The organism is Kluyvera sp. 142486 (genome assembly GCF_046569695.1).
Classification (GTDB): Bacteria; Pseudomonadota; Gammaproteobacteria; order Enterobacterales; family Enterobacteriaceae; genus Kluyvera.
In genome coordinates this window covers 1-43,103 of record NZ_JBKHUI010000027.1, presented here as the reverse complement: position 1 = coordinate 43,103, position 43,103 = coordinate 1, and the positions used below count along the sequence as shown (strand labels likewise).

Below are 43,103 nucleotides of genomic sequence, written 5' to 3'. Positions count from 1 at the left end.
ATCGGATCTTACGCATAGCGATCTCCTCAGGGGACATAATCAGTATGTCGGAAGATCTCTAAAAGTGAATGGGTCGTTTTGCCGGGATACTTACAGCAGGGCTGGCATGTTCTGTTTCTTCGGCTTACTAAATCTCTGGGCAAGATTGTCAGCCGGATTGAATTCTATGAGTTCTTCTGTTGCTGCATAGCGGAAAATTTCATTCAGGCGGGATATGATGCGGCGAAGTGTTTCAAGGACACCTCGTTTTTCTATGGGGTCTAGATGCTGTTTAAGCATTTTAGGGCGAATCTCCTTAATGGGGGTATCACCCAACGTTGGAAAGATATTTCTTTCTAGGCTTCGCCAGATGTCGTTAGCATGATCCTGGGAGATGCCTGACGTTTTGACTTTCTCATCAAGCCACTTCTTGGCTACTGCTTGAAATGTATGTTCCGTTGCATCTTTTAGGGCATTGGCTTTCTGGGTGTTATGAACTTGTGGGTCTATACCATTTGCAAGCAACGACAAGTATTCATCACGTAAAGCTCGTGCCTTCGCAAGTGTAAGGTGAGGATAGGTTCCTAAGCTCACCTTAGTTCGCTTTTTGGTCACAGGCACTGCATATCTGAAATACCAATTTTTCTTCCCTCCCTTCACTAGGGGAGCGATTCGCAGGAGCAAACCATCGCCGTCAAAAAGGTTAACCTCTTTCTCGGCAGGTTTGGTGCTTTTGATTTCAGTGTCAGTGAGCTTCTTAGCGATTTTTGCCATGTTTGGGACCCTCATGTTTTGGACCCTTTGTGTTGGGTCCCAAAAAGGGTGCCATAACGAGTAGCTTCTAGCAATTCTCGGTAGACTACTATGGACGTAAAAAAGCCCGCAGAGCTTGTGCTGTGCGGGCTTAGTAGACTTCATTGTACTTCAAACAACTAAAAAGTGGTGGAGCTGGCGGGAGTTGAACCCGCGTCCGAAATTCCTACATCCTCGGCACTACATGCTTAGTCAGTCTTTACATTCGCCTGGCACCTGCGGACAGACACGCCACTACCAGACTAGCCTGATTAGTTTTAACGCTTCAACCCCAGGCAGGGCTTCCACGCGATCTCTTTTGGGTTTGACCTCTCTTTGATCCCCGTCTTAAGAGCGGAAGCTAGGGAGAGAGGGCTCAGAGCAGGTTATTAAGCTGCTAAAGCGTAGTTTTCGTCGTTTGCGACTATTTTTTGCGGCTTTTTACGAGGCCAACCGCCCCTCGGCATGCACCTTGGGTTTCGCAAATCCCGTCGAATCCAGAATCAGCCCCAATAGTGTGGCAGCAAGTATAACAGATTTGTTATGCGGCATACCAGCCCAGATTGTGGTGGGGGGTTGATATGGAAGATGTGGCTAGAATATGAACAGACACCGTGCAGCGGCTATGGTCTCTGTTTTTGCGTTTATGGCTATAGAAACGTATCGATGAAAGAATATTAAAATAAATACATGATATATCATGTATATTCGCAATATTAATTTTAACGCGTTGATTATTTGAATTTTAATTAATTTGCTTCTATCACTGGTTTAGTCTGACTTAACTTATTTTTTGATAATTGAGAGATATATTGTACATCGTGAAAAATAACAATGTTTTGTTACCTTTGCATTTGCCTATACATAGAACCTTGTATATATGTGTTTATATTGCTGTTTTTTAATTCCAATGCTATCTGATTGTTTTTCCTTTAAAAACAATCAGATGAATTTTGAGTGAGAGTGTGTAGCAGAAGTCATAAATTTAACAAATTTAATACTGTGCGTTAGCTCTCGTATAGACGAGGGTTGATGACCATATTCGAATTTTTTTCGAGGTGAATCTATGCCCCCGTCAAATAGCCTGCCAGGCACCGTCGATGTATTAAACCGGAAAACCGGTAATCTCGTGATGGAATATACAAAAGAAAGCGATCGGGTTGTCAATCTGACGCAGTCGAGTGTCGTTCGCGTTCACGCTTCTCCGGACGTTGTGGGCTCTTATGAACGTCAGGGAAATGACTTGATTATCCATATGAAGGATGGCACGACGGTGCGCTACCAAAACTTCTTCCTGTTGGATGAAGAGGGGTTGCATAGCGAGCTTATCTTTGAAGATCAGTTGGGCGTTCATCATGCGGTATTCCCTGCGGCGGCGGAGGCGGGGCCTATTGCTGCCGAAGCGATTTTGCCTGTATTCAGTGATGTAGCGCTGGGTTCGCTGATTGGCGCGAGCGGTCTATCTGCGCTTGCCGTGCTGGGTGGAATTGCCGCCTTTGGAGGCGTAATTGGTGTGGCGGCAGCGGCGAGCAATAGCGGCGACAGTAGTGACAATAAGCAGGCAACAACGCCAACACCCACGATCACCATTGCACCCGTTGCGACTGATAATATTTTTAATAAACAGGAAATTAGCTCGGCACAAACCGTTAGTGGCAGCGTACAGTCTCAGTTTGCGGGCAGCACGCTGACGATTAGCCTGAATGGTCAAACCTGGAGTACGACGATTAATGCAGACGGTACATGGAGCTCCCCACTGCCGCCTTCACTTCTGCAAACACTGACTGATGGTATCTATTCCCTCAAAGTCACCCTCACCACCTCGGGCGGTGCGACTTACTCTAAAGAGAGTGTGATCACGGTGGATACCGTACCTCCTCAGTTGACGGTGACGCCGTTTACGACCGGGGGAACGGTGACGCAGGCGCAGCATAGTGCCGATAAGATTGTGAGCGGTACTGTTGATGTGAAAGATGCGGGATCAACAATCGTTGTCACGCTGAATGGCAAACAATACACCACGGTGCCTGATGCGAATGGGCAATGGAAGTTAACTATCCCTCAGGCGGATATGGCGCAGTTGAGCGATGGTCGGGACTATACGATTACCTACAGCGCGACGGATCTTGCCGGTAACGTGACCACCAGCAGCGAGACTGTTCATACGCATTTTGTTATCTCAAGCATTACCATTGATCCCTTTACTATCGATAACAGTATAAGCAGTGCGGAAATACTGCTTAACCAGACGGTGAGCGGCCATTCTATCAATCTCCCCACTGGGACGATTTTGACCATCACCATTTCAGGGATTAATAAAGCCTATTACGCTCAGGTTTTAAGTGATGGCTCGTGGAAAACCACCATCCCAGCGGGAGATTTAGGGTCGTTGTCCGATGGGACTTCAACCATTTCTGTATCGGGAAGCGGTACCAGCGCGACTGAAAATTTTGCCGTTGATACGTCCCACTCCGCCATCGCCATCGCCATCCTCTCGGCCGATGATTACCTGAATGCCAACGAAGCGTCGCAGCCGCTGGAAGTACGAGGGGTGGTAACAGGATTTGCGCCAGGCGTTACGGTTATCGTAACGGTAGATGGAAAACCATACCCTGTGAGCAAAATTGACGCCGCCGGTAACTGGAGTGTGACGATCCCGTCGGATGATCTCCTCGCCTTGTCGGATGGGCCTAAAACGATTACGGCGGAGGCAACACTCAATACCGATACTGCAATGGATGCGCACACGCTGAATGTACAGATCCACAACCTGCCTAATCTGGAATTTGACCAGGTGTTTGGTGACGGTTATCTGAACGCGAGCGATCAGAAACTTGATCAGATTCTGAGTGGTAGAACTAACGTAACGGGAGCGGGTCAATCGGTTACCGTTCAACTCGGCGGTAAAACCTATAATGCAACGGTCGATACCAACGGCACGTGGAAAATCACGGTTCCTGCGGGGGATTTGCAAAAAATAGCCGATGGCACGCTGACCGTAACGGCAAATGCGAGTGATGCCTCAGGCAATACCAGCAAAGTGTCGGCAACGGCCGTTGTGGATACCGTCCCGCCACCTCTGACCATCCTGCCGCTAACGGGAGACGGCAAGCTTAATGGCAGCGAGTTGTTAAGCGACCAGACGCTAAGAGGAATGACTTCGGTGAGCGAAAGCGGGAAAACCGTGGTGGTGTCGCTCAATGGAAAGACCTACCCTGGCGTGCTCGTTGGAGAAGATGGTTCCTGGCAGATTTCATTGCCATCAGCGGACCTTAGTAAACTGGTAACCGGCAATAGCACTCTGATCGCTACGTTAACCGATGAGGCAGGAAATACCACTACGGTAACGCAAACGGTCAGCGTGAAAACGGCGGCGTTGAAGATCTCGGTGCAGGCTTTCACCGACGGCAACGTGCTTGATGCGGCGGAGGTCAAATCCGATCAGATCCTGCGCGGTGGGTCGAACGCAGAGGCCAATAGTTCGGTGACGGTGGTTCTGAATGGTAAAAGCTACCAAACCGTCACCAACGCATCCGGTGACTGGCAGGTTACGATTCCGGCCGCTGAGTTGCAAAAATTGGCAGATGGCTCGCAAAACCTAACGGTCAGCATTACGGATGGCTACGGGCAAAGCACAACCCTTAACGCTAATTTTGGCGTCGATACCAACAGCGATGCGCTGTCCATTAACATTGTCGCTGGCGATGATTACCTGAATATCGCGGAAGCCAGCGGTGGCCTGATCATCCGGGGAACCAGCGCCGGTTTGCCGCAGGGTACCGTTGTCACCGTGATGTTCAACGGCGTGGCGTATAGCGCCACCGTCTTAGCGGATGGCTCCTGGCAGACAAACCCCTTATCGTTAACCGGCCTGGCGGATGGGCCAATTACGCTCACGGCGAGTGCCACAAGCAACGGGGTCACTGTGATTGATAGCCATAGCTTTACGGTGGCTATCCATACCAAATTTGCGTTTTCCGTCGATCCGCTTTTTGGCGGCGATAATATTGTTAACCTCAGCGAATCGTCTAAAGACCAAACGATTACCGGTAAAACGGGCATTTCCGGAAGTGGGCAAAAGATTGTTGCGATGCTGAATGGCCAGCAATACGTTGGCGTTGTACAGGCTGACGGTTCGTGGTCAATCACGCTGCCTAAGGGGGCGATAGAGAGCCTGGCCGATGGTGCCAATTCGATAACCTTTAACTACTCCGACGTGGCGGGTAACCCCGGTTCCACCTCTGCCTCCTTCACCGTAGATAAAACGCCGCCGGTATTAACGGTCGCGCCGGTTAACGCTAACGATCTGTTAGGCAGTATTAATATTGCTCAGGGCGTTACCCTGACGGCCAGTGCGTCAGCCGATGCGCAATCGGTCGTGGTGACGATTAATAATAAATCCTATCCGATGACGCTTCTCAACGGCAGCTGGTCAGTTGCACTCGACACCGTTGCGCTGTCCGTCTTACCCAACGGCGTAACGACCATTACGGTGACTGCGACGGATGCCGCAGGTAATAGCACAACGGTGAACCATAACGTCACCGTCGACACCATTGCGCCGAAGGTGGTGATTGATCCCGTGACCAAAGACAATATCGTTGATATTGCGGAGATAAATGCGGGCATTACGCTGACAGGGAAAGTGATACCGATGGAGGTTGGCGCTAAAGTCACGGTGATTTTTAATGGTAGCGCGTTGTCTGATGTCATCGTGGATTCGGACGGCAGTTGGTCGGTATTTGTCTCATCCTCAACACTCTCCGGGATGTCCAAAGGAACCTATAGCGTGACGGCTACCGTCACTGATGCGGCTGGCAACACCTCGCCATCGGTCAGCGAAGATTTCCGCGTTGATACCGATATCAGCGCGCTTACCGTGAGCCCCGTCGAGGGAACGGATAAAATCAACGCGGCGGGTATCGATGATGGGTTGACCATCAGCGGTACCTCTGCGCGGATCCCTGAAAATAGCGTTGTGACGATCACTATTAACGGCTTGCAGTATAGCGCCACTGTTTCCGCAAGCGGTGCCTGGACTACGACGGTGTCGAAGCAGAATGCCGCTGCGATTGCAGACGGAACCGCGACGATCACCGTTTCAGCGCTGGATGTGGATGGCAAAGTCGTCTCCAGCGAGCATCAGTTTACGATTATTACCCAGACGCTGCCGCAGCCCGCGATACATTTGCCGTTTGGCGATGGCGTAATCAATGCCGCCGAAGCCCTGGTTGGCGGAAGCCTGAGCGGTACTACCGGCATCAAGGGGGGAGGGCAAATTGTCACTATCACCCTGGATAATGGCACTCCGTTGACTGCTATCGTTGATGCAAACGGTAACTGGACGCTGGCGCTGACGCCGGGGCAACTGGCGGTATTAGGCAATGGCGATCATACGGTGAGCGTTAGCGTCACTGATGCCGTCGGTAATCAGAACTCGACAACCACTCCGCTGGTGGTGGATAAGAGTGCACCAACGTTTAGCGTTGACTCGGTCACCGTCGATAACATTGTCAACAGCATTGAAGCCGCGGGCCCGCTGACGATTAGCGGAACGGGGACGTATGACTCGAAACACGTGCTGACGCTCGTCGTACTGGTAAACGGGCAAAGCTATGATGCAATACTCCAGTCGAACGGTACCTGGAGTATTATGCTGCCTGCTGGCGTGCTCTCTGGCGTGCCGGATGGCCCGGTCACTGTGAAGGTGACAGCTACTGACTACGCAGGTAACAGCACGACGACATCGACAAGCTTCACGCTGGATGCGTCACCGCTCAATGCGCCGAAGATTCAGGTAGACAAAATCTCGACCGATGATTACGTCAATAAAGTTGAAGCCGGGGGCGATCTTATCATCAGCGGTACCACGCTGAACGTTGAGGTTGGCCGGGATGTGAAGATTATTTTTGGCGGTCAGACTTACTACACGAAGGTGCAGGCTGGCGGCACGTGGTCATTCACCGTTCCTCAAACTGATGTTGCCAATGTCCTTGACGGTGCGCAGGTGATTAGCGTAACGGTCAGCGATCTTGCCGGGAATATTGCATCTGGCGAACATACCGTCACCTTTATCGCCCAGCCAGCTTCGCAGCCGACGCTCGCCATCAGCGTGATCGCGCAGGATGATCTGATTAACGCCCTTGAGCATGAAACATCGCTGTTGATTAGCGGTACATCAACGGGACTGGCTACTGGAACGGTGGTGGCGGTGGTGCTGAATGCTAAGTCCTACACCGCGACGGTCGATAAAAATGGCAGCTGGAGTTTCACCGTATCGAAGGGCGATGTCCAACTCCTGACGGATACCACTTATACCATCAAGGCGGATGCCGCTGATGCAGCGCAAAACCCTGCCAGCACCACGCATAACATCACTGTAGATACGACTACGCCGACGCTTGTGGTGGACGTGGCGAAATCGGTCTTCAGCGATGGCTATCTCAATATTGCTGAAGCGGCGGTCGATCGCATCGTTAGCGGTCAGGGTAGCGTGGGTGAAACCGTGTCGCTCAGCATCAATAACAGAACTATCTCGGCGGTCGTCGACGGTCAGGGCAAGTGGCAGATGACGCTGCTGGCAGCCGACCTGCAATCGCTCCCGCCATCGGCATCGCTTGTTTTTACCAGCACCGATGCGGCAGGAAATACCGCGGAAAGTACCGTGAATGTGAGCGTCAACACGACCAGTGGGCCGAGCATCACGCTGGGGTCAATGTTTGTTGATAATATCGTCAGCATCGCTGAGGCAAAACTGGGCGCAACGCTGACCGGTACGGCCAACGGTTTGGTAAATGGCACTTCGGTTACGGTAACGATTGGCAATGATAAGTTTTACGGTACCGTTTCAGGCAATACCTGGACTGTGGCCGTCACGCCAGGGGCGTTGAAGACCAGCGGTCAGTTGGATGTCACGGTTACCGCGAATGATGCCTGGGGGAACCCAGCCACGGCGCACGGCAATCTCGATGTGGTGCTGGGGGTGGCTCAGGCAACGCTGCCGGCTAATGTGTTTGGTTCCGACAATATTTTAAGCCAGGCAGAGGCCAATGCTGGGATTACACTGACTGGTAGTACCGGACAATCGGGAATGGGGCAAACCGTAAAAGTTACCCTGGATGGTTCCCAGGAGTTCACCGGTACGGTTGATATTAACGGCAACTGGTCGGTGGTACTGACGCCATCTCAGCTGAACGCCATCCAGGATGGTGGTCATAAGCTAACGCTGGTGGTGGGAGATAGAGCGGGTAATCAGGTCGCGTCCGGCGCACTCGATGTGAAGGTCTATACCGACCCGTTGACCCCTCCGACCCTGGCTAAACCGTTCATCGATGGGATATTAAACGCAACGGAAGCATCCGCTCCAGGTGCTCTGACCGGTGCACTTAATATTGATTCTACGCTGGTGAAATCGGTGATGGTCAGCATCAATAACGGGCCGGCGGTTGCCGCTCAGGTATTGAGTAATGGCACCTGGTCATTGCCAATGTCGAGTGCGGATCTTAAGGCGCTGCCGGACGGCGTGCTGCAGGTTAACGTGACCGTGACCGATATTGCCGGTAATCAGATCTCCGGGCAGGGCAGCTTTGAAGTGCTTACCCATACGCTGCCGGTGGCAACTTACCTCACGCCATTTGGTGATAGCGTTATTAACTACGCTGAAACCCAGGCGGACCAAATCATCAAAGGGAATACCGGTGTTATCGGTACCGGTCAGAGCGTCGTGTTGACGTTAGGGAGCACGGTTTATACGACAGGCACGGTAGATGCTAATGGCAACTGGTCGGTCACCATCCCGCAATCGAATCTGGCGGCGCTGAAAAATCTGGACTCCCTGGGCTTTACCGTGACGGTGACCGACCGCGCGGGCAACAGCAATACCTCCACTCCTATCAATGTCACCGTACATTCTGTGCGGCCGTCTCCAGAGGTGATTAACCCATTCGGCGATGGCTTCCTCAATATCAAAGAGGCGGCGGGCGCGGCGACGTTGACCGGCAAAACCGGGGTTACTGGAGCGAACCAGTATGTGACGGTGAAGGTTGACGTTAACGGCGTGCTTTACACGGCAACGGTTGATGCGACTGGAAACTGGACGGTTAACTTGCCTGCCGGGTCTTTACAATCGCTCTCTGCTGGGCAGCATCAGATAGTCATCTATGCTCAGGACCAGTACGGCAACAGCACGACCAGTACGACCAATTATCAGGTTGCGCTGACGCCACCTTCGGTGACCGTCACCGCGCCAACGTTTGTTAACGCGGTGGATGCGTCTACGGGCAGCGTGACGTTCAACGGCACGCTTTCGTCACCGTATGCATCTGGATCGACGGTGAAAGTGACGATCGGCACACATACGTTTAATGCCGAGGTAACGGGAACCTTATGGACGCTGAAGCTGACCGCCGATCAGTGGTCGGACATTAGCGAACGCGGTTTGCAGAATATTACCGTGTCACTTGATGACGGTGTCCACAACACCAATACCGCCAGCGCGACGGTTACGTTGCTGCTGGACAAGCCGACCGTTACCGTCACTACACCGTTTGCTGGCGATAACACGCTGACTTACATAGAAAGTTTGACCAATCAGGTGATTAGCGGTACTTCCAGCCATCTGCAGAAGGGCGATACGATTACCGTTACTTTTGTTGGCGTCGTCACTAACGTCTCTTTCACCACCACGGTGCAGGCTGACGGCAGTTGGTCGCTTCAGTTAACGCCTGCGCAGATGCAATTGCTCGCCACCGGGGATTTTTCGGTTACGGCGATAGATCAGGCGGGGAACACGGCAACAGCAGGCAATGCCGGGACGCTGGTTATCAATCTCACCAATACGGTGCCTTCGCTTAGCGTTGATGCGGTGGCTAGTGATAACTATATCAACGCCACTGAGCTTTCAAGTGGAAATGTGTCGATCTCTGGTCACGCGCTTAACCTCCCAATTGGCACGCTTGTGGATGTTACGATCCTGAATACACAGTCAGGTTTCCCTACGTTAATCCATGATCTCCTTGTGAAAAATGATGGAACCTGGAGTGTAACGTTTCCGACCTCGGGGTTCCCAACTGACGGCAACTATACGATCACCGTAACCAGCTCTGCCGCGCCAGGGGCGATCGGTACTCAAACGGTGATTGTTGACCGTGTAGCCCCAACGTTAGATCTAAATACGTTTGCTACGGATGGCTATGTGAATATCAGTGAAAAAGGGATGGTGCAGGTTATTAGCGGAACGTCCGACACGGATGGTGCCCGAGTGACCATTACACTGAATAATAAAACGTATTATGCGCAGGTTTCAGGGGGAGTCTGGTCGGCGAACGTGCCGATAAGCGATATGGCTGCGCTGAGTAATGGAACTTACGAAATTAAAGCAGTCATCAGCGATGCGGCAGGTAATACTCATGATGAAACGCAGGCAATTACTGTCTATGGCAGTGCTCCGACGCTGAGCGTGACGGCAGGTTTGCCGGCCGTATTGACGACGCTTAATATTGATACCGGCCCTTTGCTAAAAGGGGTGGTGGCGCCGGGCAACACCGTTACGGTTGATTTTATGTCCACGCATTTGATCGCTACGGTCGATGGGTCTGGAAACTGGAGCGTGAAGCTTGATGCCGCGGATTTAGCAAAATTAAGTGATGGCCCACTGTCGCTGACGGTTACCACCACCGATACGGCAGGCAACACCACCACTCAAAACCTGTCGACGAACATCGCACTTAACCCACTGCTGGACGTGCTGTTCAATAAGGTCACCGCTGATAACGTGGTCAACCTTGCTGAATCGCTGGTGACGCAACTGCTGACCGGTAAGATTACGGGCAACGCGCAGGGAGCAAAAGTCTCGCTGATCATTGTGGGTAATACTATCGCCAAAGATATCCCTGTCGCAGCGGATGGAAGCTATTCCATCGAACTTTCGCCTTCTATCTGGCTTGGTCTGACGACGGGTTCGCTCACGATGAACGTCGAGGTGGTCGATAGCTATGGTAATAAGGCCAGTGAGTCCACGGCGGTGAGTCTGGCGCTAACGAACCTTCCCGCGATAACTAACGTGCTGGTGACTGCGGATAACGTCATTAACCTGGTGGAAAGCGGCGCGGATCAGGTCATTTCCGGGGTGGTCAGCCAGGCTGCGAACGTCAAAACGCTGGTGCTTACCCTTGGTGGTCAGACGATACAGGCAACGGTGGATTCGCTCGGGGCCTGGACGGCTTCGCTGCCAACCAACGTACTCAAAGCCCTCCCGGATGGGATGGCGACGGTCGGCGTGACGATTACCGATACGTCCGGCAACGTGATTAACACCAGCGCCAGCTTTAATGTGGTCACCCATAATCTGCCGGCAATCTCTCTCGACACGCTATTTAGCAACGGCATATTGAGTATTCCTGAACTGGCGGGGGCGCTCCTCAGCGGGACGGCGACTAATCTTGCGGGTAGAACCCTGACCATCCAGGTTGGTACTACCACGGCGTTTACGACCAACGTAGACGGTACCGGACATTGGTCGGTGAATTTACCAGATGCGGTAAAATCGGTATTGCAGGGACTGGGGACTGGGAGTGTGGGTATTACGATTACGGCGGCCGATCAGTACGGTAATACCGCGAGTCAGACCGGGTCGATTAAGCTGGATCTGGTTGCTCCGGTCCTGCAAAACATGACGCTGTTTGGTGACAATCTGCTGAACCTTCTTGAGTCGCAGTCGAACCAGACGATCGTCGGTACGATTGGCAATGCGTCGATAGGTTCAACGGTCCAGGTGTCCATTGGATCGAAAATCTTTAACGGCGTCGTCAGCACCAGTTCGGGTGGGTTTACGATCAACCTGTCGCCGAGCGTTCTTGCCAGCCTGACGGATGGGCTATTTGCTACCAGCATCACCGTGACCACGCCGGATGGTAATAGCTTAACCACGGCGGGGCCTAACATTACCGTTGGGCTGAAAAACCTGCCGGTCGTCGCGATCACCTCGCTGTTCGGCAACGACGGCTATCTTAACCATACAGAAGCCATTGCGACGCAGACTATTTCCGGAACGGTGACCGGTCTGGCGGATGGTGTGAATAAGGTCAAGGTGACGGTAAACGGTATCGATTATCAGGCTGATCTCAGCGGCGGCAACTGGACGTTATCGCTGCCGGCGGGAACGCTGTCGCAGATAAAAGACGGCGTATTCAACGTTACCGCATCGGTGATTGATGCCGTGAACAATACGGTGACCGGCAGTAAAACGGTTAACGCGATTGTACAGGCGGTGCCATCGCTGCATCTGAATACGCTGTTTGGCGATGGAACGTTGGATCTTATCGATCTGCTGACCAACCCTGTGTTATCCGGTACCAGCAGCAACCTGGCGGTGGGCACGCAAATTATGGTCAGTGTGGGGTCGCTGAGTATTCCGGCGACCATCGGCGCCAACGGACTGTGGCAAATAACGCTATCGGCTGCCTCATTGCAGAATCTGCAGGATGGCTCGGGTTTGAACGGGCTGAAGGTCAGCGTGACGGCGACCGATGTAGCAGGCAACGTCGCATCGGACACTCAGCAGGTTACCGTTGCAATTCAGGCGACGCCTTCCGTCACGATTACCTCGCTGTTCGGCGATAACCTGGTGGCGGGGGTGCTGAACGGCGGGTTGAACAGCGCGGAATCGAAGGTCGCACAGACCATTTCGGGTATCAGCCAGAATGCCATCGGTTCTCAGGTGAAAGTGCTGGTGGCCGGTGTTAGCTATTTTGCCACCGTGGCGGCCGACGGTACCTGGGCCGTATCGGTTCCGTCCAGCGCGCTGACTGGCCTGAGCGATGGTCAGCAAAGCGTTAGCGTGTCGGTGACCAACTCTGCAGGTAAAGTGGCAAGCACGACGGGCGCGCTGGATGTCATCCTTCATACGCCATCTATCTCGGTATCCACGCTGTTCACTGATGGCAAACTCAATATCAGTGAAGCGGCTTCCGGGCAGATAATTAGCGGCACAATTACCAACGCTACCAGCGGTTCGGTGGTGACGGTAACCGTGGGGGGCACCTCGTTTAGCGGCACGGTGAACAGTAACGGTACATGGACGGCCTCCATCAGCAATACCGTGTTAAAAGCGTTGCAGGGGAATACCGCCACCATTACCTATTCCGTCACCGACCGGGTAGGTAATACCGACACGAAATCAACCGACGTTGCCGTGAAGTTGACTCAGCCAGATCTGGGCCTGACGCCAGTACTATCGGGGGTAATCAATGGTCTTCTGGGGCTAGTCGGTGGGCTACTGGGTTCGTTAGGTTTGACCAAACCGGCCATTCTGACCCTCAGCGGCACATCGCATAACCTTGAGGCAGGATCGCTCGTTAACATTAACCTGGCGAATTTGGCGTACGGAAGTGCGACGGTTAGAGCCGACGGAACATGGAGTACGGAGCTTAATCTCAGTTTGGATCTGGTGAAAATCCTCTCGCTGAGCACGATTGTTTACCTTTCTGCGGCAGATTCGGCGGGCAATATGGCCTACCTGAACGTTGGGCTTGGCGGTGGGAACGCAACCACTACACCACCACCGGGGGCTTCGACGATGATGGCGGAAGCGGCCAGCTTCTCCATCCTTGCCGCCAGTGCCAACGAAGGTTCGGACAACAGCTCGCAGACAAGTTCGGATAGTTCGAACTCCACGACAACTGCCGCCGCCACTCATGAGACGGCCACCACCACCACAGATACCACCTACACCATCGGCGGTCTGAGCGTCGACCTTGCCGATGGCACCACGCAGACCGGCGATACGGTGCATGGCGGTACCGGTAACGACACCATCCATCTCTCATCGCTGGGCTTTACCGAAATCGACGGCGGCTCGGGAACCGATACCCTGGTGCTGGATGGCTCCAATATCATTCTGAATCTCATCGAACTGGCGGGGAAAGTTCACAATATTGAGGTTATCGATCTAGGCAAATCCGGGAACAACAGCATCACGCTGGACGTTAACGAAGCGCTGACGATCACCGATAAACCGGAAGACGACCTGCTGATCAAAGGCAGCGACGGCGACCAGATCAACCTGAAACACGGCGCGAATGATACCTGGGCGATTACTGAGCAGCGCGAAGTTAACGGCGTGATGTTCGACGTTTATCACAACAGTTCGCAAACCAATACGCTTAGCGATGTCCTCATTCAGCACGGACTGCATGTCAACATGGTCTAACGGGAACTAACACCTCAGGGATGAGGCGGGCAATCAACAATATCACCACGGGCAATCCTAAGGTGGAAAAATGAAACGTGCCGTATCTCTACTGTTAATGATGTTACCGATGGCTAATCTGTTGGCGGCTCCCGGTAACGAAGGACAATATCGGTGGCAATCGGCCCCAAGCGAACAGCTTCAGGCTCAGCTGACCATTAAGGAAGCGATACTGCGGGCGTTTGCCCGTAACCCGAAAATCGCCCAGGCCTCCGCACAGATCCGCGTCGGCCGGGCGAATCTTGATGAAGCGAAAAGCGCCTGGTTCCCGCAGATCTCCCTGCAGGGCAACATGGGGCGATCGCACCGTACTGACTCCGCCGGATCGTTGAATAACAACGGTTCTGGCGGCGTTTCGCTAAAACAGCTGCTGTACGATTTTGGTAAAACCGGCGGCAGCATCGATGAGCAGTACAACCTCTCCGACGCATGGCGCTTTGAGCTGTACAGCGCCCTCAACGACGTTGGCACACAAACGCTGCAAACCTATCTGCAGGTAAAGCGCTATCAGGCGCTGGCGCAGGTCGCGCGCAATAATATTCAGTCGCTTCAGGCGATTCAGGAGATGGCGAAACTGCGGGCCCAGGCGGGTCTGAGTTCTCAGTCCGATGTGCTCCAGGCGGAGTCGCGTATCGCCGGCATGAACGCCACGGTTGCCCAGTTTGAGGCGCAGAAGCGCACCGCACAGGCGGCGCTAAGCGTGCTGACGGGGGTGGTTTCTGACAACCTGCCGGATCTCCCAGAAGATCTGATGAAGCAAAAATTCTCCGTTAACTCCCTTCCGTATGAACGCAGCAATGCGGTACGCAGCGCCCAGTCTAAGCAGCTGGCGGCGGAGCAGCGTATTCGTCAGGCGCAGGCCCAGCACTGGCCGACCATCTCGGTGCAGGCCGGGCGGACGCGCTATGAAAACGATCAGAGCAACTATTGGGACGATCAGGTGCAGCTGGTGGTTGATGCGCCACTCTACCAGGGCGGTGCGGTCAGTGCTCGCGTGGACGCGGCAGAAGGGGACCGGGCAAGCGCTCAGGCTCAGGTTGAAGCGAGCAAGCTGGACATGAACCAGCGCGCCGCGACCGCCTGGGCCGATCTCACCGGCGCGCAGATCCGCCAGCAGGCGGGGGAGGCGCAGTCGTCTACCGCCGAGCTGGCCCGCCGGGTCTATCGCGATGAATATCGCCTCAGCAAGCGCAGCCTGAACGACCTGCTGAGTATCGAACAAGACGTTTTTCAGGCCGATAGCGCCACCATAACCGCACGCTACGACGCGTGGGATGCTGCCGTACGCTACGCGGGGGCCGCCGATAACCTACTTGATATGTTAGGCATCGAGCGCAGCCGAACCGTCGGTGACGACTTACCCGCACTTTAGACAACACGGATGCAGGAGTGGTTATGCAACAGCCGGATACCGAAAGCTGGATCAATGTGATGGTGCGTGCGGCAGGCCGTTTTGGGCTGCCTGCGGATGCGCCTGCCGTGCGTCAACAGATGCGCTGGTTTGAAAATTTACCGATCGACGTGCGCCTGCAAAGGCTTAGTGGGCTGATGGGGCTACAGGTGCACCGCGTCCCGGTGGCAAAAATGCGCTGGAGCGCCCAGAACCTGCCCGCCATTGTGCAGATGGAAAGTGGCGAAATCATGCTGCTGGAGTCGCTCAACGCCGAGGGGCTGGTGACTTACTGGCTCAGCAACGGCGGCGATCTGGTGCGGGAAGAGGCGCTGGAGACGCTGCTTGAGCGGATCACTTCCGATGTGGTGATGCTGGGTATTGCGGTGCGTGGGCGTGACTCGCGTATTGATGATTTCACCCGCCCGTGGGAGGCGCATTGGTTCTGGCGCCACTTCCGCCATACCGGGCGCAAGCTCTCTGAAATCGCGCTGGCCTCTATCGTCGGTAACGTGATGGCGCTGGGCGGCATTCTGTTTTCGATGCAGGTTTATGACCGGGTTATTCCGGCCCAGTCGTTCCCTACGCTGTGGGTACTGTTTTTTGGCGTGCTGCTGGCGGCGGCGCTGGAGTTCTTTATCCGCCTGGCGCGAACCTACATTTCGGACATCATGGGCAAACATATCGACCTGAATTTATCGTCGATGTTTTTTGCCAGGGCGATGTCGATTAAAAACGATGCCAGGCCGAAGTCCACCGGATCGTTTATCTCGCAGCTGCGCGAGCTGGATCAGGTGCGCGAACTGCTGACCTCCACGACGGTGGGTGCGGCGATGGATATGCCCTTCGTGCTGCTGTTTATCGTGATCATCGCGATGGTGGGCGGCCCGCTGGTGGTGATCCCGCTGATCGCGATCCCGTTGATTGTGATCCCAGGCCTTCTGGTGCAGTGGCCAATGGCCAGGCTCGCTAAAGAGGGGATGCGTGAGAGCGCCATTCGTAACGCCGTGCTGGTGGAGTCGATTGAAGGGGTAGAGGACATTAAGGCGCTGCAGGCGGAGCCTTACTTCCAGCGCCAGTGGGAGACGACGCACGCCGTCGGGGCCAGCATCGGCATGAAGCAGCGAATCTGGGGCGCGCGGCTTAGCGGCTGGGCATCCACCGTTCAGCAGATAACTTACGCCGGCATGCTGGTGTTTGGCTGCTTCCTGGTGATTGATGGCAGCATCACCACCGGTACGCTGGTGGCGTGCAGCATGCTGTCGTCGCGCACCATTGCGCCGCTGATGCAGCTGACGATGGTCTTCTCGCGCTGGCAGCATGCGAAATCGGCGATGACCGGGTTGAACGAACTGCTGAAAAAACCGCTGGATAAAGAGTCGGATAAGAAGATGGCGCACTGCCCGGTGCTGGCGGGGCACTATCAGATGCAGCAGATGCAGTACAGCTATGACGTGGAAAAGGGCGAGCAGGCGCTGAGTATTGACGGGCTGGAGATTATGCCCGGTGAGCGGGTCGCCATTCTGGGGAAAACCGGAGCCGGGAAATCAACGCTGCTGCGGCTCTTTTCCGGGCAGGTTCAGGCCACCAAAGGTAAAACTATTATCGATGGCGTTGATATGGCGCACATCGACCCGACCGACGTCCGGCGACAGATCGGCTATCTCTCGCAGGATTCTCGGCTCTTTTTCGGCACGCTGCGGCAGAACCTGATGCTGGGTCATCCTCATGCTACCGAAGCGGAGCTGATTCAGGCGCTGCGGATTAGCGGGGCGATTACGCTGGTGCAGCAGGATGCCGCAAGCCTTGACCGGATGATCAATGAAGGTGGGCGCGGTTTATCGGGCGGGCAGCGGCAGATGGTGCTGTTAAGCCGCCTGATTGTGCGTAACCCGCAAATTGTCCTGCTGGATGAACCGACTGCTTCGATGGACGAACAGCTGGAAGAGTGGGTGATTCGCCAGCTTCAACAATGGCTGACCGGGCGCACGCTGGTGCTGGTGACCCATCGTCCAGCCCTGCTCAAGCTGGTCGACCGCATTGTGGTGCTGGAAAACGGTAAGGTGGTGGCCGATGGCCCGCGCGATACGCTACTGAATCAGGCGAGGAAGAACAGCAACGTCGCCTCGATTGTTCCCGGGGGTGCGCAATGATTGAAGCGAAAATGCAGGATGAGCTAAATCGCCAGAGCCGTCTCTCGTCGTCGGTAGTTTGGTTAAGTTTTCTGGGTCTTGTCGTCTTTGTGCTGTGGGCACGCTGGGCAATTCTTGATGAGGTGACCGTGGGGACGGGCAAAGTCACGCCCTCTACCCATGCGCAGGTGATTGAGAGCCTGGACGGCGGTATCGTCAGCCAGTTGCTGGTGAAAGAGGGCGATATTGTCAATCGTGGGCAGATGCTGGCGCGTCTTGACCAGACGCGCTTTCAATCGAACTTCGGCGAAGCGGCGGTACGCGTCCGCTCGCTTCGGGCATCCAGCGAGCGTTTAAGTGCGGAGCTGAGCGGGCTGCCGCTGAAGTTTAGCGCCGAATCACTGCAGGAACCTGCGCTGGTCGCCCGTGAGAAGCAGTTGTACGAGTCCCGGCGCAGAACGCTGAATGAAACCCTCAGCAATCTGCAAAAAACGCTGCAACTGGTGGATGCCGAAATCCGGATGACTAAGCCGCTGATTGCCCGGGGCGCAGCGGGTGAGGTAGAGGTGATCCGCCTTGAACGTCAGGCCGCTGAGCTGCGCGGTAAGATGGATGAAGCGCGTAACCAGTATGCGGTGCGGGCGCGGGAAGAGCAGGTGAAGAATGATGCCGATCTGGATGCGCAACTGCAGGTGATGGCGGGTAAAGCTGACCAGGTCCAGCGTGCATCGCTTTTTTCGCCGGTGCGCGGGGTGGTGAAAGATATCCAGGTCAATACCGTCGGAGGCGTGCTGCAACCCGGCGGCAAGCTGATGGAGATTGTGCCGCTGGAAGACCAGTTGCTTATCGAATCGCGGATTAACCCTCGTGATATCGCCTATATCCGTCCCGGCCTGCCGGCGACCGTCAAAATTACCGCCTACGACACCTCTATCTACGGCGATTTAAAAGGCACCGTCGAGGTGGTTTCGCCTGACACCTTGCAGGATGAAGTGCGCCGCGATCAGTTTTACTATCGGGTTTACGTGCGTACCCAGCAGGCGGAGCTGGTGAATAAGCAGGGTAAGCGTTTCCCGATAATGCCAGGGATGATTGCTAACGTGGAGATTAAAACGGGGCAGAAGTCAGTACTGGATTACCTGATTAAGCCGCTGAACAAGATGAAGGAAGCGCTGAGGGAACGGTGAGAAGAACGACGCTTGCCTGCGGGTGCAGGCAAGCGTTGCCATGACTAGCGGCCGGCATGTTTCATAATGCGGGCTTTATCGAGCTGCCATTCACGATCTTTCAGATCGGAACGTTTATCGTGCTGTTTCTTCCCTTTCGCCACGCCGATTTTTACCTTACACCAGGCGTTTTTCCAGTACAGCGACAGCGCCACCACGGTGTAACCTTCGCGGTTGATACGCCCGAACAGAGAGTCCAGTTCGCGCTGGTTAAGCAGCAGTTTACGGGTACGTGTAGGATCGCAAACGTAGTGCGTTGATGCCACGGCCATCGGGGTGAAGTTCGCGCCAAACAGGAAGGCTTCGCCGTCTTTCAGGATAACGTAGCTGTCGCCAATGTTGGCTTTACCTGCGCGCAGGGATTTCACTTCCCAACCCTGGAGGGCAAGGCCCGCTTCAAATTCTTCTTCAATAAAGTATTCGTGGCGGGCGCGTTTATTCAGCGCAATCGTGGCTGATCCAGGTTTGTGTGCTTTTTTCTTTGTCATAATGTCCTGAACTTATCGCTTATCTCAATAACACTGCCTCAAGCTCCCGCGAGGCGCAATGGGTTATCTTAGCACGATATAGCCCGCCTCCGTTTTTTTTAGCAGTAGATAAATGATACTATTTACGCCGTGTTCGTGAATGGAAATTGCTATGCCTCAGATTAGCCGTACTGCGCTGGTTCCCTACAGCGCGGAGCAAATGTATCAACTGGTGAACGATGTGAATGCCTATCCGGATTTTATCCCCGGTTGTACAGGCAGCCGTGTTCTGGAGTCCGGCCCGACGCAAATGACGGCAGCGGTGGATGTCTCTAAGGCAGGCATCAGTAAGACTTTTACCACGCGCAATACGTTAACCAGCAACCAGAGCATCCTGATGCATCTGGTCGATGGACCATTTAAAAAATTAATTGGCGGCTGGAAGTTTACGCCGTTGAGCCAGGATGCCTGCAAGATTGAGTTCCAGCTTGATTTCGAGTTTACCAATAAGCTTATTGAGCTGGCGTTTGGCCGCATCTTTAAAGAGCTGGCGCTGAATATGGTGCAGGCGTTCACGATGCGCGCTCGCGAGGTGTACAGTGCCGGGTAAAATCGCCGTCGAAGTCGCATATGCGCTGCCGCAAAAGCAGTATCTGCAGCGGGTGACGCTGGATGAAGGCGCGACGGTGGAGCAGGCTATTCAGGCAAGCGGTCTTCTGGAGCTGCGTGATGATATTGATCTTACAAAAAATAAGGTCGGTATCTATAGCCGCCCGGCCAAGCTCGACGATGTGGTTCACGATGGTGACCGGGTAGAGATTTATCGCCCGCTGATTGCCGACCCGAAAGAACTGCGTCGCCAGCGCGCTCAGCAAAAGAGTTGACCATTCTGTAGGCCGGATAAGGCGAAGCCGCCATCCGGCAATCTGCGCAAATTGCAGACATAAAAAAAGCGCTCATTGAGCGCTTTTTTTGCATTTGTTACGCACCGCTGCTGATTTATTTGGTCAGCGCTGGTTTGTTGTCGATGTTCGTCAGTACGCCGCTGCTGTTGAAGGTCAGGGTCAGCGTCTGCTGAGTGACGGATTCATGGCCCGGCTGCTGGCGGAAAACGTAGAACCAGGTATTGGTGCCGAACGGGTCGGTCATCATCGGGGTACCTAAGGTATAGGCAACCTGTTGTTGCGTCATGCCAACACGGATTTTGGCAACATCATTAGGTACCAGATAGTTCCCCTGACTAATATCAGGACGGTAAACCACTCGCTCCAGAGTGGAACAGCCTGCAGTCATCATCAGAAGAACCGCTGCGGCAGCAGTCAGCGTTTTACAGCGCATAGTGATTTGATTCCTTTTCGGGCCCGAGCAGTACGCGGCTCATATGTAATGTGCCGATGATAATAGACCTGAGGTGAGTTGGAAACCTTTGATATCAGGTCTTACGGCGTTTTTATTGTGAACTCAGACTCTAAGAAATCAAAAAAGTTTATGCGGCCAGCAACTCTTTCGCGTTTGCCAGCGTGTTGCGCGTGACTTCGCTACCGCCGAGAAGACGCGCCAGCTCCTGCAGACGAGCACGTTTGTCCAGCGGCTGCATGTGCGTTTCGGTCATCGCACCGTCGGTCTCTTTGCTGACGTAGAAGTGGTGGTGACCACAGCCTGCCACCTGCGGCAGGTGCGTTACGCACATCACCTGAGTGGATTCACCCAGCTGGCGCAGCAGTTTACCCACCACCGCAGCCGTTGGGCCGCTGATGCCCACGTCGACTTCGTCGAAGATCAGCGCCGGGGTTTCCATTTTACGCGCCGTAATCACCTGGATGGCTAGCGCAATACGCGACAGCTCACCGCCGGATGCCACTTTGGCAATCGCCTGCAGCGGTTGACCGGGGTTGGTGGTCACACGGAATTCAATGCGGTCTGCGCCTTCGGCGGTCAGGTGCTGCTCTTCAAAGCGGACATCGATATCGAACAGACCGTGCGGCATGGAGAGCATATGCATACTGTCGGTAATCAGCTGTGAAAGCTCCTGAGCGCTCGCCTGACGCTGTGCGTGCAACTGACGTGCCGTTTCCATTGCCATCTGGTGATGGCGGGACACGGCGTGTTTCAGCGTCTCCAGCGAGTCACTCTGGTCGTCGAGCAACTGCTGTTCATCCAGCAGGGATTGGTAGTACTCCGGCAGCGCTTCCGGCGAAATCTGGTGCTTACGCGCCAGCGAGATCTGTTTTGACAGACGCTGTTCCAGCTCGTACAGGCGGTTAGGGTCGAGATCCAGACGGTCGCAGTAGTGGCGCAGCTCGTCGCTGGCTTCGCTCAGCTGGATGGCCGCTTCTTCCAGCATATCCAGCACACCGGCGAGTTTGCCGTCCATACTCGCCAGTTCACCGGCCAGTTGGCGAGCAGTGTAGAGCTGGCTTTGCAGGTTGACGTCCTCGCCGTCGGCGAGGATCGCCAGCGCATGCTGGCTGGTAGCGATCAACTGACCGCTGTTGGCGAGACGTTTGTACTCTTCGTCAATCTGTTCGTATTCGCCCGGTTGCGGGTGGAATTCGATAAGCTCTTTCAGCTGATATTGCAGTAGCTCCGCGCGGGCGGCGCGTTCCTGGCTTTGCTGCTGATGAGTCGCCAGATCGCGGCAGCTTTGGTTCCACAGGCAGTAATGCTCGGCCATTTGTTGTGCGAGCACAGACTCACCGACATAGGCATCAAGCAGGGTTTTCTGATGTTCAGGCTTCACCAGCTGCTGGTGGGCGTGCTGACCGTGGATCTGGATAAGCAGTTGACCCAGTTCACGTAGCTGCGACAGCGGCACGGCGGTGCCGTTGATAAAGCCGCGTGAGCGGCCGTCGCTGCTGATGACGCGGCGCAGCAGGCACTCGCGGCCATCTTCCAGCTGGTTTTCTTCAAGCCAGCGCAGGGCGGCAGGGGTGTCTTTGAGTGCGAAGCGGGCGCAGAGGTCGGCGCGGCTGGCGCCAGCACGAACCATATCGGCTTCAGCGCGGCCACCCAGGCATAAGCCGAGGGCATCGATTGCAATTGATTTACCGGCCCCGGTTTCTCCGGTGATGGCCGTCATGCCGCTGTTGAAGTCGATTTCAAGTTCACGAACGATGGCAAAATTGCTGATGGTCAGTTGTGCTAACATAGCCGCTTCCTGTATGAAAACCCATAACTGTGTTTTCATACAGTATAAACTGGTTTTTTATCCAGTAAAGGGGCAGCGACAAAATTAGAACAATTTTTTTGACCAGCCGAGCTTGGTGCTTAATGTGTTGAAATAGCTGTAGTCTTTCGGATGGATCAGGTTGAGGTGATAATCGCTGCGGCGAATGAGCACATCTTCCCCTTCCTGAATCGGCAGAGCTATCTGGCTGTCGCAACTGATCTCAAGGTCGCTGCGGCGGTGCGAGAAGCGCAGACGAATGGTGCTGTTGCTGTTAATCACCAGCGGGCGCGCCGACAGCGTGTGCGGGAACATCGGCACCAGAGTGATGGCATCAAGCGATGGCGTCAGAATGGGGCCGCCCGCCGAGAGCGAGTAGGCCGTGGAGCCAGTTGGGGTTGAGATAATCAACCCGTCCGAGCGCTGGGAGAAGGCGAAGGTTTCGTCGATATAGACTTCAAACTCAATCATATGAGCGACTTTACCCGGGTGCAGCACCACTTCGTTGATGGCGGTGCTGATGCGCTTCTGGCAGTTTTGCTGGCAGACCTGCGCTTCCAGCAGGAAACGTTTTTCGGCAATAAAGTTACCGTCCAGCACATCGGCTAATTGCTGATGGGCGTTGTCAGGGTCAAGGTCGGTGAGAAAGCCGAGGTTGCCGCGGTTAATGCCAATCACGCTAATGTCGTAGCGGGCAAGGGTGCGCGCCGCGCCAAGCATATTGCCGTCGCCGCCGACCACTACCGCCAGATCCGCTTTCTGGCCAATTTCCGCCAGCGTACCGGTCTGGACGTTATCCAGCTTAAGTTCTTTGGCTATCTGGCGCTCGACAATCACCTCGTAACCTTTGGTGCACAGCCAACGATAGAGCATTTCATGTGTCGTCAGCGCCGTCGGGTGACGAGGGTGTCCTACAATACCGATACACTTGAAATGATTGTTCATTTTCTGAATGTCCTTGTGCCGAAGATGGGTGACAATGTGAGAGCTTCCCTTGAAACCCGGAATCTGATCCCCATAATAAGCGAAGTTAGCGAGATGATTGCGAAAAAACGCGGAGAAATTCATGAGTAGTAAAGAACAGAAAACGCCTGAGGGGCAATCCCCGGAAGAAATTATCATGGATCAGCACGAAGAAGTTGAGGCGGTTGAACCAAACGCCGCTGCTGAACAGGTGGATCCGCGCGACGAAAAAATTGCGAACCTCGAATCGCAGTTAGCGGAAGCCGAAACCCGCGAACGCGAAAGCGTCCTGCGCGTGAAGGCTGAAATGGAAAACCTGCGTCGCCGTACTGAAATCGACGTTGAGAAGGCGCACAAGTTTGCGCTGGAAAAATTCGTCAACGAACTGCTGCCGGTGCTGGATAGCCTGGACCGTGCGCTGGAAGTGGCGAACAAAGACAACGAAGAGATGGCGCCGATGATCGAAGGTATCGAACTGACCCGTAAGTCGATGCTTGACGTGGTGGCGAAGTTTGGTGTGCAGGTTGTCGCGGACATCAACGTCCCTATGGACCCGAACGTACACCAGGCCATTGCGATGGTTGAGTCCGAAGAGGTTGCTGCTGGCAACGTGCTGATGGTGATGCAGAAGGGTTATACCCTGAACGGTCGTACCATTCGCGCAGCGATGGTCTCCGTCGCGAAAGCGAAGGCATAATCTTCGCTTAACCCTCTCCCCTGGCGGGGAGAGGGGCTATTCTTTAGTCCTTCACGCTTTCCCGAAGCGGCTTCACTGGAATCACCTGCACCTGCTTAATCACGTTATCCTGTACGTCGAGAATATCGATATCGTACTGGGCAATGCGTACGCGCGTACCGGCCGCAGGAATCTCTTCTAACGCTTCGACAATAATGCCGTTAATGGTGCGCGCTTCGTCTTCCGGCAAGTGCCAGTTGAAGGCTTTGTTCAACTCGCGCACGTTTGCGCCGCCGTCGATAATCACCGAGCCGTCGTTCTGCGGGTTGACCTCTTCGGCCAGCGATGGCGACATTGACGTCGTAAAGTCACCGACGATCTCTTCCAGAATATCTTCAACCGTCACCAGCCCCTGAATATCACCGTACTCGTCGACGACCAGGCCGACTTTCTTCTTGTTGCGCTGGAACTTCACCAACTGCGTGCTGAGCGGCGTGCCTTCCGGGACGAAATAAATCTCGTCAGCGGCGCGTAGCATCACCTCTTTGGTGAACTCCTTTTTCTCCGTCATCAGCCGGTATGCTTCGCGTACGCGCAGCATGCTGATGGCATCGTCAAGCGAGTCGCGGTACAGCACGATGCGCCCGTGCGGCGAGTGCGTGAGCTGACGAACGATAGATTTCCAGTCATCGTTGATGTTGATGCCGACGATTTCATTGCGCGGCACCATGATGTCATCAACGCTGACTTTTTCGAGATCCAGCACCGACAGCAGCATGTCCTGGTTGCGGCGGGAAATCTGCGAGCGGGATTCGTTTACGATGGTGCGCAGCTCGTCTTTGCTCAGCGCGCTGCTGATGGTGATGTCGGTTTTAATGCCCATCATGCGCATCAGAATGCGGGTAATCAGGTTCAGGAACCAGACCAGCGGCATCATCAGAATTTGCAGCGGTGCGAGCAGGAAGCTGCTTGGGTAGGCCACCTTTTCCGGGTAGAGCGCGGCAATGGTTTTTGGCAGCACTTCTGCAAATACCAGCACCACGAAGGTCAGCACCCCGGTGGCAATGGCGACGCCCAGATCGCCATACAGGCGCATGCCGACGATGGTGCCTAGGGCGGAGGCCAGAATGTTGACGAGGTTGTTGCCAATCAGCACCAGGCTGATAAGACGGTCAGGCTTTTGCAGCAGCTTTTCGACGCGACGCGCTGGTTTATTGCCCTGTTTTGCCAGATGGCGGAGCCGATAGCGGTTCAGCGTCATCATGCCGGTTTCAGAACCTGAGAAATAGGCAGAAATGACCACCATGATGATCAGCGTGACGATCAGCGTGGTGGTTGAGATATGTTCCAAGTGGATTCCTTAGTACTTAGCCCACGAATTGTTGAATGACACGGCTACCGAAGTAGGCGAGCGTCAGGATGCCAGCGCCGGCAACGTTAAACCAGACGACTCGACGACCGCGCCACCCTTCATGGTAGTGGCCCCATAACAAGACGATATAGACGAACCAGGCGATGATGGAAAGGACGGCTTTGTCGATATTTTCCATGCTAAAAAGGTTATGCATGTAAAACAGGCCGGTACAGAGCGTCAGCGTGAGCAGCACGACGCCAACCTGGGTGATGTGAAACATTTTACGTTCAATGACCATCAGCGGCGGCATTTCATGGCTGAACGCCAGCTTCTTGTTCTTAAGCTGATAGTCAATCCACGCCAGCTGCAGCGCATACAGCGCGGCAATAATCAGCGTGGCGTAGGAGAACAGCGATAGCCCGATATGCACCATCATTCCCGGCGTGGCTTCCAGGTGAGTAATAAACTCGTTGGGCATAAAGGTGGCGAAGGCGAGGTTGATCAGCGCGAAGGCGTAGACGATGGGCAACAGCAGCCAGCCGCGATTACGCGAGGCGACGATAGTCATCACCGTACAGATCATCAGGCTCACCAACGAACCGACGTTCAACAGGCTGAGGTTCTGCCCACTTTCACCGCCCGGCAGAATACGGGCTTCCAGCGCAAACGCGTGGCACACCAGCGCAACGATGGCAGAAAGAATCGCCATACGCCGCCAGCCGCTGTTTTTTTGCAGCAGACCGGGAATGATCAGCGCCAGGCTGATGGAGTAGGCAACAAGCGCGAGCAGGGCAAAAACAGGCATAAAGTGTCGGCAGTCGTCAGATAGAAGAAAGAGATGCAGTATATACGCAAAATCATTCGAGTTGTATCAAGGCGCATAGCCTGCGTGAAGGATGATGCGTATGGTGTAACGTGATGCAGCGCTAACCGCAGCATCACAACTCCTCCGCTGTCGTGTTATACTCCGGCAAATTTCCGTTTTTTGGTCGCGCTAGCGACTCACGTTTCCACCCCAGGCGAGAGACAATGTTTGATAATTTAACCGATCGTTTGTCGCGCACGCTGCGCAATATCAGTGGCCGTGGGCGCCTTACTGAAGACAACGTAAAAGAGACGCTGCGCGAAGTGCGCATGGCGCTGCTGGAGGCTGACGTTGCGCTGCCGGTAGTGCGTGATTTTATCAATCGCGTAAAAGAAAAAGCGGTTGGTCACGAAGTTAACAAGAGCCTGACCCCGGGTCAGGAGTTCGTCAAAATCGTTCGTAGCGAACTGGTTTCGGCGATGGGCGAAGAGAACGAGACGCTCAATCTGGCGGCGCAGCCACCGGCCGTGGTGCTGATGGCGGGCCTGCAGGGTGCGGGTAAAACCACAAGCGTTGCGAAGCTGGGTAAATTCCTGCGCGAGAAGCACAAGAAAAAAGTGCTGGTCGTCTCTGCCGACGTTTATCGTCCGGCGGCGATCAAACAGCTGGAAACTCTGGCCGAGCAGGTTGCCGTAGACTTCTTCCCGTCCGACGTAGGCCAGAAGCCTATCGACATCGTTAACGCGGCGCTGAAAGAAGCGAAGCTGAAATTCTACGATGTGCTGCTGGTGGATACCGCCGGTCGTCTGCACGTTGATGAAGCGATGATGGACGAAATCAAGCAGGTTCACGCGGCGATCAAGCCGGTTGAAACCCTGTTTGTCGTCGACGCAATGACCGGTCAGGATGCGGCGAATACCGCCAAGGCCTTTAACGAAGCGCTGCCGCTGACCGGCGTGGTGCTGACCAAGGTCGACGGTGATGCGCGCGGCGGTGCGGCGCTCTCCATTCGTCACATTACCGGCAAGCCAATCAAGTTCCTCGGCGTCGGCGAGAAAACCGAAGCGCTGGAGCCGTTCCATCCGGATCGTATCGCTTCCCGTATCCTCGGCATGGGCGACGTGCTGTCGCTTATTGAAGACATCGAGAGCAAAGTTGACCGTGCGCAGGCTGAGAAGCTGGCGACTAAGCTTAAGAAGGGTGACGGTTTCGACCTGAACGACTTCTTAGACCAGCTTAAGCAGATGAAAAACATGGGCGGTATGGCAAGCCTGATGGGCAAACTGCCGGGCATGGGTCAACTCCCCGACAACGTCAAATCGCAGATGGATGACAAAGTGCTGGTGCGTATGGAAGCGATCATCAACTCGATGACGCTGAAAGAGCGCGCGAAGCCGGAAATCATCAAAGGTTCCCGCAAACGTCGTATCGCCCAGGGCTGTGGCCTGCAGGTGCAGGACGTGAACCGTCTGTTGAAGCAGTTCGACGACATGCAGCGCATGATGAAGAAGATGAAGTCGAAGGGCGGCATGATGAAAATGATGCGCGGAATGAAGGGGATGATGCCACCAGGATTCCCTGGCCGTTAATCCCTCAGTTGAAGTGTGCTGGCTTCGGTTAGCGCACTTCGACAATGACAAACACGCCGACTTTGCTCTGCCTATGACGATAACGCCCTGGTTATCGTGCGGTAAAAGGCAGATGTTGATTGCATTTCCCCCAGAAATGAGTAAAATTTTCGGGCTTTTAATATGACACCGGGCCCCTTCCCTCGATGGGGCCCGGTTGTTCTATTCACACAAGAGGATGTTATGGTAACTATTCGTTTAGCTCGTCACGGCGCTAAAAAGCGTCCGTTCTACCAGGTTGTTGTTACTGACAGCCGTAACGCACGCAACGGTCGCTTCATCGAGCGCGTTGGCTTCTTCAACCCAATCGCTTCTGCGACTGAAGAAGGCACCCGTCTGGACCTGGATCGTATCGCACACTGGGTTGGCCAGGGCGCAACTATCTCTGATCGCGTATCTGCGCTGATCAAAGAAGCTAAGAAAGCAGCTTAATCTGTCACGGTGGTCATGATGAGCAAGCAACACACCGCACAAGCACCTGTTGATCCGATCGTATTGGGGAAAATGGGTTCTTCCTACGGTATCCGTGGTTGGCTCAGAGTGTTTTCCTCCACCGAAGACGCCGAAAGCATTTTTGACTATCAGCCCTGGTTAATCCAGAAGGCGGGTCAGTGGCAGACCGTTGAGCTGGAAAGCTGGCGCTACCACAATCAGGATATCGTCATTAAGCTGAAAGGCGTTGACGATCGCGATGCCGCGAATCTGCTGACGAACTGCGAAATTATCGTGGATTCCTCGCAGCTGCCGGCGCTGGAAGATGGAAGCTATTACTGGAAAGACCTGATGGGCTGCCAGGTAGTGACCACTGAAGGCTACGGTCTCGGTAAAGTCATCGATATGATGGAAACCGGGTCGAATGACGTTCTCGTCATTAAGGCAAACCTGAAAGATGCATTTGGCATCAAGGAGCGGTTGGTTCCGTTCCTCGATGGGCAGGTTATCAAGAAAGTCGATCTCACTACTCGTACTATCGAAGTAGATTGGGATCCTGGTTTTTAAACCACCGGATAAACGGTAAAAGACGGCGCTATGTGGATTGGCATAATTAGCCTGTTTCCTGAAATGTTCCGCGCAATTACCGATTACGGGGTAACTGGTCGGGCAGTTAAAAATGGCCTGCTGAACATCCAGAGCTGGAGTCCTCGTGACTTCACGCATGACCGGCACCGTACCGTGGACGATCGTCCTTACGGCGGCGGACCGGGGATGTTAATGATGGTGCAACCTTTACGGGACGCCATTCATGCAGCAAAAGCCGCGGCAGGTGAAGGCGCGAAGGTGATTTATCTGTCACCTCAGGGACGCAAGCTTGATCAAGCGGGCGTCAGCGAACTGGCCACGAATCAAAAGCTGATTCTGGTATGTGGTCGCTACGAAGGCATAGATGAGCGCGTGATTCAGACCGAGATTGACGAAGAATGGTCTATCGGCGATTACGTTCTCAGCGGTGGTGAGTTACCGGCAATGACGCTGATCGACTCCGTTTCCCGGTTTATTCCGGGTGTATTGGGTCATGAGGCTTCAGCATTCGAAGATTCGTTTGCTGATGGATTGCTGGACTGTCCACACTATACTCGCCCTGAAGTGTTGGAAGGGATGGAGGTACCGCCAGTTCTGCTGTCGGGAAACCATGCTGAGATACGTCGCTGGCGTTTGAAGCAGTCGCTGGGCCGCTCCTGGCTTAGAAGACCTGAACTTCTGGAAAACCTGGCTCTGACTGAAGAGCAAGCAAGGTTGCTGGCGGAGTTCAAACAGGAACACGCAAATCAGCAACATAAACATGATGGGCTGGTCTGAGACCCCCAAATATCAGTTTACCCAGGATAAGAGATTAAATTATGAGCAACATTATTAAGCAACTTGAACAAGAACAGATGAAGCAGGACGTACCTTCCTTCCGTCCGGGTGATACCGTGGAAGTGAAAGTATGGGTTGTTGAAGGTTCCAAAAAACGTCTGCAGGCATTTGAGGGCGTGGTTATCGCTATTCGTAGCCGCGGTCTGCACTCTGCATTCACTGTTCGTAAAATTTCCAACGGCGAAGGCGTTGAGCGTGTCTTCCAGACTCACTCTCCAGTTGTTGACAGCATTGCTGTTAAACGTCGTGGTGCTGTACGTAAAGCTAAACTGTACTACCTGCGTGAGCGCACTGGTAAGTCTGCTCGTATCAAAGAGCGTCTTAACTAAGATTCGCGCAAGCGACATCCTGTTAAAAAGGGCTGGCCGAAAGGCTGGCCCTTTTTTATATATGTGGTCAGCTATGGCACGGTGTATCGCTAACGGTTTAAAAATCCCTCATAAAAAATGGCACCTCTCGTTAACAGTTATTGGCTAAATCATTTACAATGCCCGCTCGTATCAGGAGAGTCGAGTGAGAAAAGCCTTCAACCTATCAGCACTAAAACAGCGAGCCGCCTGGCTTGCGCTGTTTGCTATGGCGCTGATTATTGTTGCACCGCTCATCTCGATTTCGTTGCAGCAATCACCCATGAGCGCCATGCCGGGTATGCATCATGACATGAACATGTCGATGACGATGCCAGCTCACCATTCTGCCCCTGAAAGCATGCCTATCGATCACGGTGAGGCCTGCGGCTACTGCGTGCTTCTCACCCATGTCCCGGGCCTGATTCTGGCCCTGTGCGTTTTGCTAAGCGCGCTGATGCTTCGCGTGGCGACCGCGCCTTTCCCGCCGTTGGTCTTTCACTGGCGCGACTTCCCCTGGCTCTTCCCCGATACCCGTGCGCCACCGGCGCCGTCTGCTTTACCTGCTTAATAACAACGATAACTGACGCTTTAGCGTTTCATCGCTCTCGTTTGCATAAAGGAAGAGTATGACAACCTGCACCTCGCGGGCGGCATGGGTGCACCTGCTGCGCCGCCTACACTTTTTTATTGGCCTGTTTATCGGGCCCTTTATTTTCGTCGCGGCCTTAACCGGTACGCTGTATGTGGCCACGCCTCAACTGGAGAACCTGATCTATCGCCAGGCGCTAAAGGGGGAGGTGAGCGGTGAACGGCATTCGCTCACAGAACAAATTGCCGTGGCTGAACGTGCGTTGGGCACACCGCTGCGTCTGAGCGCGGTTCGGCCAGCGCTGGAGGCGGGGGAGACGACGCGGGTGATGTTCGACGACCCTGCGCTTGCGCCGTCTGAGAACCGTGCGATCTTTATCGACCCGATAACTCTCGCGGTGAAAGGCGATATGACGGTCTACGGCACCAGCGGCATCTTACCGCTGCGCCAATGGATCGATTATGCCCATCGCTCGCTGCTGTTAGGTGATGTAGGGCGTTTATACAGCGAGCTGGCGGCATCATGGATGTGGGTTGCTGCGTTGGGTGGGGTTGCACTGTGGGCCTTTACCCGACTAAAACGCCGCATCAAAAATCGCCTGCAGAATACCCGCCGCGTTCACGTCACTCTTGGCTGGTGCCTGCTTGCCGGCATGCTGCTGTTTTCGGCGACCGGCTTAACCTGGTCCCAATGGGCCGGTGGCAATGTTGATAAGCTGCGCGCTACCTTTGGTTGGTTGACGCCGCAGGTGAATACCCAGCTACACGGTACTGAGGCGATGGTGATGGACCCGCATGCGGAGCACCATTCTCATCATCAGGGAATGGTGATGAGTGAGCCGCCGATCGCCGTGGATCGGATTGATGCGATTCTCCAGGCGGCACAACGAGGCGGTATTGCTGCAACACATCTCGAGATCCGACCGCCGCGCAGTGCGGATCGCGCCTGGACGGTGACGGAGATCGATCGCCGCTGGCCGACGCAGGTTGATGCGGTGGCTATCGATCCCAACTCGCTGGCTATTCTCGACTATACCCAGTTTGCCGATTTCCCGCTGATGGCAAAACTCACCCGTTGGGGCGTGGATTTCCACATGGGTGTTTTGTTCGGCTTACCTAACCAGTTGTTGCTGGTGGCGTTTGGTCTTGCGCTATGTATAGCGATCGTGATGGGCTATCGCCTCTGGTGGATCAAACGCCCGGCGCAGTCATCGGTAAGTCCTGTCCAGACACTAGCGAAAAGCTGGCTGGCGCTTGCTCTCCCTGGCAGGATTCTCACGCTGCTGCTGGCAATAGCGCTCGGTCTTGCGTTGCCGGTTATGGGGGCGAGCCTGCTGCTGTTCGTGATTATTGACTGGCTGCGCTGGCGTAATACGTTGGTTCATCGGGTGTCGCAGACGGCAGAATAACGGCTTAAGCGATGTTGTGTATCTTAAGGCGGGCACATAGGTGCTCGCCTTTTTTATGGGTGTAATTTTATGTTTACGCATTTAAAGCGATTATTTTGCGATTAAATGGCTTGTGTAAATAATAATTTACGGATTTTGGATTGAAATCTTTACTCATTATGATATTGTGGCTGCACCTCATTGAGGAAACCACTATCGCAAACGGGCCATAACAGGTAATGCCATCATGCAAAAAGACGCGCTGAATAACGTAAATATCGCCGATGAACAGATTTTGATCACTCCTGATCAGCTGAAAGCTGAATTCCCGCTCACCGTTGAGCAGGAAGCGCAAATCGCCCAGTCACGTAAAACGATTTCTGACATTATCGCCGGCCGCGATCCGCGCCTGCTGGTAGTGTGTGGGCCTTGCTCTATTCACGATCCTGAAGCTGCCATCGAATACGCGCGTCGATTTAAAACCCTTGCGGAAGAGGTCAGCGATAGCCTCTACCTGGTTATGCGCGTCTATTTTGAAAAGCCTCGTACTACCGTGGGTTGGAAAGGGCTTATCAACGATCCGCATATGGATGGCTCGTTTGATGTGGAAGGTGGTTTGAAAATTGCGCGTAATCTGTTGGTAGAACTGGTCAGCATGGGGCTGCCGCTGGCAACCGAAGCGCTGGACCCGAACAGCCCACAGTACCTGGGCGACCTGTTTAGCTGGTCCGCGATTGGTGCGCGTACCACCGAATCTCAAACCCACCGTGAAATGGCGTCTGGTCTGTCGATGCCGGTTGGTTTCAAAAATGGTACCGATGGTTCACTGGCGACCGCTATCAACGCCATGCGCGCTGCTGCCATGCCTCACCGCTTTGTCGGTATCAACCAGGCCGGCCAGGTCTGCCTGCTGCGTACCCAGGGTAACCCGGATGGTCATGTGATCCTGCGCGGTGGTAAAAAGCCAAACTACGGCCCGGAAGATGTGGCGCAGTGTGAAAAAGAGATGGAACAAGCAGGACTGCGCGCGTCGCTGATGGTAGATTGCAGTCATGGTAATTCCAATAAAGACTACCGCCGTCAGCCTGCGGTGGCGGAATCCGTTGTCGCACAGATCAAGGACGGTAACCGTTCCATTATTGGTCTGATGATTGAGAGCAATATTCACGAAGGTAACCAGTCTTCCGAGCAGCCGCGCTGTGAGATGAAATACGGCGTATCGGTCACCGATGCCTGTATCAGTTGGGAAGCGACGGACGCGCTGCTGCGTGAGCTCGACAAGGATTTGCGCGGCCATCTGGCGGCTCGTCTGGCGTAAGAGGATTGTATGGTTGCTGAACTGACCGCGCTACGCGATCAAATTGATGAAGTCGATAAAGCGCTGCTGAGCCTGCTGGCTAAGCGCCTGGAACTGGTGGCGGAAGTCGGGGAAGTCAAAAGTAAATATGGCTTACCGATTTACGTACCGGAGCGTGAAGCGTCTATGCTGGCTTCACGCCGTAAAGAAGCGGCCGCGCTGGGTGTACCGCCCGATTTGATTGAGGATGTGCTGCGTCGCGTAATGCGCGAATCTTACTCTAGCGAAAACGACAAAGGCTTTAAAACCCTGTGTCCGTCGCTGCGCCCGGTGGTGATCGTGGGCGGTGGTGGCCAGATGGGGCGGCTGTTTGAAAAAATGCTGACGCTGTCCGGCTATCAGGTGCGGACGCTGGAGAAAGATGACTGGGCGCGTGCGCCGGAGCTGGTTGCTGATGCTGGCATGGTGATTGTCAGCGTACCTATCCACGTGACCGAGCAAATCATTGAGAAGCTGCCGCCGTTGCCTGCGGATTGTATTCTTGTCGACCTGGCATCGGTGAAAGCGGGCCCGTTACAGGCCATGCTTTCCGTCCATCAGGGCCCCGTTTTAGGGCTGCACCCGATGTTCGGTCCAGACAGCGGTAGCCTGGCAAAACAGGTGGTAGTGTACTGCGACGGCCGTCAACCGGAAGCGTACCAGTGGTTCCTCGAACAGATTCAGGTCTGGGGCGCGCGCCTGCATCGCATCAGTGCAGTAGAGCACGACCAGAATATGGCCTTTATCCAGGCGCTACGCCACTTTGCGACCTTTGCCTACGGGCTGCACCTGGCGGAAGAGAACGTTCAGCTGGAGCAACTGCTGGCGCTCTCGTCGCCGATTTACCGCCTGGAGCTGGCGATGGTCGGGCGACTGTTCGCTCAGGACCCACAGCTGTATGCTGACATCATTATGTCATCCGGGAACAACCTGGCGCTGATTAAACGCTACTACCAGCGTTTCGGCGAGGCTATCGGCCTGCTGGAGCAGGGAAACAAGCAGGCGTTTATCGACAGCTTCCGTAAAGTTGAACACTGGTTTGGCGACTATGCGCAGCGCTTCCAGAGTGAGAGCCGCGTCCTGTTACGACAGGCGAATGACAGTCGACAATAGCGAAACTGTATATACTTGAAAGCCAGGGGAAATCCTCTGGCTTTTTTTATGGGATAAAGAGAATGGCTGACGCAAACCTGCTGTTTGATTACACCGGCCACCTGCCGGAATGCCCAACCTGGAGCGAAGCGGAACAGGCGCTCTACTGGGCCGATATCATGGAGTGTGAAATTCACCGCTATGTGTTGGAGACCGGGGAGCACCGGATTTTACAGTTCCCGGAGGAGGTGGGCTGCTTTGCGCTGCGGGAAAACGGTGGCTTTATCGTTGCCCTACGCAGTGCTATCTGGCTTGCCGACAGCCGTGGCCTGCTGCAGCATAAAGTTTGCGATAACCCGAGTAACCCGCAGCTGGCACGCTTTAACGACGGCGGCACCGACCGCGACGGGCGTTTTTATGCCGGAACCTTCTGGGGGCCGGGTGACTATAACGGCGCGCTGTTGGTGCGGGTTGATAATCAGCTGACGCCGAAAGTGGTGCAGTGCGATATTCATGGCGCCAACGGGCTGGCCTTTAGCGAAGACAAACGCTGGATGTACACCTCCGATACGCCAAACGGTGTGATTTACCGTACACCGCTGGATGAGCATGGTGAGCCACAAAAGCGCGAGGTATTCCGTCAGTTTAAGGCTGGAGAGGGCATCCCTGACGGGGCGGCTATCGACGAAGAAGGATGCTACTGGAGCGCGATGTTCGACGGCTGGCGGGTGGCACGTTTCTCGCCGACAGGTGAGCAGCTTGCTGAGTATCGCTTACCGGTACGCTGCCCGACGATGGTGTGCTTTGGTGGCACGGATAGGCGCACGCTGTTTATCACCACCACCCGTGAGAACATGTCGGCGGCGGAGGTGGCGCAGTATCCGCTTTCCGGCGCCATCTTCACCCTGCCGGTAGAGATAGCAGGGATGAAGAAGCTGCCGTTTATTGAGCGTTAAACCGGGTCGACCGGAACCACGTTTTCGCTTGGGTAGCAGCCCAGCACTTTCATGGAACGGGTGATCCCGGAGAGCTCTTTCAACGCCTTTTGCATCGGCAGGGATTCCAGGTTGGCCTGGATGTCGAGATAAAACATCTCTTCCCACGGGTTGCCATGAATAGGGCGTGATTCGAGCTTGGTCATGATCAGGTTGTGGTTACGCAGCACCAGCAGCGCCTCAACCAGCGCACCAGCCTGCTGTCCGGTAGCAATAAGCAGGGTCGTTTTTGCGGGAACCTGATCGGAAACATTGACTGACTTACGCGCCAGCACCAGGAAGCGGGTAATGTTCTGCGTCTGGTTAGCCTGGCAATGCTCCAGCACCTGTAGGCCATACAGCTTGCCACCGGCTTCGCTACCCAGCGCGGCAACGGTTGGGGAGTTGGCCTGCGCCACTTTCTCCATCGCCGCCGAGGTGCTCTCAGTGTACTCAATTTTCCACTGCGGATAATGGCTCAGGAACTGACTGCACTGCTGGAACGGCTGCGGGTGGCTATAGACCGTCTCGATGGTCTCAAGCGTCGTTGTACCGTTCACCAGCACGCAGTGGTCGATAGGCACCGTCATCTCACCCACAATCGACAGGCTGGTGTGTTGCAGCAGATCGTAGACATCGTTAATCCCGCCGGAGCTGGTGTTTTCAATAGGCACGACGGCGTAGTCGGCCTGACCGGTCTCGACCTGATTAAAGATATCGGCGAACTTCAGGCAGCCGCTTTCGATGAACTGTTCAAAGTGGCGGGCGGCGTACTGACGTGCCGCAAGATGGGAGTACGACCCTTTTGGCCCCAGAAATGCGATGCGCGCTGAGTGTGGGTTAATCTGATTCAAATGCTGTTGCAGCAGGGTTTGCTGGGTCAGGACAGAATCTTCAATGATGAGCTGGAACAGACGCGTGATGTAGTGCGCATCAAGCTGGTGGGTTTTGCCGATGGTGATAAGACGCTCCAGCAGATCACGCTCGCGGTCGATGTCGCGCACCGGGCGATGGGAGGCCAGCTTGGCTTTGCCAACTTCCACGGCCAAGCCGCGGCGTTCTGCCAGTAGACCGACCAGCTTCTCATCGAGGGCGCTTATCTTATCGCGGATTGCTAATAACGGGTTTTCCGAAGTCATCATGTTTGCCTTTCTTGTTATCAATAAAAAAGGCCTCCCGGGTGGGAGGCCTTATTGTTCGTCTTCGCATTCTTTATCACACGACGAAACGCCTCCCAATCAGGGGAAGGTAAAAAAGAATGCGAAGAAAAACGGTAGTCGTATCACAGCAGGTTAATTCCTTAGTGTGGTGAGGTTTTACAGTACCCGCTCTGTTTTCGTTCTGTCAATAAAAAACGCGCCCGAAGGCGCGTTGGCGATACACATTAAAGTACAAAGTTCAGTTTACTCTTCTTCGACTTCTTCAACGAAGCTTGCGTCTTTCACCGATGTTGTGGCGCGACGGGCTTCCCCTTTGTGTTGCACCTTATTGAGCTGCCGTTCCAGCTTGTTGATCAATTCGTTAATGGCGGTGTACATATCTTCGTGTTTAGCGCTGGCGACCAGATGCCCATTCGGGGTATTCATCGTGGCGTCCGCTACAAATCCCTGTGGCTCTTTGGACAGGATGATATGCGGATTGATTAAGTGGGTTTGCCATTTTTCCAATTTTGAGAGACGGTCTGCGACATGCTGGCGAATAGCCGGAGTAATTTCCATTTGTTTACTGGTAATGTTCATTGTCATAAATTTTACCTCTTGTCTTTCCGTCTTGGTGATTCCAGCATACCTCGGATTTGGTTAAAATGTGTGATTTAGATCACATTATTTTGTCACTTTTTGTCAGTGCATTCATTTTGTGAGTCAGGACAGGAAGAAGTGATTTTTCACTTGTCGGTTCGGGAAAATGCAGCCATATTTGATAGGATGACCTGGAGCTAAACCGCTTCAGCAATGACGTGAAACGAATAAAAAAACGGCAGCCTCAGGGCTGCCGTTTTGCTTGATAGGATTGTCCGAATCAGGACTGGGTGTTTTTGCTGTTGGCCGCAATGATTTTTGCGACTTTGTCAGCCTGCGCGGTCATCTGCATTTCACGATAGGCGTTTTCCATCTTAGGAAGCGCGTCTCGGGTGGCCTGAGTGTCCGGGTAATTACGCATCATGTTTTCCGTGCGGTTAACCACGGCTACCCATGCACCACGTGCAGTGTAGTAATCAACAACGGAAAGTTCATATTTCGCCAGACGATCTTTCAGGAAGACCAGACGCTTGTTGGCATCGGTGACGTACTGACTGTTCGGGTAGCCGCGCACCAGCTTCGAGAAGTCATTGAATGCGTCACGCGCGTGCTGCGGATCGCGGTCGGAACGATCGACACCGAAGAAGCCCTGCAGCGCGCTATCATCCAGCGCCATGTTCGTCAGACCACGCATGTACATCACGTAGTCGATGTTTGGATGAGTTGGATTCAGACGGATGAAACGGTCAATTGCGGCCTGGGCCAGCGGCAGATCGGCATTTTTATAGTATGCGTAGATCAGATCCAGCTGAACCTGCTGAGAATATGGTCCGAACGGATAGCGGTTATCCAACGCTTCCAGTTGCGTTATTGCCTGTTTCCAGTTACCGTCCTGCAGCTTTTGCTGAGCAGTTGCGTAGATTTCATTAGGCGGATTATCAGGAACTTCGTCCTTTGAACCAGAGCACCCCGCCAAAGCCAGGCTCAACGTGGCCGCTGCCACCAGATATTTCATGCGCGTCATGACGTTTTGACTTTCCTCAAAATGTTTATACGGGATATTCATAGTTCCTGTTCCCGATTAAGACCAGCTACAATAGCACACTATATTAAACGGCGAAGCCGTAAAAACCCAACGTTAACGAAGAAGCTGTATATGGCACAACGAGTACAACTCACCGCAACGGTGTCCGAGTCACAACTTGGACAACGCTTAGATCAGGCTTTGGCCGAAATGTTCCCTGATTATTCGCGTTCGCGCATAAAAGAATGGATCCTCGACCAACGCGTACAGGTAAATGGCAAAGTTTCAGACAAGCCAAAAGAGAAAGTCATGGGCGGCGAGACCGTCGCTATTGAGGCCGAAATCGACGAAGAGATCCGCTTTGAAGCGCAGGATATCCCACTCGATATCGTTTATGAAGATGATGACATCATGGTCATCAACAAACCGCGCGACCTCGTGGTGCACCCTGGTGCCGGTAACCCGGACGGCACGGTGCTGAACGCACTGCTGCACTACTACCCGCCGATTGCCGATGTGCCGCGTGCGGGCATCGTACACCGTCTGGATAAAGACACGACCGGTTTGATGGTGGTAGCGAAAACCGTTCCGGCGCAAACGCGTCTTGTGGAATCGCTGCAGCTGCGTGAGATCACCCGTGAGTACGAAGCGGTAGCGATTGGTCATATGACGGCAGGCGGTAGCGTTGAAGAACCGATCAGCCGTCACCCGACCAAGCGTACGCATATGGCGGTACACCCGATGGGTAAACCGGCGGTAACGCACTATCGCATCATGGAGCACTTCCGTGTGCACACGCGTCTGCGACTGCGTCTGGAAACCGGACGTACGCACCAGATCCGCGTGCACATGGCGCATATCACCCATCCGCTGGTGGGCGATCAGGTCTATGGTGGCCGTCCGCGTCCGCCGAAAGGCGCATCGGATGAGTTCATTTCCGTACTGCGTAAGTTTGACCGTCAGGCGCTTCACGCGACTATGCTGCGTCTCTATCACCCGATTTCGGGGATTGAAATGGAATGGCATGCGCCAATCCCGCAGGATATGGTTGACCTGATTGCGGTGATGCGCGAAGACTTTGAAGAACATAAGGATGACGTAGACTGGCTATGACCAAAATCATTGTCCCGGAGTGGCCGCTGCCAGCAAGCGTAGCGGCCTGCAGTTCAACGCGCGTGGGTGGGGTCAGCGAGGGAGCGTGGGATTCTCTGAATCTCGGCGCCCACTGTGGTGACAACCTGGAACACGTAGAAGAGAACCGGAAGCGTATGTTCGCGGCAGGTAAACTGCCGTCGAAACCCGTGTGGCTTGAGCAGGTACACGGTAAAGAGGTTTTGCGTCTGACCGGAGAACCTTATGCCTCTAAGCGCGCCGATGCTTCCTATAGCAATACGCCCGGGACCGTGTGTGCGGTGATGACTGCCGATTGTCTGCCAGTGCTTTTCTGTAATAAAGCCGGAACCGAAGTCGCTGCTGCGCATGCCGGATGGCGTGGGCTGTGCGACGGAGTGCTGGAAGAGACCGTTGCCTGCTTCAAAGATAGTCCAGAGAACATTATTGCCTGGCTTGGCCCGGCTATTGGGCCACAGGCTTTCGAAGTCGGCCCGGAAGTGCGTGAAGCGTTTATGGCGAAAGATGCCAATGCGGTTAGCGCATTCCGTCCTGCCGGCGAAAAATACTATGCTGATATCTACCAACTGGCGCGTCAGCGTTTGGGGAATATCGGCGTAACCGCACTCTATGGCGGAGACCGCTGTACCTTCAGCGAAAAGGATGATTTCTTCTCTTACCGCCGTGACCGTACTACGGGTCGTATGGCAAGTTTCATCTGGCTGATATAACCTATAGAATCAAGACGATCCAGAAGGCAGACATTTTTTTCTCATTGACCAGGTCATTTAACCTTGAATAATTGAGGGATGACCTCATTTAATCTCCTGTAGCAAATTTGACCTAGTATGGGAGGAGTCATGCGTCTGGATCGTCTTACCAATAAATTCCAGCTTGCTCTTGCCGATGCCCAGTCGCTCGCACTGGGGCACGACAACCAATTTATCGAACCTCTTCATTTAATGAGCGCCTTGCTGAATCAGGAAGGGGGCTCGGTACGTCCTTTATTAACCTCTGCTGGCATTAATGCTGGCCAGTTGCGTACCGCTATCGATAAGGCGTTGAGCCGTTTACCTCAGGTGGAAGGCACCGGCGGTGACGTGCAACCGTCTCAGGATCTGATGCGCGTGTTGAATCTTTGCGACAAGCTGGCGCAAAAACGCAACGACAACTTTATTTCGTCAGAACTGTTCGTTCTGGCGGCGCTTGAGTCACGTGGCACTCTGACCGACCTGCTGAAATCAGCGGGGGCGACAACGGCCAATATTACTCAGGCTATTGAACAGATGCGCGGGGGGGAAAGCGTGAACGATCAGGGTGCCGAAGACCAACGTCAGGCATTGAAGAAATATACGGTCGATCTGACCGAACGTGCTGAGCAGGGCAAACTTGACCCGGTTATCGGCCGTGATGAAGAAATTCGCCGTACCATCCAGGTACTGCAGCGTCGTACTAAAAACAACCCGGTGCTAATAGGTGAACCGGGCGTCGGTAAAACCGCCATCGTCGAAGGTCTGGCGCAGCGCATTATTAACGGCGAAGTTCCGGAGGGCTTAAAAGGCCGCCGCGTACTGGCGCTGGATATGGGCGCGCTGGTGGCCGGGGCGAAATACCGCGGTGAGTTTGAAGAGCGTCTGAAAGGTGTACTGAACGACCTGGCGAAACAGGAAGGCAATGTCATCCTGTTTATCGATGAACTGCATACCATGGTCGGGGCGGGTAAAGCCGACGGCGCGATGGATGCTGGCAACATGCTAAAACCGGCGCTGGCGCGTGGGGAACTCCACTGCGTCGGCGCGACGACGCTGGATGAATATCGCCAGTACATCGAAAAAGATGCGGCGCTGGAACGTCGATTCCAGAAAGTGTTCGTGGCTGAGCCTTCGGTGGAAGACACCATCGCGATTCTTCGTGGTTTGAAAGAACGTTATGAACTGCACCACCATGTGCAGATTACTGACCCGGCAATCGTAGCGGCAGCTACGCTGTCTCACCGCTATATCGCCGACCGTCAGTTGCCGGATAAAGCTATCGACCTTATCGATGAAGCGGCGTCCAGTATTCGTATGCAGATTGACTCGAAGCCGGAAGAACTCGACCGACTCGACCGCCGTATCATTCAACTGAAGCTGGAACAGCAGGCACTAATGAAAGAGTCTGATGAGGCGAGTAAGAAACGTCTCGACATGCTGAACGATGAGCTGAGCGATAAAGAGCGTCAGTACTCTGAGTTAGAAGAAGAGTGGAAAGCGGAAAAAGCCTCCCTCTCCGGCACGCAGACGATTAAGGCAGAACTGGAGCAGGCGAAAATCGCCATCGAGCAGGCGCGTCGCGTCGGTGACCTGGCGCGGATGTCCGAACTGCAGTACGGTAAAATTCCAGAGCTGGAAAAACAGCTGGAAGCGGCAACGCAGTCTGAAGGTAAAACCATGCGTCTGTTACGTAATAAAGTGACGGATGCAGAGATTGCGGAGGTGTTGGCACGCTGGACTGGTATTCCGGTTGCCCGCATGTTGGAAGGTGAGCGTGAGAAACTGCTGCGTATGGAGCAGGATCTGCACAGCCGCGTGATTGGGCAGAATGAAGCGGTTGAAGCGGTATCGAATGCGATTCGCCGTAGCCGTGCGGGGCTGTCCGATCCGAACCGTCCGATTGGTTCATTCCTGTTCCTGGGGCCAACCGGGGTGGGTAAAACCGAACTGTGTAAAGCGCTGGCTAACTTTATGTTCGACAGCGATGACGCGATGGTACGTATCGACATGTCTGAGTTTATGGAGAAACACTCCGTGTCTCGTCTGGTCGGTGCGCCTCCGGGATATGTCGGTTATGAAGAGGGCGGTTATCTGACGGAAGCAGTTCGTCGTCGTCCTTATTCCGTCATTCTGCTGGATGAAGTGGAAAAAGCGCATCCGGACGTGTTCAATATTCTGCTGCAGGTTCTGGATGACGGTCGTCTGACCGACGGGCAGGGGAGAACGGTCGACTTCCGTAATACGGTTGTCATCATGACCTCTAACCTCGGTTCCGACCTGATTCAGGAACGTTTCGGCGAGCTGGACTACGGTCATATGAAAGATCTGGTGCTGGGCGTGGTCAGCCACAGTTTCCGCCCAGAGTTCATCAACCGTATTGATGAAGTGGTTGTCTTCCATCCGTTGGGTGAAAAACATATTGCCTCAATTGCGAAGATCCAGCTGCAGCGTCTGTACCAGCGTCTGGAAGAGCGTGGTTATGAAACGCAGATGTCTGATGAAGCGCTGCAGTTGTTGAGCCAGAACGGTTACGATCCGGTATATGGTGCACGTCCGTTGAAACGTGCTATCCAGCAGCAGATCGAAAACCCGCTGGCCCAACAGATTCTGTCCGGTGAGCTGATTCCTGGCAAAGTTATCCGCCTGGAAGTCAAAGATGATCAGATTGTGGCAGTGCAGTAAGTCACAAAAAGAAGAAAACGAGCCCTTTTGGGCTCGTTTTTGTTTAAAAACCAGGCAAAAATAAGAGCGTTGAATAAAAAGTAAGCGAACGATAAATTTTTTATAATTTATACTTGCGACTTCTCAGTATCTCCCTATAATGCGCCTCCACTGACACGGAACAACGGCAAACAAGCCGCCGGGTCAGCGAGGTTCTCCTGAGAATCTCGAGAGACGAAAGCGAAAATAAACGCTTGACTCTCAAGCGGGAAAGCGTAATATGCACATCCCGCGCCGCTGGTAAAGCGAAGCGGCACTGCTCTTTAACAATTTATCAGACAATCTGTGTGGGCACTCGAAGATACGGATTCTTAACGTCGCAAGACGATAAATGAATACCAAGTCTCT

The 43,103-nt window shown here is 54.2% G+C and carries 30 protein-coding genes, 1 other RNA gene, 1 pseudogene and 1 other annotated feature; of the genes and pseudogenes, 20 read left to right on the top strand and 12 right to left on the bottom strand.

Annotated features, from left to right (window positions below; all coding sequences use genetic code 11):
* Positions 1-96: 96 nt before the first annotated feature.
* A pseudogene (locus ACLGE8_RS21665) lies at positions 97-753 on the bottom strand (phage integrase central domain-containing protein); the annotation flags it as partial.
* 166 nt (positions 754-919) lie between these two features.
* Positions 920-1,282, bottom strand: a transfer-messenger RNA (tmRNA) gene (ssrA, locus tag ACLGE8_RS21660).
* Between the two features lie 555 nt (positions 1,283-1,837).
* Here ssrA and ACLGE8_RS21655 point away from each other — a divergent pair.
* From ACLGE8_RS21655 to ACLGE8_RS21640, 4 genes are all read left to right on the top strand, one after another.
* A complete protein-coding gene (locus ACLGE8_RS21655; protein WP_411001155.1) occupies positions 1,838-13,978 on the top strand; it encodes an Ig-like domain-containing protein in 12,141 nt (4,046 codons plus the stop codon).
* 97 nt (positions 13,979-14,075) lie between these two features.
* A complete protein-coding gene (locus tag ACLGE8_RS21650; RefSeq protein WP_411001159.1) occupies positions 14,076-15,389 on the top strand; it encodes a TolC family outer membrane protein in 1,314 nt (437 codons plus the stop codon).
* A gap of 23 nt (positions 15,390-15,412) precedes the next feature.
* A complete protein-coding gene (locus ACLGE8_RS21645; RefSeq protein ID WP_411001153.1) occupies positions 15,413-17,560 on the top strand; it encodes a type I secretion system permease/ATPase in 2,148 nt (715 codons plus the stop codon).
* The gene (locus ACLGE8_RS21640; RefSeq protein WP_333496743.1) at positions 17,557-18,726 is read left to right on the top strand and encodes an HlyD family efflux transporter periplasmic adaptor subunit; all 1,170 of its coding nucleotides are present in this window, start codon (positions 17,557-17,559) and stop codon (positions 18,724-18,726) included. Before ACLGE8_RS21645 ends, ACLGE8_RS21640 begins: the two co-directional genes overlap by 4 nt.
* A 44-nt stretch (positions 18,727-18,770) precedes the next feature.
* Here ACLGE8_RS21640 and smpB read toward each other — a convergent pair whose 3' ends face one another.
* Positions 18,771-19,253: an SsrA-binding protein SmpB gene (gene smpB / locus ACLGE8_RS21635; RefSeq protein WP_035894933.1), complete on the bottom strand. Its 483-nt coding sequence runs from the start codon at positions 19,251-19,253 to the stop codon at positions 18,771-18,773.
* 151 nt (positions 19,254-19,404) lie between these two features.
* Here smpB and ACLGE8_RS21630 point away from each other — a divergent pair, with 151 nt between their 5' ends.
* Positions 19,405-19,842 carry a type II toxin-antitoxin system RatA family toxin gene (locus ACLGE8_RS21630; RefSeq protein WP_220439695.1) on the top strand — a complete coding sequence of 146 codons (438 nt, stop codon included), beginning with the start codon at positions 19,405-19,407 and terminating at the stop codon, positions 19,840-19,842.
* Entirely contained in the window at positions 19,832-20,116 is a 285-nt protein-coding gene (locus ACLGE8_RS21625) for an RnfH family protein (protein WP_411001150.1), read from the top strand. The genes ACLGE8_RS21630 and ACLGE8_RS21625 overlap by 11 nt, the downstream gene beginning before the upstream one ends.
* Before the next feature lie 115 nt (positions 20,117-20,231).
* Here the strand turns inward: ACLGE8_RS21625 and bamE are convergent, their stop codons facing one another.
* From bamE to nadK, 3 genes are all read right to left on the bottom strand, one after another.
* Positions 20,232-20,570: an outer membrane protein assembly factor BamE gene (bamE, locus tag ACLGE8_RS21620; RefSeq protein WP_035894936.1), complete on the bottom strand. Its 339-nt coding sequence runs from the start codon at positions 20,568-20,570 to the stop codon at positions 20,232-20,234.
* Between the two features lie 148 nt (positions 20,571-20,718).
* Positions 20,719-22,380, bottom strand: a complete 1,662-nt coding sequence (recN, locus tag ACLGE8_RS21615) for a DNA repair protein RecN (protein WP_411001148.1) — start codon at positions 22,378-22,380, stop codon at positions 20,719-20,721.
* An 84-nt stretch (positions 22,381-22,464) separates the two neighbouring features.
* Complete coding sequence (nadK, locus tag ACLGE8_RS21610; RefSeq protein ID WP_185668761.1) at positions 22,465-23,343, bottom strand: NAD(+) kinase; 879 nt, start codon at positions 23,341-23,343, stop codon at positions 22,465-22,467.
* Positions 23,344-23,464: 121 nt separating this feature from the next.
* Between nadK and grpE the strand changes: the two genes are divergently transcribed.
* Positions 23,465-24,058, top strand: a complete 594-nt coding sequence (grpE, locus tag ACLGE8_RS21605) for a nucleotide exchange factor GrpE (RefSeq protein ID WP_411001146.1) — start codon at positions 23,465-23,467, stop codon at positions 24,056-24,058.
* 43 nt (positions 24,059-24,101) lie between these two features.
* Here grpE and ACLGE8_RS21600 read toward each other — a convergent pair whose 3' ends face one another.
* Both ACLGE8_RS21600 and ACLGE8_RS21595 read right to left on the bottom strand, forming a co-directional pair.
* A complete protein-coding gene (locus ACLGE8_RS21600) occupies positions 24,102-25,388 on the bottom strand; it encodes an HlyC/CorC family transporter (protein ID WP_411001144.1) in 1,287 nt (428 codons plus the stop codon).
* Positions 25,389-25,404: 16 nt separating this feature from the next.
* On the bottom strand, positions 25,405-26,196 hold the full coding sequence (locus ACLGE8_RS21595) for an inner membrane protein YpjD (protein WP_411001142.1): 792 nt from the start codon (positions 26,194-26,196) through the stop codon (positions 25,405-25,407).
* A 224-nt stretch (positions 26,197-26,420) separates the two neighbouring features.
* On the opposite strand from ACLGE8_RS21595, the gene ffh reads away from it, so the two are divergent.
* The 10 genes from ffh to ACLGE8_RS21545 all read left to right on the top strand — a co-directional run bounded on the left by ffh (position 26,421) and on the right by ACLGE8_RS21545 (position 35,391).
* Positions 26,421-27,785, top strand: a complete 1,365-nt coding sequence (gene ffh / locus ACLGE8_RS21590) for a signal recognition particle protein (RefSeq protein WP_411001140.1) — start codon at positions 26,421-26,423, stop codon at positions 27,783-27,785.
* 222 nt (positions 27,786-28,007) lie between these two features.
* The gene (gene rpsP / locus ACLGE8_RS21585; RefSeq protein ID WP_185064520.1) at positions 28,008-28,256 is read left to right on the top strand and encodes a 30S ribosomal protein S16; all 249 of its coding nucleotides are present in this window, start codon (positions 28,008-28,010) and stop codon (positions 28,254-28,256) included.
* A gap of 18 nt (positions 28,257-28,274) precedes the next feature.
* Positions 28,275-28,823 carry a ribosome maturation factor RimM gene (gene rimM / locus ACLGE8_RS21580; protein ID WP_123652292.1) on the top strand — a complete coding sequence of 183 codons (549 nt, stop codon included), beginning with the start codon at positions 28,275-28,277 and terminating at the stop codon, positions 28,821-28,823.
* A gap of 30 nt (positions 28,824-28,853) precedes the next feature.
* Positions 28,854-29,621 (top strand): tRNA (guanosine(37)-N1)-methyltransferase TrmD, encoded by a 768-nt coding sequence (trmD, locus tag ACLGE8_RS21575; protein ID WP_411001138.1) that lies wholly within the window; start codon positions 28,854-28,856, stop codon positions 29,619-29,621.
* 41 nt (positions 29,622-29,662) lie between these two features.
* Entirely contained in the window at positions 29,663-30,010 is a 348-nt protein-coding gene (gene rplS / locus ACLGE8_RS21570) for a 50S ribosomal protein L19 (RefSeq protein WP_006687325.1), read from the top strand.
* Between the two features lie 184 nt (positions 30,011-30,194).
* On the top strand, positions 30,195-30,599 hold the full coding sequence (locus ACLGE8_RS21565) for a DUF2946 domain-containing protein (RefSeq protein ID WP_411001136.1): 405 nt from the start codon (positions 30,195-30,197) through the stop codon (positions 30,597-30,599).
* Positions 30,600-30,657: 58 nt separating this feature from the next.
* Positions 30,658-32,028, top strand: coding sequence for a PepSY-associated TM helix domain-containing protein (locus ACLGE8_RS21560; RefSeq protein WP_411001134.1), 1,371 nt, complete (start codon positions 30,658-30,660; stop codon positions 32,026-32,028).
* Between the two features lie 226 nt (positions 32,029-32,254).
* Entirely contained in the window at positions 32,255-33,325 is a 1,071-nt protein-coding gene (aroF, locus tag ACLGE8_RS21555) for a 3-deoxy-7-phosphoheptulonate synthase AroF (RefSeq protein WP_185668768.1), read from the top strand.
* A gap of 9 nt (positions 33,326-33,334) precedes the next feature.
* On the top strand, positions 33,335-34,456 hold the full coding sequence (gene tyrA, locus ACLGE8_RS21550) for a bifunctional chorismate mutase/prephenate dehydrogenase (protein WP_411001132.1): 1,122 nt from the start codon (positions 33,335-33,337) through the stop codon (positions 34,454-34,456).
* 62 nt (positions 34,457-34,518) lie between these two features.
* Positions 34,519-35,391, top strand: coding sequence for an SMP-30/gluconolactonase/LRE family protein (locus tag ACLGE8_RS21545; protein ID WP_411001130.1), 873 nt, complete (start codon positions 34,519-34,521; stop codon positions 35,389-35,391).
* Here the strand turns inward: ACLGE8_RS21545 and pheA are convergent.
* The 4 genes from pheA to bamD form a co-directional block, all read right to left on the bottom strand.
* On the bottom strand, positions 35,388-36,548 hold the full coding sequence (gene pheA, locus ACLGE8_RS21540) for a bifunctional chorismate mutase/prephenate dehydratase (protein WP_411001157.1): 1,161 nt from the start codon (positions 36,546-36,548) through the stop codon (positions 35,388-35,390). The two genes, ACLGE8_RS21545 and pheA, sit on opposite strands and share 4 nt — an antisense overlap.
* A gap of 23 nt (positions 36,549-36,571) precedes the next feature.
* Positions 36,572-36,696: a sequence feature (Phe leader region), on the bottom strand.
* Entirely contained in the window at positions 36,648-36,695 is a 48-nt protein-coding gene (gene pheL, locus ACLGE8_RS21535; RefSeq protein ID WP_369709598.1) for a pheA operon leader peptide PheL, read from the bottom strand. It overlaps the preceding feature by 48 nt.
* Before the next feature lie 116 nt (positions 36,697-36,812).
* Positions 36,813-37,154: a ribosome-associated translation inhibitor RaiA gene (gene raiA / locus ACLGE8_RS21530; RefSeq protein WP_185668771.1), complete on the bottom strand. Its 342-nt coding sequence runs from the start codon at positions 37,152-37,154 to the stop codon at positions 36,813-36,815.
* A 274-nt stretch (positions 37,155-37,428) separates the two neighbouring features.
* Complete coding sequence (bamD, locus tag ACLGE8_RS21525) at positions 37,429-38,172, bottom strand: outer membrane protein assembly factor BamD (protein ID WP_062779280.1); 744 nt, start codon at positions 38,170-38,172, stop codon at positions 37,429-37,431.
* 132 nt (positions 38,173-38,304) lie between these two features.
* Here bamD and rluD point away from each other — a divergent pair, with 132 nt between their 5' ends.
* The 3 genes from rluD to clpB all read left to right on the top strand — a co-directional run bounded on the left by rluD (position 38,305) and on the right by clpB (position 42,716).
* Positions 38,305-39,285, top strand: a complete 981-nt coding sequence (gene rluD, locus ACLGE8_RS21520) for a 23S rRNA pseudouridine(1911/1915/1917) synthase RluD (RefSeq protein WP_411001128.1) — start codon at positions 38,305-38,307, stop codon at positions 39,283-39,285.
* Positions 39,282-40,013 carry a purine nucleoside phosphorylase YfiH gene (yfiH, locus tag ACLGE8_RS21515; protein WP_411001126.1) on the top strand — a complete coding sequence of 244 codons (732 nt, stop codon included), beginning with the start codon at positions 39,282-39,284 and terminating at the stop codon, positions 40,011-40,013. Before rluD ends, yfiH begins: the two co-directional genes overlap by 4 nt.
* A gap of 129 nt (positions 40,014-40,142) precedes the next feature.
* Positions 40,143-42,716 (top strand): ATP-dependent chaperone ClpB, encoded by a 2,574-nt coding sequence (gene clpB, locus ACLGE8_RS21510; RefSeq protein ID WP_411001124.1) that lies wholly within the window; start codon positions 40,143-40,145, stop codon positions 42,714-42,716.
* The last annotated feature ends 387 nt before the right edge of the window (positions 42,717-43,103 follow it).

What these genes read in the sequence shown, in the direction of transcription:
- ffh (WP_411001140.1), top strand. Translation starts at nt 26,421, where the DNA reads ATGTTTGATAATTTAACCGATCGTTTGTCGCGCACGCTGCGCAATATC.
- raiA (WP_185668771.1), bottom strand. Translation starts at nt 37,154, where the DNA reads ATGACAATGAACATTACCAGTAAACAAATGGAAATTACTCCGGCTATT.
- rimM (WP_123652292.1), top strand. Translation starts at nt 28,275, where the DNA reads ATGAGCAAGCAACACACCGCACAAGCACCTGTTGATCCGATCGTATTG.
- rplS (WP_006687325.1), top strand. Translation starts at nt 29,663, where the DNA reads ATGAGCAACATTATTAAGCAACTTGAACAAGAACAGATGAAGCAGGAC.
- pheA (WP_411001157.1), bottom strand. Translation starts at nt 36,548, where the DNA reads ATGACTTCGGAAAACCCGTTATTAGCAATCCGCGATAAGATAAGCGCC.
- trmD (WP_411001138.1), top strand. Translation starts at nt 28,854, where the DNA reads ATGTGGATTGGCATAATTAGCCTGTTTCCTGAAATGTTCCGCGCAATT.
- clpB (WP_411001124.1), top strand. Translation starts at nt 40,143, where the DNA reads ATGCGTCTGGATCGTCTTACCAATAAATTCCAGCTTGCTCTTGCCGAT.
- ACLGE8_RS21645 (WP_411001153.1), top strand. Translation starts at nt 15,413, where the DNA reads ATGCAACAGCCGGATACCGAAAGCTGGATCAATGTGATGGTGCGTGCG.
- rluD (WP_411001128.1), top strand. Translation starts at nt 38,305, where the DNA reads ATGGCACAACGAGTACAACTCACCGCAACGGTGTCCGAGTCACAACTT.
- bamD (WP_062779280.1), bottom strand. Translation starts at nt 38,172, where the DNA reads ATGACGCGCATGAAATATCTGGTGGCAGCGGCCACGTTGAGCCTGGCT.
- tyrA (WP_411001132.1), top strand. Translation starts at nt 33,335, where the DNA reads ATGGTTGCTGAACTGACCGCGCTACGCGATCAAATTGATGAAGTCGAT.
- yfiH (WP_411001126.1), top strand. Translation starts at nt 39,282, where the DNA reads ATGACCAAAATCATTGTCCCGGAGTGGCCGCTGCCAGCAAGCGTAGCG.
- rpsP (WP_185064520.1), top strand. Translation starts at nt 28,008, where the DNA reads ATGGTAACTATTCGTTTAGCTCGTCACGGCGCTAAAAAGCGTCCGTTC.
- ACLGE8_RS21560 (WP_411001134.1), top strand. Translation starts at nt 30,658, where the DNA reads ATGACAACCTGCACCTCGCGGGCGGCATGGGTGCACCTGCTGCGCCGC.
- aroF (WP_185668768.1), top strand. Translation starts at nt 32,255, where the DNA reads ATGCAAAAAGACGCGCTGAATAACGTAAATATCGCCGATGAACAGATT.
- ACLGE8_RS21655 (WP_411001155.1), top strand. Translation starts at nt 1,838, where the DNA reads ATGCCCCCGTCAAATAGCCTGCCAGGCACCGTCGATGTATTAAACCGG.
- nadK (WP_185668761.1), bottom strand. Translation starts at nt 23,343, where the DNA reads ATGAACAATCATTTCAAGTGTATCGGTATTGTAGGACACCCTCGTCAC.
- ACLGE8_RS21545 (WP_411001130.1), top strand. Translation starts at nt 34,519, where the DNA reads ATGGCTGACGCAAACCTGCTGTTTGATTACACCGGCCACCTGCCGGAA.
- ACLGE8_RS21595 (WP_411001142.1), bottom strand. Translation starts at nt 26,196, where the DNA reads ATGCCTGTTTTTGCCCTGCTCGCGCTTGTTGCCTACTCCATCAGCCTG.
- ACLGE8_RS21650 (WP_411001159.1), top strand. Translation starts at nt 14,076, where the DNA reads ATGATGTTACCGATGGCTAATCTGTTGGCGGCTCCCGGTAACGAAGGA.
- ACLGE8_RS21630 (WP_220439695.1), top strand. Translation starts at nt 19,405, where the DNA reads ATGCCTCAGATTAGCCGTACTGCGCTGGTTCCCTACAGCGCGGAGCAA.
- grpE (WP_411001146.1), top strand. Translation starts at nt 23,465, where the DNA reads ATGAGTAGTAAAGAACAGAAAACGCCTGAGGGGCAATCCCCGGAAGAA.
- recN (WP_411001148.1), bottom strand. Translation starts at nt 22,380, where the DNA reads ATGTTAGCACAACTGACCATCAGCAATTTTGCCATCGTTCGTGAACTT.
- bamE (WP_035894936.1), bottom strand. Translation starts at nt 20,570, where the DNA reads ATGCGCTGTAAAACGCTGACTGCTGCCGCAGCGGTTCTTCTGATGATG.
- smpB (WP_035894933.1), bottom strand. Translation starts at nt 19,253, where the DNA reads ATGACAAAGAAAAAAGCACACAAACCTGGATCAGCCACGATTGCGCTG.
- ACLGE8_RS21640 (WP_333496743.1), top strand. Translation starts at nt 17,557, where the DNA reads ATGATTGAAGCGAAAATGCAGGATGAGCTAAATCGCCAGAGCCGTCTC.